This is a genomic window from Streptomyces sp. NPDC020362, from assembly GCF_040642095.1.
Classification (GTDB): Bacteria; Actinomycetota; Actinomycetes; order Streptomycetales; family Streptomycetaceae; genus Streptomyces.
The window spans coordinates 1-49912 of sequence record NZ_JBFAET010000053.1 but is presented as its reverse complement, the minus strand read 5'-3'; the positions used below and the strand labels follow the sequence as shown (position 1 = coordinate 49912).

Here is a 49912-nt window from a genome sequence, read left to right as displayed (position 1 = left end):
GTGTGCGACGCGCACGGCCGGCTCCTGTGGGTCGAGGGGCACCCGGCGACCCGGCGGCGGGCGGACGGCATGAACTTCGTGCCGGGCGCGCGCTGGTCGGAGGCGGCGGTCGGAACCAACGCTCCGGGCACCGCGGTCGCCCTGGACCGGCCGGTGCAGGTGTTCGCGGCGGAGCACTTCATACGGCGGGTGCAGCCGTGGACCTGCGCGGCCGCGCCGGTGCACGACCCGCACACCGGGCGGGTCCTCGGCGCCGTCGACATCACGGGCGGCGACGGGCTGGCGCACCCGCACAGTCTGGGCTTCGTGCGGGCGGTGGCGCGGGCCGCCGAGTCGCAGCTCACGCTGCTCGTCCCGTCCCGGCCTGCCGGGGACACTGCCGTGCTGAGCGCGCTGGGCCGCGACGAGGCCGAGGTGCGCCTGGGCGGACGACGGATCAGGCTCAGCCGCCGGCACAGCGAGATTCTCATGCTCCTGGCCCGCCATCCCGAGGGGTTGACCGGCGACGAACTGCTGTGCGCACTGTACGCGGACGAATCGGTGACCCCGGTGACGCTGCGGGCCGAACTGGCGCGGCTGCGGCGCCTGCTGGCACCTGGGCTGCTCGCGTCACGGCCGTACCGGCTGACGGCTGCGGTGGAGTCCGACGCCGACGTGGTGGAACGACGGCTGGAGGCGGGTGCGCTCGTGGCGGCGGTGGAGGCGTACACCGGCCCGCTGCTGCCGGGCTCGCAGGCCCCGGCGGTGACACGGCTCCGGGACCGCCTGGCCGACGGGCTGCGCGCGGCCCTGATCGCCCACGGGGACCCCGATCTGCTCGCCGACTGGGCACACGCGCCCTGGGGTGAGGACGACCTGGACGTATGGCGGGCTCTGGCCGCGGTGCGGCCCACGGCGCCGGTGCGGGCACGGCTCGCGGCACTGGAGGCCGAGCTGGCCGTACCGACCGGCCCGCCTTCTCCGCCGGCCGGCCACGCAACGTACTTGCAACGTCCGCACGCCTAGCCTCGCGCCGGAGCTGCCCAACGGCGGGCAGCGCTTCACCGGGAGGCAGACCAGCATGACCCGTTACGCGGCGCCCGGCACCGAGGGCGCGATCGTCTCCTACCAGGCGCGCTACGACCACTTCATCGGCGGCGCGTACGTACCGCCGATACGCGGTCAGTACTTCGAGAACCCGTCGCCGGTGAACGGGCAGCCGTTCACCGAGATCGCGCGCGGCACGGCGGAGGACGTCGAGCGGGCGCTGGACGCGGCGCACGAGGCCGCGCCGGGGTGGGGTCGTACGTCGGTGACGGAGCGCTCCGACATCCTGCTGAAGATCGCCGACCGGATGGAGGCCCACCTCGAGCCCCTCGCGGTCGCCGAGAGCTGGGAGAACGGCAAGCCGGTGCGAGAGACGCTGGCCGCCGACATTCCGCTCGCCATCGACCACTTCCGCTACTTCGCGGGCGCCATCCGCGCGCAGGAGGGTTCGCTGGGCGAGATCGACGACGACACGGTGGCGTACCACTTCCATGAGCCGCTCGGGGTGGTCGCGCAGATCATCCCGTGGAACTTCCCGATCCTGATGGCCGCCTGGAAGCTCGCCCCGGCGATCGCGGCGGGCAACGCGGTCGTCCTCAAACCGGCCGAGCAGACCCCGGCGTCCATCCACTACTGGATGAGCCTGATCGCCGACCTGCTGCCGCCGGGCGTGGTGAACATCGTCAACGGCTTCGGCGTGGAGGCGGGCAAGCCGCTGGCGTCCAGCCCGCGGGTGGCGAAGGTCGCCTTCACCGGGGAGACCACGACCGGGCGGCTGATCATGCAGTACGCCTCGGAGAACATCAAGCCGGTCACCCTGGAACTCGGCGGCAAGTCGCCGAACATCTTCTTCGACGATGTCTGGGCGCACGACGACGACTTCCGGGACAAGGCGCTCGAAGGCTTCACGATGTTCGCGCTCAACCAGGGCGAGGTCTGCACCTGCCCGTCCCGGGCGCTCGTCCAGCGCGGCACCTACGCGGACTTCCTCGAGGCGGCCGTGGCCCGCACCCGGCAGATCAAGCCGGGGCACCCCCTCGACACCGACACGATGATCGGCGCGCAGGCCTCCAACGACCAGCTGGAGAAGATCCTCTCCTACCTGGACATCGGCCGGCAGGAGGGCGCGAAGATCCTCACCGGCGGCGAACGCGTCGAGTACGACGGCGAGCTGAAGGGCGGTTACTACGTCCAGCCGACCATCTTCGAGGGCGACAACCGAATGCGGATCTTCCAGGAGGAGATCTTCGGCCCGGTCGTCTCGGTCGCCTCGTTCGGCGACTTCGACGACGCCATCAAGATCGCGAACGACACGCTGTACGGCCTCGGCGCGGGCGTGTGGACCCGGGACATCAACACGGCCTACCGCGCGGGCCGCGCGATCCAGGCGGGCCGCGTGTGGACGAACTGCTACCACGCCTACCCGGCCCACGCGGCGTTCGGCGGCTACAAGCAGTCCGGAATCGGCCGGGAGACGCACAAGATGATGCTGGACCACTACCAGCAGACGAAGAACCTCCTGGTGTCGTACTCGCCGAAGAAGTTGGGCTTCTTCTAGGCGCAGAAAAAGGGCGTCTGACCAGTCCAGATGGCCGTCAGGCGCCCTTCGCGACGCACAACCAAGCGGCAAGTCGAGATGCACCCTTACCTCCGATATCTCCTACTGGTCTCCCAGCTCTGACCGGAAGTTCCGGGCTATTTCCGGGCCGAGGTCCCGCTAAGTCGCCCTCCGCGTCGCTCATCGGCGCCTCCCAACGCTGCATGGACGCCTCGATCAGCCGGTTCGCATGGTTCCGCGCTTCGGCCAAAAACTTGTCGCAGTAGCGGAAGAGGACCTGGATGCTTTGCCCTGCTCGGCGCGCGCACTCGGCGGGGTCGGCCTCCATCACCGCAGCGGAGCGGGTCGCGGGACTCGGTCTGGGAGCGGACGACTATCTGCCGAAGCCCCTCGCCTTCGCCGCATTGGTCGCCCGGATCCGGGCACTGCGGCGGCGCTCCCGTCCCGCCGCGCCGCCCGTGCTGGAACACGCCGGTACCCGAGGATGCCCAGTTCCGTGAGACCTGCCTGACGGCCGGTACATCGTGCTCTCCCGCAAGGAGTTCGCCGTGCTGGAGGAGCTTCTCCGGGCCTAGGGGGCACCGGTCTCCGCCGAGGAACTGCTGGAGCGGGTCTGGGACGAGAACGTCGACACCTTCACCACGGTCTTCCGCGTCACGATCCGCCCGTTGCGTCGCAAGCTCGGAGAGCCCACGCCCGTGGAAACGGTCACGGGCGTGGGCTATCGGCTGCGGTGAGGGCCGTCACCTCCACCGGCCTCGCTCAAGGACCTTCCCGGCACCAGGAGTCATTCCGACGGACGCGCCGCCCTCCCACGTAGAGCAGCCGACAGCAACCCACAGGGAGGGGATCGCGACGTGGCAGGGCAGATGGTCAGGGGCGCCAGGGGTACGGTGATCGCGGCGGCGGCGATGGCAGCGCTGACCGCGTCACAGGCGCCGGGTGCCGCCCCGGTGAGGGCCGCCGCACCGGTGGAGCGGCCCGCCGGACACGGGACGAGCGTGTCCGGCGACACCCCGTACCGCACGGAGCTTCCGCCGCCGGCGCGGGTCCGGAGGGGAAAGAAGGCTTCGGTGGGCGGCGCGGCGCTGCCCGCGACCGTCTTCGCCGCGTACCGGCACGCCGAGGCGGAACTCGCGCGCACGACACCCGGCTGCCGGCTCAGGTGGCAGCTGCTGGCCGCGATCGGCCAGGTGGAGTCGGGGCAGGCGCAGGGCGGCCGGGTGACCGCGGACGGCACGACCGTCACGCCGATCCTGGGTCCGCGCCTGGACGGCGGCGCCTTCGCCGTCGTACGGGACACCGACGGTGGCGCGTACGACGGAGACGCGATGTACGACCGGGCGGTCGGGCCGATGCAGTTCATACCGTCGACCTGGGACCGCTGGGGCGCGGACGGGAACGGCGACGGGCGGAACGACCCGGACAACGTGTTCGACGCTGCGCTCGCCACCGGGCGCTATCTGTGCGCGGGCGGGAGGGACATGTCCCGGCCCGCCGGCCTGGACGGGGCGATTCTCGGCTACAACCACTCGGCGGCGTATCTGCGCACGGTCAGGGCCTGGTACACATACTTCCTGGAAGGTCACGGGGTGGTTGCGGACGACTCCGCCGCGACGCCGGTACGGCCCTCGCCCCGGCCCGGACCCTCGCGGCCGAAGCCGACGCCGTCGCCTCGCCCGAGGGCCACACCGTCGCCGGAACCGTCCTCCCCTGCTTCGCCGACGCCCTCCAACTCCCTTCCGGCGGGCGGGAAAACCGCGGAACCCCTGGTTCCCGTACCCACCCCGTCTGTCGCCCTGCCCACCGACGACCTGCTCCCGAGCGGCGGTCCGCTGACCAGTAACAACGGGGACTCGATGGCCTCCGCCCCCTCCACAGCCGCGGCTACCGGGCGGTAATGTCGCCACCCGCCGGACGGGACGAGACCGGCGGGTGAGCGCAAAGGGGCCCTCATGGCGACGGACATGCATGCGGAGATACAAGCCGCCGACGACCGTTGGCAGCGCATGTGGAGCCACCGCGAGCAGCTGCTCAAGGTGGCCCGGCGCAGGTCGATGAGCCAGGAGGACGCCGAGGACGCGGTGCACGAGGCGATGCTGCGCGCGGCGGAGCGGCCGGACCTGGACGACGAGCGGCTCGCCGCCTGGCTGACGACGGTGACCATGAGGCTGTGCGTGGACCGCTACCGGCAGGTCAACCGCGAGGCAGAGGTCCGCACCAGCCCGTCGCTGGTCGCTCCCGGACCGGTGCCGATCGAGGAGGCCGTGTGCGACCGGGCCGAGGCCAGGTGGCTGGCCCGGCGCAGCGGGGAGCTGCCCGCCCGCCAGGCAGAGGCGCTGCGGCTGAAGTCCGAGGACCTTGACGTGAGCCAGGTCGCCGTCCGGATGGGACTGAGCTACCGGACCGTCGAATCCCTCCTTGCCCGTGCCCGGCGCACGCTGCGCGCCTCGCTCGCCGGGACGCTCGGGTTCGCGCTGTTCATGATCGGGCGCGGGCGCCTGCGGGCGGGCGGCAAGGCGCAGGCCGTGGCAGCCACGTCGGCGGCGACAACCCTGGCGGTGGCGGGATTCGTGCTGCCGTACGTCCTCGACGGGGGCCGGCCGGACACGGTCCCCCGGCCCGCCGCGTCCCCCGTGTCGGACGCCACCACCGAGACCGCGGGGTCCGACGGCCCCGACCGGGCGCCCGCCCCGAACGCCCGCGAGCTGTCGGCCGCCTCGCCGGCTGCCAAAGCGACGCCTTCGACCGGTGCCCACGACCGGTCGCTGCTGCCGCTATCGGTGCCGCCCCTGCCGGAGGCCTCGCTGTCATCGGTGCCGGCCGTTCCCGAGGTCCCGAGCGTGTCGAACCTGCCGAGCGTGCCCGGCCTCCCCGGTCTGCGGGACGCGTCCACGGTCCCGACGACACTGCCGGCCGTCCCGGAGGCCTCCGGCACGCCGTCCGTCCCGGTCGTCGTACCGACGCCGACGGCCCTGCCGTAGACCTGCCGTAGACCTGCCGCACGTCCTCCGGAAAAAAATCCGCCTTCCCCGCGACGGACCCCCCGCCTCTCCCCGTAGAGCAGATGTCGGAGCTGCTCCACGGGCCGAAAGGTGGACCGGATGGGTGTCGAGATCTGTGTGGAAGGGCTGACCAAGTCCTTCGGTCACCAGGTCGTCTGGCAGGACGTATCGCTGACCCTGCCCGCCGGGGAGGTCTCGGTCATGCTCGGCCCCTCGGGTACGGGCAAGTCGGTCTTCCTCAAGACGCTCGTGGGACTGCTGAAGCCGAACCGCGGCTCGGTGAAGATCGCGGGGCGTGACATCACCAGGCTCCGCGAGCACGAGCTCTATGAGGTGCGGAAGCTGTTCGGCGTGCTGTTCCAGGACGGCGCCCTGTTCGGCTCGATGAACCTGTACGACAACATCGCCTTCCCACTGCGCGAGCACACCCGCAAGTCCGAGAGCGAGATCCGGCGCATCGTGCTGGAGAAGATGGACATGGTCGGGCTGATCGGCTCGGAGGGGAAGCTGCCCGGCGAGATCTCCGGCGGGATGCGGAAGCGGGCCGGTCTCGCCCGCGCCCTCGTCCTCGACCCCGAGATCATCCTCTTCGACGAACCCGACTCGGGCCTCGACCCCGTACGCGTCGCCTATCTCAACCAGCTCATTGTCGACCTCAACGCCCAGATCGACGCGACCTTCCTGATCGTCACGCACGACATCGCCTCGGCTCGCCAGGTCCCGGACAACATCGGGCTGCTCTTCCGGCGCGAGCTGGTCATGTTCGGGCCGCGCGAGGAGCTGCTGACCAGCGACGAGCCGGTCGTCCGGCAGTTCCTGAACGGCCGGATGCAGGGCCCGATCGGCATGGCGGAGGAGAAGGACGCCGCGCAGGTCGAGCAGGAACTGGCCGCGCTCCGCGACGGAAACGCGACACAGACCCCCGGCAGCCAGGCGCTGACTCCCCGTCTGCTGCCGGGGCCGGGCATCACCCGACCGCCCCGCTGGGAAGCGATCGCCCGGCGCGAGGCCGAGCTGCGTCGCCGGAAGGCGGTGGCCGACGTATGAGACTGTCACCGACCGGAGCGCTGCGGCACTCGGGGAACCTGTTCGCGATGGCGCTGGACGTCGTCCGGACCATGCCCCGAAGGCCGTTCCAGGCAAGGGAGTTCATCCAGCAGGCCTGGTTCGTCGCGAGCGTCACCATCCTCCCCACGGCCCTTGTGTCCATCCCCTTCGGCGCGGTGATCGCACTGCAGATCGGCAGCCTGACCAGGCAGCTCGGCGCCCAGTCCTTCTCCGGGGCCGCCTCGGTGCTGGCGGTACTGCGGGAGGCGTCGCCGATCGTCACCGCGCTGCTGATCGCGGGCGCGGGCGGGACGGCGATCTGCGCGGACCTCGGGGCGCGGAAGATCCGCGAGGAGATCGACGCGATGCAGGTCCTGGGCATCGACCCGATCCACCGGCTGGTCGTGCCACGCGTGCTGGCGTCGATGGTGGTGGCGGTGCTGCTCAACGGCCTGGTGTCGGTGGTCGGTGTCGCCGGCGGCTACTTCTTCAACGTCGTCCTGCAGCACGGCACGCCCGGCGCCTACCTGGCATCCTTCACCACCCTCGCCCAGCTCCCGGACCTGTGGGCTGCCGAGATCAAGGCGCTGGTGTTCGGGGCGATCGCGGCCGTCGTCGCCTCGTACAAGGGACTTACGGCGAAGGGCGGGCCGAAGGGCGTGGGTGACGCGGTGAACCAGTCGGTGGTGATCACCTTCATGTTGCTGTTCGTGACGAACTTCGTGATGACCGCGGTGTACTTCCAGGTCGTCCCGCAGAGGGGCTGAGGCATGGCAGTGTTGAAGAGTCTGGAGGAGCTGGGCAGCCAGCTGTCCTTCTACGGGCGCTCGCTCGCATGGACGGGCCGCACCCTTCGCCGCTACAAGAAGGAGATCCTGCGGCTGCTCGCCGAGGTGAGCTTCGGGCGCGGTGCCCTCGCCGTCGTGGGCGGCACGGTCGGCGTGATCGCCTTCCTCTCGTTCTTCACCGGCACGGAAGTGGGTCTGCAGGGGTACGCCGCGCTCAACCAGCTCGGCACGTCCAACTTCGTGGCGTTCCTGTCGGCGTACTTCAACACCCGGGAGATCGCCCCGCTGGTGGCGGGACTCGCGCTGTCCGCCACGGTCGGCGCGGGATTCACCGCCCAGCTCGGCGCGATGCGGATCAGCGAGGAGACCGACGCCCTCGAAGTGATGGGCGTGCCTTCGCTGCCGTTCCTGGTGACCACCCGGATGATCGCCGGTTTCGTCGCCGTCGTCCCGCTGTACGTGATCGGGCTGCTGTCCTCGTACCTCGCCGCCCGCACCATCACCACCGGCTACTACGGGCAGTCCGCGGGCACCTACGACCACTACTTCCAGCAGTACCTGCCGCCGGTCGACGTGCTGTGGTCCTTCGGGAAAGTGCTGGTCTTCGCCGTCCTGATCATCCTGGTGCACTGCTTCTACGGCTACTACGCGAGCGGCGGCCCGGCGGGCGTCGGCGTCGCGGTGGGCCGCGCCGTGCGGACCTCGATCGTGGCGATCAACGTCCTTGACTTCTTCCTGTCGCTCGCGATCTGGGGCGCCAACACGACCGTGAGGATCGCGGGGTGAACCGTATGCGGATGCTGAGACTGCGGTTGTACGGCGTGGTGTTCATCGCCGTACTCGCTCTGCTCCTGTCGCTGTCGGTCGCCGTGTACCAGCAGGTGTTCACCCCGGCCGTACGGATCAAGCTGGAAGCCGGCAGCCTCGGCAACCAGTTCGCCCCAGGGGCCGACGTCAAGCTGCGCGGGCTGCTGGTCGGAGAGGTGCGCGGGGTGCGCGCCGACGGGAAGAAGGCGACGCTCGACATCGCGCTCAAGCCGGAGTACGTCGCCGACATACCCTCCGACGTACAGGCGCGCCTGCTTCCCAAGACGCTGTTCGGCGAGAAGTACGTCGACATGGTCGCGCCCGCGCACTCCGCATCCTCGTCGGTCCGTCCCATCCGCGCCGGGGACGTCATCACCCAGGACCGCACACGCGTCGGCATCGAGCTCCAGCAGCTGATGAACGACCTGCTGCCGCTGCTGCGGACCGTGCAGCCCGGCCGGCTCAACGCCACACTCTCCGCCTTCGCCACCGCCCTCGAAGGGCGCGGCGACCGGATCGGCGACAACCTCACACGTGTGGAGGCCTATCTGCACCGCCTCGACCCTCATCTGCCCTCCCTCACCGAGGACTTCGCCCGCCTGGCCGACGTCGCCGAGGTGTACGGCGACGCGGCGCCGGACCTGATGGACATCCTGCGCAACACCATCACCACCAGCCGCACCCTGGTCGAGCAGCGGGACCGCATCGCGTCCGCGCTCACCACGACGGCCGGCGTGGCGGCCACCGCTGACGGCTTTCTCCATGCAAACGGCGACCGGCTGATAACCCTCGGCCGGGTCTCCCGCCCGACGCTGGCGCTCTTCGCCCGCTACTCGCCCGAATACCCCTGCCTCCTCGCCGGCCTGGTCCACGAGGAGCAGGCCTCCGAGCAGGCGTTCCGGGGCGGAAAGATGCACATCACGCTCGAGGTGGTGCGCCAGCAGGGGGCCTACGGGCCCGGTGAGGAGCCCCGTTACGCCGACCGGTCGGGGCCCAACTGCCGTGATCTGCCCCGTCCTTCCGTGCCTGCGCCGGGAGTCCACCTCAACGACGGTTCGAAGAAGGGAAGTTCGACCGGTCCGCCCGGTGTCTCCGCCACCCGGGCCGAGCAGCACGCCGTGGGCTCGCTCGTGTCGCCGGTGATGGGCGTGCCCGCCGACGAGGTGCCACCGGTCGCGACGCTGCTGTTCGGGCCGATGGCGCGCGGAACGGCGGTGAGCGTCGCATGAGGAGCACAGGCGCCCGGCAGACCGCCGCCCCGCTGATCAAGTTCAGCCTCTTCGCGCTGGTGACGATCCTGGCGACGGCGCTGCTCGCCGCCACCATCGTCAACCTCTCCTTCACCCCCGAGCACACGTACCGCGCCGTCTTCAGCGATGTCACCGGCTTGGAGAAGGGGGACGACGTCCGGGTCGCCGGGGTACGGGTCGGTGAGGTCGAAGGCATCCGGATCAAGGACCGCACGCGGGCGGAAGTCGCCTTCACCGCCGGCGCGGACCGGCCGCTGCTCACCAGCACGCACGCGGTCATCCGCTACCGGAACCTGGTCGGGCAGCGGTACGTCGCGCTGACCGAGGGCGCGGGCGACGGCACCCGGCTGAAGCCCGACGCCACCATCCCGCTGTCGCACACACAGCCCGCGCTGGACCTCAACGCGCTGCTGAACGGCTTCAAACCGCTGTTCGCCGCGCTCAGCCCACAGGACGTCAACCAGCTCGCCACCGAGATCATCAAGACGCTGCAGGGCGAGGGCGGCACAGTCAACAGCCTGCTGGTCCACACCGCTTCGCTCACCACGACGCTGGCCGACCGTGACAAGCTGATCGGCTCGGTGATCGACAATCTGCGCTCCGTGCTGGAGACGCTGGACAAGCGCGGCACCCGCTTCTCCGGGCTGCTCGAGCAGCTGCGGCGGGTGATCTCCGGTCTGTCCGCCGACCGCAAACCCATCGGGGAGTCGCTGGTGGGCATAGGCGACCTGACGGAGGCCACCTCGGGGCTGCTCAAGGACGTGCGGCCGCCGCTGAAGGACGACATCGCCGGGCTGACCGATCTCACCGGAACACTGAACGACAACGACAAGACCGTGGAGGGCGTGCTGAAGCGGCTGCCGACCAAGCTCAACGCACTGACGGGAGCCGCGTCCTACGGCTCGTGGTTCAACTTCTACCTCTGCGACTTCGACGGCCGGATCGTGCTCCCGAAGACGAAGCAGGTGCTCGCTCCCGACCTGCACGTGGCGAGGGCGAGGTGCAGCTCGTGACCCGCATGTCCCGCAAGAACCGCCCGGAACCGCTGTTCAAGGTCCGCGTCGACCCGCCGAAGCTGCCGAAGATACGGCTGCCGAGGATACGGCTGCTTCCGCGTAGGGCGCCACGCCCGCAGCCCTTGTTCAAGGTGCGCGTGGAGCCACCCAAGCTGCCGCGCATCCGGATCCGCCGTCCCCGCCTGACCCCGTTCCGCGAGCGGAACCCCGTGGTGATCGGTGCCGTCGGCCTCACCGTCCTCGCTCTGCTGACCGTGGCCGCGTTCAACGCCGACAGTCTGCCGTTCATCGGCGGCGGCAGGACGTACCGTGCGGCGTTCTCGGAGGCGGGCGGCCTCAAGCCCGGCGACGAGGTGCGGATCGCCGGGGTGAAGGTCGGCAAGGTCGACGACGTCGACCTGGACGGCGATCACGTCGAGGTCATCTTCAAGGTCGAGAGCGATCCGAAGTTCGGAACCGAGACCGGCGCGTCGATCCGGGTCAAGACGATCCTCGGCGCGAAGTACCTCGCGCTGCGCCCCAAGGGGCCGGGGCAGTTGAAGCCCGGCAGCGAGATTCCGCTGGGGCGGACGGTCTCGGCGTACGACGTCGTGCAGGCGTTCAGCGACCTGACCACCACGTCGGAGAAGGTCGACACCGACCGGCTGGCCAAGGCCCTGGACACGATCTCCACCACCTTCCAGGATTCGCCCGCCGAAGTGCGCGCGTCCATCAAAGGGCTGTCGAGGATCTCCCGGACGGTGGCCTCGCGCGACAAGGCCCTGAGCGAACTCCTCGACCACGCGAACGGCACCACGAGCGTGCTGGCCGACCGCTCCGAGGACTTCACCGCCCTGGTCAAGGACGGCGACAAGCTGTTCACGGAGATCAGCAGGCGGCGGCAGGCCATCCACAAGCTGCTCAAGACCTCCGCCGCGCTCGGCATCGAACTCTCCGGCCTGGTCGACGACAACGCCAAGGAGATCGGGCCCGCACTCCAAGGGCTGAAGGGTGTGGTGCAGATGCTCGAACGCAACCAGTCCAGCCTCGACCGGAGCGTCAAGCTGCTCGCGCCGTACGTGCGGGTCTTCACCAACACCCTCGGCAACGGCCGCTGGTTCGACTCCTACGTCCAGAACCTGGTCGCCGCTCCGGTGGCGCCGCGGACAGGAGACACGCAGTGAAGAGCCTGAAGAGACCCCTGGCCCTGCTCACCGCGCCGGCCCTCGTCGCCGCGGTCACCTACGTGCTGTGGCCGCGGCCCGAGCCGGTGCACGTCACCGCGTACTTCCCGCGCACCGTCGGCATCTACCCCGGCTCGGACGTCCGCGTCCTCGGCGTGCGCATCGGCGAGGTCAAGAAGATCAAGCCCGAGGGCGACCGGGTGCGGGTGGAAATGGAGTACGACGCAGGGCGCAAGGTCCCCTCCGACGCCAAGGCCACCATCATCAACTCCTCGGTGGTCAGCGATCGTTACGTACAACTGCTGCCGGTGTACCGGAAAGGTCCCGTGCTGCGCAGCGGTGCCGTCATCCCCGAGGAGCGCACGGCCGTGCCCGTCGAACTGGACCGCATCTTCGACAGCCTGCACACCACGGCCGACGCGCTCGGCCCCCAGGGCGCCAACAAGGACGGCTCCCTGTCGCGGCTGCTCGGGGTGAGCGCGGACAACCTCGACGGCCAGGGCGAGAACCTCAACCAGTCGGTCCACGACCTCTCGCAGGCGGTCACGACGCTGTCCGACGGCCGTAGGGACCTGTTCGGCACGGTGCGGAACCTGCAGGTGTTCACGGCGGCACTCGCCGCCGACGACAAGAGCGTGCGGTCGTTCGACACCAGCCTCGCCAAGGTCGCCAACCAGCTCGCGGGCGAGCGCAAGGACCTCGCGGACGCGCTCACGAACCTGGGGACCGCGCTCGGCGACGTGTCCGCCTTCGTGAAGAAGAACAAGAAGTCGCTGACCACGGACGTGAAGGGTCTCAGCAAGGTGACCAAGGTGCTCGTCACCCAACGCGCCGCTCTCGACGAGCTCCTGCGGGTGGCACCCACGGGCCTGTCCAATCTGAACAACGCCTACAACCCGTCCGCCGGCACCCTCGACACCCGCAACAACGCCCAGCAGGCACAGGACCCGGCCGCACTGCTGTGCTCCGTGCTGAAGACGACCGGCGACGAGGGCGGCAAGAACCCCGACTGCAAGGAACTGAAGGACCTCTTCGACTCTCTGCCCGAGCCGTCGCAGGGCTCTGCGGTGACGGGCCCGGTCGACCGGACGCTCGGCGGGATCCTGGGGGCGAGCGCATGAGCGTACGGCGCAAGGGCGGCGCTCTCGCCTGGGCGGCGGTCGGTTCGCTGCTGCTGTCAGGCTGCGAGTTCAACGGCTGGTACGACGTCCCGCTGCCCGGCGGAGCCGCCGCGGACGGCCACGCATACCACGTCACCGTCGAGTTCCGCGACGTCCTCGACCTGGTGCCGCAGTCGGCGGTGAAGGTCGACGACGTCACCGTGGGCGCCGTCGAGAAGGTGGAGCTGGACGCCTGGCACGCACGCGTACGACTGCGGGTCGCCGACTCGGTGAGGCTGCCCGCCAACGCCGTCGCCGAACTGCGGCAGACCAGTCTGCTCGGCGAGAAGTACGTGGCGCTGGCCGCCCCGACCGGCACGGCGGCCGTGGGCCGGCTCCGCGACGGCGACCGCATCCCGCTGTCCCGCAGCGGCCGCAACCCGGAGGTCGAGGAGGTGCTGTCCGCGCTGTCCGCCCTGCTCAACGGCGGCGGGGTGGCCCAGCTCAAGACGATCACCGTGGAGCTGAACAAGGCCCTCGACGGCCGGGAGAACCGGGTCCGGTCCCTGCTCAAGGAGCTGAACACGTTCATCGGCGGTCTGGACGATCAGCGCAAGGACATCGTCCACGCGATCAAGGCCGTCGACCGGCTCGCGGGGCGACTCGGGAAGGAGAAGAGGACCATCGCCAGGGCCGTCGACACGATGCCGCCCGCGCTGAAGGTCCTCGCCGGCCAGCGGCGCGATCTGACGAAGATGCTCACCGCCCTGTCGAAGCTCGGCAAGACGGGCACCAAGGTGGTCACCGCCTCGCACGACGACACGGTCGCGAACCTCAAGAGTCTCCGGCCGATCCTGCAACAGCTGAGCAAGTCGGGCAATGACCTGCCCAACTCCCTTGAGTTGCTGACCACGTACCCGTTCCCGCGCAACGCCGTGGACGCCGTCAAGGGCGACTACGTCAACCTCCGCATCACCGCCGACCTCGACCTGGCGGACCTCTACGGGAACGTGACCGACGGCAACTCCGGGCGGGGCAAGGGGGGCTCCCGGACGCCCGGTGGCCCCGACGTACCGCGTCTTCCGGACCTGCCGAGCATCCCGGCGCCGACCGCGCTGCCGAGCACACCGAGCCTGCCGTCGTCGCCCTCGGTGCCGTCGGCTCCCTCGGGCGGTGGCGGGAGCGGCGGGCCGTTGTGCCCGCCGGTCTGCACCAGCAACTACACCGCCGGCGCGAAGCCGCCCGAGGGGATCGACCTCGCGCTCGCCGAGCTGATGCTGAAGGGGGTCCAGGCGTGATCACTCGCATGGTCAAGGCGCAGCTGCTCGCCTTCGCCACTGTCAGCGCCGTCGGGGTGTCGTACGTCGGCGCCGAGTACACCGGCCTGGTGGACGACGTCCTGGACCGCGGCTACACGGTGCGGGCCGACTTCGCCGACTCCGGGGGCGTCTTCCCCGGCGCCGAGGTCACCTACCGCGGGGTGCCCGTGGGCCGCGTCGGCACGCTGCGGCTGACCGGCGCCGACGGCGTCTCGGTCGCCCTCGACATCGACGACGGGGCACCACGCATCCCGGCGGACACCCTTGCCGTGGTAGCGAACCGTTCGGCGGTGGGCGAACAGTACGTGGATCTGCAGCCGCGTACGTCCAAGGGTCCGTATCTCCTGGACGGCAGCACCATCCCGCGCGGCAGCACCCGCGTGCCGCTGCCCACCACGGACCTGGTCCTCAGCCTGGACCGGCTGGTGAACTCGGTCGGCAAGGACGATCTCCGCGTCACCGTCGACGAGTTGGGCAAGGCCTTCTCCGGCACCGGCCCGGACCTGAGCCGGATGGTGGACTCGGGCAACGCGCTCGTCGAGTCGGCGTCCGAGTCGCTGCCGGAGACGATCTCACTGATCGAGGACTCGCGGAAGGTCCTCAAGACGCAGGCGGACCAAGGTTCGTCCATCAAGTCGTTCGCGCACGACCTGGCGGCGCTCACCGCCCGGTTGAAGTCGAGCGACGAGGACCTGCGCAACCTGATCGGCAATGCCACGCCGGCCGCGCAGGAGGTCGACTCGCTGCTGAAGTCGACCGGGCCCCGGCTGTCGGTCCTGTTGGCCAACCTGATCAGCGGCGGCCAGGTCACGCTGGCCCACCTGCCCGGCGTGGAGCAGTCCCTCGTCACCTTCCCGGCACTGGTGTCGGGCAGCTACACGGTCGTCCCGGGCGACGGCACCACCCACTTCGGGCTGGTGGTGAACGCCGACGATCCGCCACCGTGCACCCAGGGGTACGGCACGACACGGCGAGATCCCGCCGACACGAGCACACGCGAGGCGAACACCGACGCACGCTGCACGGCCCCACGCGGCGGCAGGACGTCGGTGCGGGGCGCGCAGAACGCCCCCGGCGCGCAGGCAGCGTCCGGCGGCGCGAACCAGACGGCGTACGTCACGCCCTACGACCCGGAGACCGGCATCGCGACCGGCCCGGACGGAAGGCCCGTCGAGATCGGCTCGTCGGGCGGCCAGCAGACGGTGTTCGGAAAGGAGTCGTGGCAATGGCTGCTCGTCGGACCCATGGCGTGAACGTGAGGTTGCCTGGCGTGAACGGGAGGACATGGGCTGTCGGCCTCGTCGTGGCGACCGTCCTCACCACCGCAGCCGCCCTATGGCTGGGCCTCCGCCTCCACCAGCAGCACGAGACGGAGCAGCGGCGCCAGGACGTCCTGGGGGCGGCCCGCCAGTCGGCGCTGAACTTCACCTCGCTCGACTACCGGCACTACGACCGGGACAGCGCGAACGTGCTGAGGAACGCCACCGGCGACTTCAAGAAGCAGTTCACCGCGCAGACGGCGGAGCTGACCAAGCTCGTCGCCGCGAACAAGTCGGTGTCGGCGGGCCGCGTCCTCGACGCCGGCATCGTCCGGTCGGACGCCCGGTCGGCCCGCGTCCTGGTGGTCGCCGACAGCAAGGTGACCAACACCGCCGCTCCCAGGGGGGAGGCGCGCACCTATCGGCTGCAGCTCGACCTCGTGCACCGGGACGGGCGCTGGCTGACCTCCGACGTCGAGTTCGTGGGCTGACCACACCAGCCGACAGCCACCAGCAGTGAGGAGTACGACCATGGGGAACGCGACCTCCCGAGGCCGCACCGCAGGCTCGCCCACCCGCCGGACGATGACCGCGGCCGCCCGTGCGGCGGCCAAGCGCGCCCAGCGGGTGGAGCACTTGAAGCGGCCCGAGGGACCCCCCTCCCCCGACGCACCGCTCTCCGGCCGGACCGTGCTGATCGAGCCGCCGGCGGACGGCTGGGACGACCCGCCGGAGCCGTCGCCGGAATCCCTGGAGCAGGACCCGGAGTCCCTGGCGGAGCCGGAGGGCAGCGCGCCCCCGCCGAGGTCCGGCCGACGGCTGCTCACCGCGGTGCTCGGTGTCATCCTCGTGGCCGCTCTGGCCACGGTCGCGGTGCTCGGGTGGCAGTACCGGCAGGGACAACGGACGGAGAACGCGCGGGCGGAGGCGCTCATGGCCGCGCGCAGGGCGGCACCGGTGGTGCTGTCGTACGACTACCGGCATCTGGACCGGGATTTCGCCCGCGCCCGTGACCGTCTGACCGGGCACTTCCGTGACGAGTACCGGAAGACCACGACGAGTGTGGTCGGGCCGACGGCCAGGAAGTACCACGGGGTGGTGAAGGCGACGGTCGCCGAACCGGCGAGCGGCGGCGTCCCCGCGGCCTCCGTCGTGTCGGCCTCGCCGGACAAGGCCGTGGTCCTGCTCTTCGTCAACCAGGTCACCGAGAGCACCCAGGTCCCGGGATCCCGTCTGGATCTGAACCGGGTCCGGATGACGATGTCCCGCACGTCCGGACGCTGGAAGGTGAGTGCCGTCGACGCACTGTGAACCCCCTCCTCCGAGGCGCTCCCGGGCTGCCCGCGCGGGGGCGCCGCTGTGTGGGTGCTCCGGGTTCCAGCCCAGACACCAGGGACCATGTACCGCCGGTCAGCCGAGGTGAGCCGGATACAGCACCGGCCGGGTGGCGCAGACCCGCCCGGATCTCTGCGATCGTGCGGGCCGCGTCGCCTACAACATCGCCTTCTGAGGCTGTGTGGGCACGACGATGACGGTGGTGGTGCCTGCGGTCAGGGCTGCCTTGAACTCACGCTCCAGGTCCTCGGTGGTCTCCGCGTCGACCGCGCGGCATCCGAAGCCGCGGGCCACGGAGGCGATGTCGAGTCCTGGCAGGTCGAGTCCCGGAACGCCCGGGGTCTCCTCCAGCACCGCGAACGACTTGAGGATGGAGTACTCGTGGTTGCGCATCACCACGTAGACGATCGGGAGGCTGTGCTGGGCCGCCGTGTAGATCGCCTGAACGGAGTACTGGAAGGAGCCGTCGCCGATCAGGCCGATCACCGGCCGTTCGACGCCCCGGTCCCGGTCGCCGAGTGCGACGCCCACCGCGGCCGGGGTGCCCCAGCCGATTCCCCCGCTGGCCGTGGCGAAGAACGATCCGGTCCGGACGGTGGGGAGCCACTCGACCTGCTGGGCCATCGTGGAGGTCGATTCGTTGACGACGACCGCGTCGGGCGGCCGCACTCTGCTCAGGGTGGCGTAGACCTCCGGCGGGGTGAGCGGGCTGTTCGGCGCCTGCGGCAGCTCGCGGGGCCGGGGCATCGGTTCCGGGGCGGTGCGCGCCGATCCCTCCGTGACCATGTCCAGGAGGAGTTCGATCGCCGTTCCAGGGTCGCCCAGGAGGCTGTCGCCCACCCGCGCGGCCGCCGCAACCGCCGGATTACCGGTGATCTGCAGCAGGTCGGTGCCTTCGGGGAGGTAGTCGCCGGGCACGTAGGGGTAGTAGCGGAACACCTCCGCACCGATCACGACCACCAGGTCGTGCCCGGTCAGCCGGTCGCTGATGGTCTTCACGGACATGCCGAGCGGGCCGCCGAAGAGGGGGTGGTCCTCGGGGAAGGAGGCCCGGTCCAGCAGCGGGGCGCCGTAGACGGCCGCGCGCAGCTTCTCCGCCAGGGCGACGGCCCCGTCCCAGCCGCCGGCGTGGTCCACTTCCGGCCCGAAGACCAGTGCGGGACGACGGCTTGCGGAGATGCGATCGGCGAAGCCGCGCAAACGCTCGGTGTCGGGGGCGACGCGGTCGCTCACGGTGCGCACCCGCTCGAAACCGGACAGGGGCCGCTTCCAGTCGTCCATGGGAATGGAGAGGTAGACCGGTCCAGTGGGTGGCTGCAGCGCCTCCGCGTAGGCCCGCATGAAGGCCTCGGGGACGTCTTCGGCGCGGGCCGGCTCGTACGACCACTTCACCCACGGCTTCGGCAGCGTGGTGGCCTCGCGGTTGCCGAGATACGGGTCGCCGATCACCAGTTCCCGGTGTTGCTGCCCCGAGGTAATGATCAGGGGCGTGTCGCCTGTTCGAGCAGATCTGCGTGGCTTTCGTCGTGATCGACTGTGCTCCGGGTGCCAGTGCCCAGGTCGCCCGGGCGCTGAGCGCCCACCCCCATGTGCTCACGATCGAACGCGCGTCCGCGGGCCAGGACATGCTTGCCGTCGTCGCCACCCGCGACCTGCCGGCCCTGTCCCGCTACACCCTCGACCTGCTCCCGCGCCTTTCCGGCATCACCACCGTGCAGGCCCGGATCGTCACCCACATGTTCACCGAGGGCGGCCGGTGGCGCATCGCCGCCCTCGCCCGAAGCATCACCGGCGTCGGCGTCGACGCCCTCCGCCGCATCACCTGGGTCATCGCCGTGGCCGGCGGCGAGACCAAGGCCCGTGCCATCCGCACCAGTCCCCTGCAGCGGACTGGCCAGCTCCCTGGTCACCGACGACCGAACCGCCCGCCGGGTACGCGCCCTCCACACGCCGTGACCGGCCGGTCGCCGCGGATGTGCCCGGTGAGAGAGGTCCCCAGGGACTCCAGTCAACTGCCACAGATCGGAGCGGATACGCGGCGTGGTTGTGCACCCGCAGTGTGGCTGTGGATGGGGCTAGACCTCTGTGAGCAACGGGATGCCGAGGAGGGCTTCGAGCTTGGTGATCGTCGTCTTGGGGTCTTCGTTGAGGACAGTGGCGATACCCAGCTCAGCGGCGGGCGGCAGGTACTGGGCCGAATCGTCGACGAACACGCATGCCTCACCGGGCAGATCGAGCATGCCCAGCATCAGGTGGTAGATCTCGACGTCCGGCTTGCGCATGCCGTGGTGCTCGGAGATCACGACGGCGTCGAAGCGGGCGTCCAGGTCGTATCCGGCGTACAGGTCCCACGGGTCCAAGCCGACGCTGTTGGACAAGACCCCGACCTTCACCCCCGCTTGTCGGGCGGCCTTCGCCGCGGTCAACATCAGCGGCTCGGGCCGCAGGTCCGCGAAGATCCTCGCCATGAGATGGTCCGCGTCCACACCGAGGCTGCGCGCGGCGTGCACGTTCCACTCGGTCTGTGTGATCGCGCCGCGCTCCAACCTATGCGTGCGCTCCGCACTCTCCGGGTCGAAGTAGAGCCCGGTGATCACCGCGCCTTCGGCCAAGCCCTCGCGTCGCTCGAACGCCAGCACAGCAGGCAACAGCGGCGTCGTCAACACGCCGCCAAAGTCAAGTATCAAGCCGGTGCGCGTCATGCGGATACTCCCATAGTGACAAGGGCTCGGGTGTCGATCAGGCGCTCGACCAGGGAACGAGTCGCCTGCGTGTTGTGTCCGCGCAGGCCGCGGTGCTGCTTCGCGATTCGATCCAGGCTGCCGACGTGCTGGGTGTGCTCCAGCGGGACCACGCAGCGAGCGCGTCGCTCACTCCTGCGTCCTCCTCTCCAGCAACCTGGTAAACCTCCGCCTGGTCCACGTGGGCGGTGCAGCGGTGCCCGATCACGCTCTCGTCCAAGCTGCGCAGGGAACCGGACCGGGAACGCCGCAGCCTGCCGCCACCGTTCACTCATCACGCTCTACCTTCCTTCTGGGTCTGCCCCAGCCATTCGTAGGGTTGTGGCACACGGGGAGGGCCGGGTTTGGGTTTCACGAGGCTGCCGATCACGGCTCAGGCCGCTTGGCCGCTCGGCTCCCCACGACACTCGGCCACCGATCGGGAACTGCGAACAAGCCGGTCCCACGGCGGCATCGGCGTCGGAGCGGATTGGCTGGAGATCGCGTCGCAAGCGGGCCCTGCCGGCGATGACGTGGACGTCCCGGGCATCGGTCGTGCCCAGGCCCCGACAGCAGGGGCTTCCCGTCGCATCCAGGTCCCCGCAGTGACCCCTGGAGCGTGCCCTGGACATGGGCACCAGCGGGGCACTGCTGCTGACGGGCTACCCGACTCCGGCGTCGATCCACCGCACCGGCGTGCGCCGGCTCACCACGTGGCTGCCCAAACCCGAGGTCCGCAGCCCCGAGTCCCTGGCCGCAAGGTCAGCGGCGACTTTCACCGTCCTCAGAGCTACCACCGGCGCCTGCAACGGGCCTTCTGCACCTCGGCCCTGGTGAGCATCCCGCCCGACCCCAACTCGCGGACGTTCTACGACCGCAAGTGCGCGGAAGGCAAACGCCACACCCAGGCTGTGCTCGCCCTCGCCCGCCGACGCGTCGACGTTCTGTGCGCTCTGCTCCATGACCGACGGTGCTACCGAGTAACACCACCCATCACCACGGCTGCTTGACTTCAGCATGGGGAAGCGGTCTCCGCCGCATTCTCAGGACCGCTCCTGAACGCCTCCAGGACGACCCTCCGCAGCAAAGTCTCGTTGATCGGCAACCGTGAGGTGGTGCGATATGCGAATCGCACGCTCTCCCCCGAAGCCTCGTCCAGCAGCAGTGGAGGAATCAGCCCTGATGCACGGGAGGCCCGGGTCCGCGCCGACCGGATGAACTGCGAGCCCCGCTCGCGCAGGTCGTCCGGCAACCAGTTCAGCGCGGGTACTTCCACGTCCACGATCTCCTCCTCGGCATCGGATCGGATGACCAGTTCAGCCGGTAGGTTGCGGGACTCCTCCGCGAGCAGGGTTGTCACCGGTGGATCACTGTCCACGACGATCAACAGCCGTTTGCCGTAGCGTAGTTGTTGCAGAAGCGCCTTCCGCCGGTCAGGGTGCGGCCATACTCCAATGACCGACCAGGGACCCTGGTCCGTCTTCAGCCATCGCAGCCGACTCAGGCCCTCGAAGGCGATCAGTACGTCGCCCAGCGTCAGTTCGTTCGCGTCACTCACCGCCGACCCCCCGCCAGCGCCGGTTCACAGTAGGCGGGCCTCGACGCCGAACCCCAGAGACGGCTGCCCGCGAGCAGGATCGCGGCCGGCATCAGGACGCGTCGAATGACGACGGTGTCCAGCGCCACCGCGATGGCCTCGGCGGACAACCACTGCGCGGGCCGATGGAAGTCCTGCACGGCCTGGAGGTGCGGCAGATGGGCCGCGACCAACCGTGCTGTCCCGACGGGTCCGTCGACCGGGCGGTCACCGCTCAGCACCAGCATGAGGGTGTTGGGGACCTGCTTGAACGTCTGCTCGGCAATGTGCTGTGTCCGTACCGCGTCCCCGCGAGGGTTGGTGAAACCGCCCGCCTCAAGGTGACGTGACAACGCCGGCGCGAATGGTGCTGCGGCAGCCGTGATCACCGACCACAGGCAGATCGTCCACCGCGGGCGTCTGGCGGCGCACATGCCGATTCGTGTGTTCACGCTGTGCTCCTTGGCTGGTACTCCCGGGTGCGCGCATCGGCTGTCCCGCGGATGCGCTGCCGCAACTCGGTGGCAAGCTCCGCGAGCTGCTGGGATCGCACGTCCCGAAAGCTCCCTTGAAGCACCGGTGTGAGAACGTCATCCGCGTCGCGGACACGACCGACTGCGATCAGCGCTTCGGCAAGCCCTATGTGAAAGCGCGTGTCGGTACTGTCCTTCGCGACCGCCTGGCAGACCGCCTGGCGGAAATAGGTCACTGCACTCTGGTTGTTTCCGCCGAGCACCGTGGGTGTGCCCAGGTACCAGCGCCCGAGCACGTAGTGCGCCATGGCGTTGTCCGGTTCTTTGCGCAGAACCCGCTTGGCTCGGCTCCGAAGTGGATAGCCGGTCCACAACTTCACCGGAAAAGAGGCGTGCAAGGCGGTCAGACCGCGCAGGCGGATTCGCTGGACCTCGGCCAACACATTATCCGGGTCCATGACGCACGCCAGTCGGATCACGCGCCGAATCCGCTTGGCCGTCGCACTGTTCGGCACCGCGCCATCGTCAATAACCTTCTCGATGAGCACACGAGCACAGTCGGCGACCCGGTTGGCGTCGTCGCCTCCCCAGCTATCGCCGGTTGCCTCGGCCTCCAGGACCAGACCGGTGACCGCGTCTTCCGCGCACTGCCGGAGTTCGGCGAGCTTGTCGGCCCTTTTGCCGACGGTGGGCGTGGGCAGCGCGGGGCCGATCACTACACTGGCCGTCGCCCTTCGTGGCCGAATGGCGCCCTTCGGCAGGATATCACCAGCTCCCCGGATGCCGACCGGAATTACCGGCGCTCCGGCTCGCAGGGCGAAGTGAAACGCACCGTCCTTGAACGGAAGCAGTGGCCAGCCCGGCCCCCGCGTCCCTTCCGGGTAGACGCAGAGCACATGCCCCTCCTGTAAAACCTGGGACACCGCGCGCATCGACTCGCGATCGGGCCTGTCCCGGTCCATCGGTATTGCTCCGAGGCTGAGGTGCCAACGGCGTTTCAGTGGACGGGCGAAGCTTTCCGCCTTGGTCAAGAAATAGGTCTTGTCGTCGCGGACCACATCGATGACAGCCCCGAGGATGAAGTGGTCGAAGAAGCTGCTGTGGTTGGCCACCAGGACGAACGGGCCGTCCTTCGGTATGTGCTCGACCCCTCGAACTCCACTGAAACGTCGACGCAACACCAGACTGATGGCCTTGGTGCTGATGCGGTAGATCACCGCGTCCAGGCGACCGGTCATGACCGTGATGCTCCCGTCACGACGTCAGCCGCCATCCGGTACTGCTGAAGTCGTTCGATGGTGGTTATCACCAAGCCGTGCTCACGTGCGAACGCTTCGAGTTCGTCACGTCGAGCCATGGACCCGTCTGCGTTGATGATCTCGACCAACACTCCGGCCGGCGTGAGGCCAGCCAGACGCGCAAAGTCGACGCCGGCTTCGGTATGCCCGTTGCGTTCCAGCACGCCACCCGGCTGAGCCACCAGCGGGAAGATATGGCCAGGCCTGCGCAGATCGCTCGCCTGGCCGTGAAGCAGAAGCTCTATGGATTTTGCGCGATCGAACGCAGATATTCCTGTCGTGACGCCATGGGCGGGCGCGCCGTCCACACTCACCGTGAATGCCGTACCGTGGTGATCCTGGTTCCGGGCTACCATCGGCGGCAGTTCAAGCTCGATGGCCCTCTCGGAGGTGATGGCCACACAGACAAGGCCCCGTCCATGGGTGATCATGAAGTTGATCACTTCAGGTGTCGCGTGATCAGCGGCAACGATCAAATCTCCTTCGTTCTCGCGATCCTCATCGTCCAGGACCACGATCATCTCGCCACGAGCAATTGCAGCGATCGCATCCTCGATATCGCACATAGCTGTCTTCGTCACGCGCTCGACGACTCCTTCGTCATAGTTGGTCATGATCGGACTCACTCCTCATTCACAGGCCATGCAGTCCATGGGCACCACGCATCTGACGGGGCGTCTGCGACACCGCCGGCTCTTTTCCCGCAACCAGCCGGCACCACGGCCGCCCTGCCTCCTGTTTCGGCAGAGGCAGGCCCGACCGAAGACCCGGAAAGGTCCTCAACGCCTGCGGTCGAGAGTATCGTCCGCAGGCATCACGGTGCTCAATGTTGCAGACTCCTTTCATCTCTTTCGCTACTTCTGGCGAATCTTTCAGGCCGCGTCGAGTTTCCCCAGGATGAGTTGACGTGACCCTTGATGCCCGCTTAGCGTTCCCGTCGAACGAGGCAATGGTGACAGTCGGAAGCTTCCTTTTGGAATCGATTTCCGATTGACTGATTGCTTTCTGTCTCCAGCGATTTGGCGGTAATCCCCGATGAAGACATTGGAAATGCTCGGGTGCGTAGGGCCCTTGGCGGCGTATTCGGCGGAGGGGCGACCTGGTGGACCTGGACCGTGGGGACCTTGCTGCGGAGCCCTGCGGTCATGCCATGGCTGCGGCGGCCGCCCTTCCGCCGGGCACCTCCGCTGATCTACGCCTCATAGCCCCGCAATCGACCACACGTTTCACGAAGGGAGAAATGCCATGGCGATGACGCTCGTGGAAGCGATCCGGCATGTGGCAGTGCGCCAGGAGCTGTGCGGGCACGTCCAAGCGCTGCTGGTGGAACGGTTTTCGCTGGAAGCCGATCCCGCGGTGATCACTGACGACCAGCCGTTGCCCGGCCGCGCCTGGAACTCGATCGACACCCTTGAGCCGGCAACGGCCGGGGAAAAGACTTCCGCCGTCACCAACGCCGACGACGACACCCAAAGCCTGCTCTCGGTGAACCGTCCTGTCGACCACATCCGAGCAGGGCAGTCGTGACGGACCGCGCACGCGGCCCGCTGGCAGGGCCGCCCTGCCCGTCGAGATCGGCCGCCGGCTCCTGGCCGGCAGCGGTGGAGCCGGCGCGCACCGGCCGCCGCGGAATCCGGAGAGGTTCGACGGCCTTTTCAAGGGGCTGCGCGACCCTGCGCTCACCGAACTCTCCGCCCGAGCCACCCCCCTGACCGAGGTTGCCGTACACCGGCGAACCTGCAGTGTGCGCCATCATCATGAGCAACTCCCTACCGGCCCGGGGATTGCTGACCGGCGGCAGCCCGTGCGCGTTGAATTCGGTGTACGGGCGCGGCGTCGGGGTGGCCCCCTGCAGGCCTGCTTCCGCGACAGGCACTGACTGGCGGCGCCGCACCCGGTTGGGAGCGTCGGCTCAGCCACATGCTCGCCCCCTTCGCCGCCCTTCCCTGGGCCGTCGCGACGGTTGAGGAACTGAGCACCTCGTGCCCGACCGGCGTCCAGGCGCAGCGGGCGTGTTGCTGGGCCGTTGGTCCGGTGAGGTCGACCGACTCGCCGCCCACGGCGACATCCGGGCCCAACGGATGCTCGACCGCGTCTACCACCTCATCGGCTCGCCCATCTGCCTCTCGGCCCCAGGCTGATCGCCTCCGTACTGCGCGGCCGCCTGTCGGGACTGCCCGCCCCACGCCCCGTCCGCCGATCGGCCTCGACCGCACGCCTCGGCCCTGACCGCTGAAGCGTCTCCGGCGCTCGCTCCGATGCGCGCGCCCTTGAACCATTGAACACCTCGCTCTGCTGAACACCTCAAGGAGAACCCTTCGATGGACATCGCCGTGACCGGGCTCGGAGCCACGACACCTCTGGGCGGCGACGTGCCCAGCACCTGGTCCGCCCTGCTGGCCGGCGAGTCGGGCATCTCCCGGATCGAGGAGGAGTGGGCCGAGCGGCTTCCGGTGCAGATCGCCGCCCGGCTGCGGGTCGAGCCGACGACCGTGCTCGAACGTGTGCAGGCCCGCCGTCTGGACCGGTGCGAGCAAGTCGCCCTGATCGCCGCCCGTGAGGCGTGGGCGGACGCCGGCAGCCCGGAGGTCGATCCCGGTCGGCTGGCCGTGGCGATGGGCACAGGCTCAGGCGGCGTACTCACCCTGCTGGGCGAGAACGACGTCCGGGAGCGTTCCGGAGCACGTCGGATCTCCCCACGGGCTGTAACCATGCTCATGACCAACGGCCCAGCGGCGACCGTCAGTCTGGAGCTGGGCGCCCGGGGAGGTGCCCATACCCCGGTCAGCGCCTGCGCCTCCGGTGCCGAGGCCGTCGCCCTGGGCATGGACCTGATCCGGCTCGGCCGCGCCGATGTCGTGGTGGCGGGCGGCGCAGAGGCGTGCTTGCACCCCCTCCCCCTCGCAGGCTTCGCCCAGGCGAGGGTCTACTCCACCCGCAACGAGGCTCCACAGCGGGCTTCCCGGCCCTTCGACCGGGCCAGGGACGGCTTCGTGATCGGTGAGGGCTCTGCCGTGATCGTTCTGGAACGCCCCGACTTCGCCAAGGCCCGCGGCGCGCGCGTACACGCCCGGCTGACCGGGGCCGGTGTCACCTCCGACGCCCACCACATGACCGCCGGGCATCCCGAAGGCCAGACGCGCGCCATGCGCCTCGCTCTCACCGACGCCGGGCTCGCCGCCGGGGACATCGGCCTCGTGATGGCCCACGCCACCTCCACGCTTCACGGGGATCTCACCGAAGCCCGCGCGATCTCCGACGCCGTCGGCACCCACCCGGCCGTCACCGCGACCAAGTCCATGACTGGCCACCTCTTCGGCGCGGCGGGAGCCCTCGGCACCCTGGTGGCCGTCCTCTCCCTGCGCGAGCAGGCCGCACCACCGACGGTCAACCTCGACGACCAGGACCCCCAGGTCGACCTGGACGTCGTGACCGGGCGCCCGCGCCGCAGCCCGTTCACCGCCGCCCTCGCGAATGCCTTCGGCTTCGGCGGCCACAACGCCTGCCTGATCCTGGCCCCGTGACGGCCTGCCTCGCCGAGGCGCCCGTCCCGGTGCGGGCAGCGAACGTCGCCGGTCCACGGATGGTGGATGTCCCATGTCGTGGAAGGGGACGGTGAGGCGTGCGCGGTCGGCCGGTCCGTGTCGCATCCTGCGGGATCCGACGGCGGAAGCAGCCGGCGCGCACCGATTCGCTCCGCGCGGCCGGACGTTCGCGCTCGGGGCGGCGAGTAAATCCGCCAGCTTCTACGGCAGTTCGTTCCAGGGCAGTTCGTTCCAGGGCAGTTCGTTCCAGGGCAGTTCGTTCCAGGGCAGTTCGTTCCAGGGCAGTTCGTTCTCCGTCAGGAGGGTCCCGGGTACACGGTCCCGAGGACTCCGGTGCCGCCGCCATGCCGCCGTCCGGTGGGAAGGTCGGTGGGGAAGCCGACGGTGTACGGGTCCTGCTGCCGTCAGTGGACAGCCGGTAACGCATGCCGGATGACACCTCCGTCGCCCGCCCCCATCGCGGTCGGGGTCCAGAACCAGACATGCAGCACGAGCGATTGACCCAGCGGACGGACAGCGCCCGCGAGCCGTGCGGTGACGAGTACCGCGGCGTTCTTGTACGGCCGGCCAGTCGCGTCGGGCACGGTGCGGAACTCCACGGCGGACCGCAACCGCGCCGCCTGCTGCCGGTCCAACCAGTGGACGTCCTCACGGCATTCGCCGACCTGTGAGCCCGCGGACGCCTTCGAGCAGCCGACGCTGAGCAGCGCGAGAGCTGCGGCGCAGGCCGTCAGAGCTTCGTATGCCGAGGACACGCGTCTGTGGAACGTCCCCATCGGCCGACAGGCCCTTGCCGATGAACCAGTAGAGTGCGCACGCGCCCGGATCCTCGACCAGGGCACCGCTGCGCCCCTGAGGGTTTCCAGGCATCGCTCGCCGACGTCGAGGGGCGCACGGATGGCGTCCCACTCGAAGCCGAGTGCCGGCAACCAGCAGTTCGCCGCGGTCTGCAGGGCGGGCCCCGTATGCCGCACGGCACACTGTGTGTCGTCTCCTCATCGTCTTGGCGGTGCAGCCACGTTCGTCCGCGCCGACGAAGATGGTTTGCGTGACCGCGGGAACGCGCGGCCTGCCATGAGCCTGCTGCCCGGTAGTCGGCGACGCCCATCCGCCATGCCGCGAGAGCCAGGGAATGAACGGCCTTAGGCATCGTCAGAGAATTCAGAAGAATCTTGGATTTCTTCCGTCATAGTGCCGTGACAACCGCCTCTCTATAGGCGTGGACACGAACTGTCACGCACAGGAACAAGAAGACCGAAGGCCGCGTTCTGCTGCCACGCCGGGCCGTACCGATGGTCCCGGTGCCAGGTCGGGGTCTACCGGTGCATTGTCGACGGCCGCATCGGTCGGCGCGCTCAGACCGGTCAGCCCGCGGCGACCAGTACTGGCATGCGTCCCCCGGCGCGACACCGAGCCCCGCGTGGCGATTTGGTGTTTCGGCGGATTCCGGATGACCATCAGTGACCGGACCATCGACTGGCTGAAGGTCCGCCCCCGCGCCCGTGTCGCCATGCGCATACTCGCCTTACGGGCGGGTCGGCCGGTGCACAGGGAAACCTTGATGAAAGCGCTTTGGCCGGACGCGCCCTTCGAGTCGGCCATTTCCAGCCTGCAGGTGGCCATTTCCAGCCTGCGCAGTCTCGTGGAGCCGGAACGTGGCCACCGCAAGCCGCAGTTGGTGATGCGCGATGGCGACGCGTACATGCTCAACCTGTCGGCCGACGCCTACCTTGATACCCGAGCGTTCCAGACCGCGCTGACCCACAACCAGCGGGCGAGGAAGGTCGGGGACAGCATTGCGGCCGTGCGGGCGCTGCGGGACGCGCTCGCCGAGTACGGGGGCGAGCTGCTGCCCGAGGACGGCCCCGCCGAGTGGCTCCAGCAGGACCGGGAAATGTACCGGCACCAGGCGGCCAACGCCGCCGCACAACTCGCGTCCGCGGAGCTCGCCGCGGGCAACACCCGGGACGCGGTGGCCGCGGCCGAGAAGTGCCTGTTCATCGACACGTTCCATGACACGGGATGGCACTTGCTGGTCACGGCCTATGAGCGTATGGGCGCGCCCGCTGCCGCCGAGCGGGCCAGGCGCCGATACGACGCCACCCTTGCCTCGCTCGGCATCGGCACTGACGAGCGCCCCACGGGTTTGCCCGCGCCCCGTCGGCCGCCCTTCGACACAGGGTCATGACGGGGCGACGACGCCACGGCCGCCGGCAGGCGGTTTCTCAACCGGGTGCCACGACCGCTGGCGTGGCGTCCCATTCCGCGGTGCCCTTGACGCCATCGGTCTCCGGTCCGCAATGGCTGGTCGGATCGGTAGTACTGGTGAAGCGAAGCGTGGTCCGGTCGCCTGGAGCGGTGAACCGCGCGGTCTCCAGGCGCCATCCCATGTCGGAGGAAGAGTGTCCCGTCCTGTGGAAGGAGAACCCACGCTTGACGCGGCCGACTTGGACCTCCGGCCGTCTGCCCCTGTGTTTGGCACACGACATGGCCGGCCAGGTGGAAGCCGACCACGTAGCGCCGACCGGAGGTGGCGGCGAAGGTCTGCGCTGAGGGCGTCACGGCGCGCCGTGCGTCGCACTGCCCTGGGACGGTGGGGGGACCGGCACCCGGTTCGAACGCGGCTCGGCCGGATGTCCGACCGGCCAGACTGCCACCGGCTGGGGCGGCGTGGGACGGGGAGAGTCGGGCTGCTGCGGTGCGGGCGCGGTCCTCGCCCCGGGCGTCCTGCTGTACGCGCGATGCTCTGAGGCGGTTCCCGTCGAAGGCAGCGGCGAGGACACCGTCGCGAGGACGGCAAGGCCCGCCGCCATCGAGATGCCGGCACCGACGGCTCGGGGCCCGATGCCTCCGCCGCGTCCTGGACTCGACCGGGGCGCGTTCTCGGGGTGTTGCCGGTTCGGCCGTACTGCCCCACCCGCCGAGTGCTGCGACGACGCCGTGGCACGCGAGGTGACATGGCCCAAGCGCGCCGGCCCCACGACCAGGGGGCCGATCATGCCGCGCAGCCTTCCGGAGACCTCACGAAGCTCCAGCAGCGGGCCCGAACAGCGCCGGCACCCGGCGAGGTGCCCTTCGACGTGTCGTCGATCCCGTGCTCCCAGAGAGCCGCGCAGATACGCAGACAATTTCGACGCGCACTTGCGGCACTCCCGTTCCAAGTCCCCGGCGGACAAGTGCGCCTGCAGATACTCCGTACGCAGCCCTTCGCGAGCGCGGCTCGCCAGTGCGGCGGTGGCGTTTGCGGACAACCCGAGCCGTGGCGCCACCTGCGCCGGATTCTCGCCCTCCACCACGGTGTACCACAGCACGGTCTGCCAGCGCTCGGGCAGTGCGGCGAAGGCGCGCCCGACCAGTGACGCCTCCAGATCGGCCAGCACGGGGTCCTCGAAGGAGACGGGCGGCGCGTAGGTCTCCAGCTCCGCGGTCGGGGTGGACCGCTTCCCCCGTGCGGCGGCGCCTGCCGCGATCCGGCGTACAGTCGTCAGCAAGTACGGCCGGAACACCTGCCGCGGGCCTCCGCCGGCGCGGATGGCACTGAGCACCTGGGCGAAGCCCTCGGAGGCCACGTCCTCGGCATCCGCCGGACTGGGCGCACAGCGACGGGCCAGACGGTACGCCGACTCGAAGTGCCGTTCGTAAAGAGCGCCGAAAGCCGCGTCGTCCCCCGCCCGAGCACGCTCGATCAGTTCCATGTCGGGCCGTTCCACCGGCGCGTCGTTCCCCTTGCCTCCAAGGTCTCCGGACACCGGCGTCGGCTCTCCCATCATCGCCGTCCCTCCTCGGAACCGTTTCGTGCGCTCCGACCCTCACGTCGGCGGTTTTGTCACGGTGTGTCGTTCCCAGGACGGCGCGATGGCGCTCCATGTTGTCCACGGCGACATTCCCACTCCGCGACGCCGACCCGAAATTCGGTCCGGCCGTTTCCTGTCTGGCGCGGTTGCACAGGGAAAGAGCCGGCCCATGCGGGGTCATACCAACCGTCTACAGGCACTCTCAGCCTCATATGCGTCATGGATTCCATGACCGAACGCGCCCGCAACGGCATGTTCATGTCCGCAGGCAGAGGCGTTCTCCACCGAGAATCGGCGTGCAAACCGCGGCCGGTTCCGGCGCCGTCAAAGGCAACATCAACCGGCTGAAAATGCTCGAACCCCAGATGTTCGGGCGGGCCGGCTTGATCTCCCTCGCACACGAGTCCTGCTCGCGCGATGAGTCCGGACCGCCCGGATCACAAGATCGTCGACAGAGCCCTGATCCTGACGCCGACAGCGTCCACGAAGAGGACCGGACAGACACGGTCGAGGGGAGGGTTCTGCCATTCGGCCATGCCGTCCATCACCTTGTCCATGGTGGTGCAGATGGTCTGCTTGGACACCTCGGCGCCGTCACCTCGGCCGGATGAACCGAGACCCGCCCTCCGGGACGGCTTCGAGCACCCGCTTGCCGGATGCCGCAACAGCCCGCTTTCTCCGGTCAGTTGCCGGCCCTCGTCGCGGGCCCTGTCGACGAGCATCGCGATCACCCGCTCGTCCGCCGGTCGCCGTGTTCGACGGTGCTCCGACAGACGGCTGTACGGAGTCGGGCTCACCGGCGGTCTTGGTCATCTGGTGTCTCCCTGATCATCAGATCCGCCGGTGATTGAACACTTCCTCTCGGCGATCTCATCGAAGAGCTCACGAACGGCGGGTGTGAGTTCGTGGGCCGCGAATACGCTGCACAGTTGATTCACGTAGTGAGCCGGAGGGGTGCGCAGCAGGTTCAGTGCGCGACGGGCATGGTGGATCGCGCCTTCGAGCTCATCGTTGGCCAGGTGGGCCGCAACCATGTAGAGAAGGCCGCGCGCGGCGTTGTGGGTGGTGGCGGCACCGGCCGGAGGACCATGGTCCAGCAAGGGCGTGAGGTACTCGAGCGCACGCTGGGGCTTCCCAAGGTGGAGCCAAGCGACACCAGCCACGCCATCCAGCCACCTTGGAGTGAGCCATCTGCGCGCACCATGAAAGAAGGGAGTGGCCTCGTCATCGACACCCTGGCTCAGGGCTGCACCGGCTCTGTCCAGGGCGTCTGCAGCGGCGACACTCTCGCCCAGGCGGGCGTGAGCTCGTGCCTCACGAGCAAGGAAGAGGGCGGTAAGGCTTGGAGAAGGGCGCTCAGTGGCCGAGCGTGCGACGTGGACCAGGTGGAGTGTGTCTCTGGGATCACCCGCCTCAAGGTGATGAGCGGCAAGGCTGGTCAGATAGAAGGAAGCGAGTTCGGGCGGCCCGATCACGGTGGCGCGCAGGCTCGCCAGGGCATAGCGTTCCGCACTCGCGTGATCACCGAACGCTGTCGCCAGCTCGCCACACCGGTCGGCCACTCGGGCCGCGAGGAGGTACAGCCTGGCGCCTGTCGAATGGTCGTAATTCGTGTTGGTGAGCAACTCGGTGATCAGTCGGAGCTCGGCCTGAGCGGCCGGGTACAACAGCGGCGCATCGAGCTGGCGTTCCGTCGCCTCCAACGCCGTGACCCGGCCCTCCAGGAGAGCGATCGTCTCCGTGCTGGTTTCCGTGCGGCATCCGGTTCGACCGAGCAGGGGTGCGTCGTCGTTGACTGCGGTTAGCCATGCGTCCGTCAAAGCAGTGACGGCACTGCCCGTCAGGGTGAGAAAGGTGCGGGACTGCACGTCGGCCGACTGGGCCGCATCTCGCAAGGTCGCAGCCGCCACGGACAACGTCCACGGCCGGCCTTCGGGGGGCGCCTCGCCGATCGCGGCGTGCAGCCAGCGCGGCCACCCGAGCCGTTCCACGGCCTCGCGTGGGACGCGGTGGATGTGTGCGATGGCGAACTGCGCTGTGAGCTCGGGTTCAACCCGCCCGGACTCCCAACGTGAGATCTTCTCACGCCGTGCCGCCATCCGCCCCAGCCCCAAGTCCGCGTGGGTCCTGGCGACCAACTCGGCGTATCGGGCATGTGAGTATCCCGCCGATATGCGAAGCATTGCTAACGGATGCCGCACCACGGCACTTGCCTCACCACGCGTCTTCACGACCCGTCGGCGTAGAAATTCGTTATCAGACTCATTCGGCGTGCGCTGACGACAGTTGGGACACTTCATGCATAACGCGGACGCCGTACCCGATTCGAACCTGCCCAGGGTTTTAAGCATTTTTCCTTGCTTCTCCAAGCCGTGACCTATCCGTTGGCACCGCATGACCTCTTCAGACGTGGCTGGCACTGAGGCGTCGGACGGTGGGAACTCACGTGTGCGGCACCTTGCGGCAGCTCGCAGGCGTCTGCCGCCCGACTCCATACGGTGTCGCGCGGCTTCCTGGTGCGCCGCGCCTGGACGGACCAAACGTAACGGGTACCAACTAAGTTGACGATCCGAAGGGGTCAAGGTAGGTATACCCGATTAAATACTGAACCCCTCAAAAGAGTTTACTGCGTACCGGGGGTGTAAATCTGCGGTTGGTGAGCTGCCCCGAGTTTCGACCCACTGCACAATGGCGCGTTGGACCTGGTCAGCGTCGCCATGGGCCTTGGTGTCTGATCAACTCAGCCTTTAAGGGATCCTGCGGGCACCACAGGGCTTGCCGGAGGCGGAGTGAGCTGCGCGGATCTTCGCCAGCAGCTGCTCGTCGCGCAGGCGCCGGGCAGACTTCGGCCGCCTGCGGCGGGCGTTGTACGGGGGCCTCCGCCCCGGGGTTGGGGACGATGCCGGGAGTGCAATGCAACTGGCCCATGCCGAAGTGGCCAACTCGTCGATCTGTCCGAGAAGGGGGCCGGCCGACGAGCGACCTTCGATGGCATCAAGTGGCTGCACAAAACTCGTATACGCGCAGACCGAGGTGGACGGCACAACGGCTGACAAGGCTCGCACGCATCAGTAGGCCGCCTGCGGCTGCCACGCTTCCTGGAAACGGCGCCGGGCCCGGTGGAGACGGGACCGAACCGTGCCGACGGGAAGCGACAAGGTCGCCGCCATCTCGTCCTCGTTGAGTCCGTAGACCCGCAGGGCCAGGATCTGGCGGTGGGCTTCCGACAGCCGGTCCAGAACGTCGTTGATGTGCACGGCGTCCAAGGAGCTGGTCAGAAGTCCCGACTGCAGCTGGGAGCAGGCGGCCTCCGCCTTCAGCCGCTTGACGGTGCGGACGGCCTCCCGGGTGGCTACGGAGCGCACCCAGCCGTAGAACGCTGCCGGTTCGCGTAGGGTGCCGAGGCCCCGGTAGATCGCCAGGAGCGCCTCCTGGACAGCGTCGGAGCGGTTGTCGCGGGATATGGTGACGCACACGCGGGTGACGTACGGGGTGATCTCAGTGAGCAGGTCGTTCATCGCCCGTGCGTCGCCGGCCTGGGCTCGGGACACCAACACGGCGACAGGGGTGGGGGGTTCGTTCTGGTTCTTCATGTCGAAGGAGTGCTCCTCGGGCGACGCGGTGTCAGGCGGTAGCGGCGAGGTGCCGTTCCTCGTCGGAATCGGCAAGGGCGCAAAGGGCCGCCAGGACCTCGTCGCGCAGCTCGCGCATGAACGGCCGGCTGAAGCAGGCGGTGTGGTGAGGGAACTCGATGGCGAGGCGGCCGTCGAACGACGCGACGCAAGCCATCAGCGGGCTGCGCCCGGCCTGCGGGAAGTAGTGCTCGCGGGCGGGCACGAGCCGTACGTCGGTGACGTGCGTGCCCGTCGGCAGGCGCGGGCCGGACACGGCGCCCATATTGGTGACGATGACCGTGCCCAGGTGCAGCGTCGGGTGCTGCGGGACCATCGGCATGATGCGCATTGCCTCGAAGTGGTCGCCACGGTCGAAAAAGTCCCGCAGACCGCCGGCGACTTGGCGCGCCAGCTCCAGTACGTCGGTGTCCTCGGCGACGGCCAGGTCCTGGAAGTGCGCGGTGACAGCGGCGACCATGACATCGGCGGGCACCGGCGGCGAGAGGCGCGAGCGCAGATCGACGGGTGACATGCAGCGCAGGATGCGCGAGCCCGTGCCGTCCAGGCGTCGGCGGGCCGCGAGCAGCAAGGCGGCGCCTATGAGGCCGTGCACCGACAGACCTTCCGCGCGGGCCCGTTGACGGAGACGGGAAGTGGTTTCGGTGTCGAGGAGCAGCCTCTGGACCTCGATGCTGCCCGACGCTTCCCCGGGTGTCCTGACGTCGTACTCGACGAGTTCGACCGGGTGGCGCCCGGCTTCCTCCACACGCGCTTCCAGGAACTTCGCAGTCTCGGCCTCGTCCACCTGGGGCAGGAGCCTGCTGATGGGCCCGGGGAGTCCGGCAGCGGGCGGGCTCAGGGCCGGCGCGCCGCCGATGCGCTCCCGGTAGCGGTCCCAGAGGGTGTTGAGCAGGGCGATCGCGCTGTGTCCGTCGGTGATGACGTGGTCGACGGTCAGGACGAGGGTGTGCCGCTCCTCGTCGGGGTCGCTCACGAGGACCGCCCGGGTCAGCGGACCGCCCACCGTCAGCGGCCTGTTGAGCTCCTTCGCGTAATCCTCCTCCCCGCCGGTGCGGATCCGCAGCCGGGGTTGCTCGGTCTCCGGGAGGAGTTCGAGGGCATGGCCGTCGCCGTCCGGGACAACCCGCGCGAGCAGCGTCGGCTGCTCCGCCGTGACCGCCTCGAACGCCGCGGACAGGGCCGCCGTGTCGACTGGACCGTCCAGGGCACAGGACAGCACTGCCCTGCTTCGCTGGGCGACGTAAAGGTTTTCCACGGGGCACAGCACACGTCGCATGCACACAGCCTTTCTCCAGGTCGGCATCGCTCCGCATGAGAGCACGCCTGACGATTTTCTCTGCCCGTACCAACCGGATTATTCGTGTGAGCAGTCGGATCACACCGTGGGGAAAACGTTCTCTGATGCGGAGAGGCAACGGACGGGACGGACGTCCGCGTCGCGAGGGAACTTCGAGCGCAGTGAGCTCTGTTCCCCAAATAGAAAACGGTAGGCGAGATCCTTTACTCATCGGACGGAAAGTCCGTTCGCGTCAGGGAAAGCGGGTGAGGACACGGCCTCGGCCGCTCCGCCGATTCCTCTGCTGCATCCTCTGGTCAGGTTCGGATTCACTTGATCGACATACGCGGCACTGCAGTTCCACCCCTGCCGCAAAAGCGTCCGGGCCTACTTGATCCGCCGGTGCCGCACGGCCCTGACCGACGCCGACTCGCGCATGCGGGTGGGTCGGCCCGGGATCGCCGGGCGTTGCCGCGGGCGGCGACGACGAGCCCCGCCGCGCCGCCGGCGCTCCTGGGTGGTCAGCCCCGGGAGGTCCGCCATACCGGCTGCCGCTCCTCGCATGCTTTCACGCCAACTCCGCGAACTTGCAGATCAACTCGCCAAGTTGACTGAATCGCGCCACAGATCCGCTCCGAGGTCGCGGCGCGTGGCGACCTTGCACACCCGCCGCGCACGGGTCCGGGCCGCGCGGTCCGGCGCCCCGTGGCGGCTTGCGCACGAGGCGTGGACACCCTGTCACGCGTCGTTCCGCCGCAGGAAACAAGGGCCTTGGCGAGTCTCATGCGACCGTGCGGCACTCGGGCCACATACCCTCCGCCACGGCTCCGCGGCGTCGACATCAGGACGTGCGAAGACGATGTCTCAAATCAATTCTCCAACCAGTGAAGCCAATTGAAAGCGAACGTTAAGTTCACCCTTGAATTTTCCTGGCGCCATTCAGGCGCCCCAGGACGCCCTTGACTGTCCGACTCCGGGTCGTGCAGAGTGAGGCAGCGGGAGATGATCGTCGCCTACCCAGGCAATTCTCGCGTCGCTTCCTGCCGCGCGCCTTCCGTATCCCCGCCTTTCCTGTCGCATTCCCCCTTCGACGGCGCCTTGCGCGACGGTTCGACGGCGGGCGCGGCATCCACATACGGCGTATCCGTCCGTCCACCACCCGGAATCCGGGACCGTCCACTGATTCGTGTGAATACCGCTCGCCATTGAGGGTTGGTGCCATGTCAGTCCACGAGCACGAACGTCGACAGCTGTCGGGGGCCCAGGAGGGTCTGTGGTTCGCCGAGCGGCTGGCGGTGCACGCTGCCGCGTACAACACCGGCGAGTACGTGGAGATCCACGGCCCGGTCGACACCGACCTGTTCGAGGCCGCGCTGCGTCGTACCGTGGCGGAGGCCGACACCTTCGCGCTGCGTTTCGCCGACACCCCGGACGGCCCCCGCTGCGCTTCGGCCGACGAAACGGACGACTGGCCGTTGCACCGCGTCGACGTCAGTGCCGAGCACGACCCGCACACCGCCGCGGAGGACTGGATCCGCCAGGACCTGGCGATGGCGACCGACCTCGTCTCGGGGCCGCTGTTCTCGCACGCGCTGATCACGTTGGGACCGGACCGGTACATCTGGTTCCTGAAGGTCCATCACATCCTGCTGGACGGCTACGGTTACAAGCTGGTGGCCCGCCGGCTCGCGGACACGTACACCGCTCTGGCCGCCGGGCGCGAGCCGGAGCCCGCCGCGTTCGAGCCGGTTGCGCGGCTCCAGGCCGAGGAGGCCGCCTACTCGGCCTCCGAGCGTCACGACCGTGACCGCACATTCTGGGCGTCCCGCCTCGCCGGTCTGCCCGAGCCGGTCCGCCTCACCGACCGCACGGCCCCGCCCGAGGCACCCTTCCTGCGCTGCACCCACGACCTCACGCCCGCCCGGACCGAGACGCTGGGCACGGCGGCCGCTCGCTTCAAGGTCTCACGCACCGACCTGCTGGTGGGTGCCATCGCCGTGTATCTGCACCGCATGACCGGCGCCGAAGACCTGGTTCTGGGCCTGGCCACGATGAGCCGGCTCGGCTCCGCAGCGCTGCGCACCCCGGGCACGGCCTCCGACATCCTGCCGCTGCGCGTCACCGCCTCCCCCAGCATGCCGATCACCGATCTGATGCGGTCCGTGGCCGAGGAACTGCGGTCACTGCGCCGGCACCAGCAGTACCGGGGCGAGCTCGTCCGCCGCGACCTCGGGCTCCTGGGCGCGGGGCGCCAGGTGCACGGACCGGTGGTCAACGTGGTCCCGTTCTCCGAGGACCTGGCCTTCGCCGGGCATCCCTCGACCTCCCACCACCTCTCCGGCGGCGCCGTCGACGACCTGCAGATCAGTGTGCGCCCGGGAGCCCGACCGGGCGGACTGTGGCTGGCGTTCGACGCCAACCCGGCGGTGTACGAGCAGATCGAGCTGGACACCCATCTAGGGCGGTTCCTTCACCTGCTGGACCAACTGGTCACCAAGGACGGCAGGTCGGCGCTCGCCGACCTGTCGCTGCTACTGCCGGGTACGGAGCCGGAGACCCGGCCGCGGCGCACCTACACGATCACGGACACTCTCAACCGGCGCTTCGAGGCGCAGGCGGCCCGCGTCCCGGACGCCATCGCGGTGACCTTCCAGAAGGACCACTTCAGTTACGCCGAACTCAATGCGGACGCGAACCGGTTGGCGCGGCTGCTCGTCGAGCGCGGGGCGGGCCCGGGCCGGCTGGTCGCGCTCGCGCTGCCGCGCGGGATGCGTCTTGTCGTGGCGCTGCTCGCCGTGCTGAAGACGGGCGCCGGGTATCTGCCACTGGACACCGGGCATCCGGCCGAGCGGCTGCGCCTGGTCACCGAGGACGCGCCGCCGGCCGTCCTGGTCACCGACGCCGCAACCGCGGGGGCGCTGCCCGCGATACCGGCGCCGACCGTCGTCCTGGGCGACCCGGCGACCCACGAGGACCTCGCCGTACGCCCGACCGCCGACCTCACCGACGCGGACCGCACCGGACCCACGGGCCCCGACGACCTCGCGTACGTCATCCACACCTCCGGCTCCACCGGCCGGCCCAAGGGCGTCCCCATCCCGCACTCCAATGTGCTACGGCTGTTCGAGGCGACCGACGAGCACTACGACTTCGGCGCGGACGACGTGTGGTCGCTCTTCCACTCGTACGCCTTCGACTTCTCCGTCTGGGAGATGTGGGGTGCGTTGCTGTACGGCGGACGGCTCGTCGTCGTGCCGTCCGCGGTCACCCGCTCGCCGCGCGACTTCCTGCGGCTGCTGCGCGAGGAGCGGGTCACGGTGCTCAGCCAGACACCGTCCGCGTTCGAGCATCTGATGCGGGCGGACCAGGAGGGCGAGCGGGCCGAAACGGCCCTGCGGTACGTGGTGTTCGGCGGTGAGGCACTGCACGTGGACCGGCTGCGCCCGTGGGCGGACCGGTACGGCCTGGACGCGCCGGCGCTGATCAACATGTACGGGATCACCGAGACGACCGTCCACGCCACCTTCCAGCGCGTGACCCGCGCCCACCTGGACGATCCACGGCAGCCCAGCGTGATCGGCGTGCCACTGGCCGACCTGTGCATCCATCTGCTCGACGCCCACCTGCGGCCGGTTCCGCCGGGCGTGACCGGCGAGATCCATGTGTCGGGAGCGGGTCTCGCGCCCGGTTACCACGCCCGGCCCGAGCTGACGGCCCAGCGGTTCGTGCAGGACCCGTTCGCCCCGCCCGGCACGCTGATGTACCGCTCCGGCGACCTCGCCCGGCGCCGGGCCGACGGGATCCTGGAGTACATCGGACGCGCCGACGAGCAGGTGAAGATCCGCGGCTTCCGGATCGAGCCCGGCGAGATCCAGGCCGTGCTCGCCGAGCACCCCCAGGTCTCCTCGGCGGCGGTCGTCGTACGGCGGACCGCCGACGGCGACCCGCAGCTCGTCGGGTACGCCGTGCCCGCCGCGGGACACCGACCGGACCCGGCCGGGCTCCGCGCCCACCTGGCGGAGCGACTGCCCGGGCACCTGGTCCCGGCCGCCTGTGTGCTGATCGACGCGCTGCCGCTGACCGCCAACGGCAAGCTGGACAAGCGGGCCCTTCCCGAGCCGGACTTCACCGACGTCGCGGCCGGGCAGCGGCCCACGACGCCCGAACAGGCTCTGCTCTGCCGGCTGTTCGCCGAGGTGCTGCGGCTGCCCGAGGACTCCGTGGGTGTGGCCGCCAACTTCTTCGACCTGGGCGGGCACTCGCTGCTCGCGGCACGGCTGCTGGCCGGACTGCGGGCCGAGACCGGCCAGGACGTCCCGATGACGGTGCTCTTCGAAACTCCCACGCCGGCGGCTCTGGCGCTCCGGCTGGCCGAGGGGTCGCAGGCCGCGGTACGGCTGCCCGCCCTTGAGGCGGCGGCGCGTCCCGAGCGGGTGCCGCTGTCGTTCGCACAGGAACGGATGTGGTTCCTCAACCGGCTGGACGGCGGCGCAGCGACGTACAACATCCCGCTGATCGTGCCGCTGGAGCACGACCCCGACGAGGAGGCGCTGCGTGCGGCGCTCGCCGACGTCGTGGACCGGCACGAGAGCCTGCGCACGGTGTTCGCGGACGACGGGGACGGCCCGCACCAGCGGATACTCCCGCCCGGGACGCTCCGTCCGGAGCTGCGGATCGTGGACTGCCCGGCGGAGGAAGCGGACGCGCAGGTCGCCGCGGCGGGCCGGCATCCCTTCGACCTGAGCCGGGAGAGCGCGCTGTGGGCCGCGGTCATCGGTACCGGGGCGCGCCGTACGCTGCTGCTCGTCCTGCACCACAGCGCGGCCGACGGCTGGTCGCTGCGGCCCCTGGCGGAGGATCTGAGCGCCGCCTACGAGGCCCGCCGGGAGGGCCGGGCGCCGCACAGGAAGCCGTTGCCGGTGCAGTACGCCGACTACGCGCTGTGGCAGCGCGAGGCCCTGGCCCCCGCGCCCGAGGGGCCCGGACGGCTGGAGCTGCTCACCGGCTTCTGGCGCGAGGCCCTCACGGGGCTGCCCGCGGAGAGCACCCTGCCCGCCGACCGGGCTCGGCCCGCCGGGCCCGGCGGGCCGGGCGCGAGTGTGTCGGGCGGCGTGGACGCGGAGCTGCACGAGCGGCTGCTGCGGCTGGCGGAGGCCGAGGACGCGAGCCTGTTCATGGTCCTGCACACCGCCGTGGCCGCGCTGCTGTCCCGCTGGGGCGCCGGCACCGACCTGGCGATCGGCACCCCGGTGGCCGGGCGCTCCGAGGCCGCACTGGACGACGTCATCGGGCTGGTCACCAACACGCTGGTGCTGCGCACCGACGTCTCGGACGACCCCGGCTTCCGTGAACTGCTCGCGCGGACCCGCCGGTTCGATCTCGCGGCGCTGGACCACCAGGACCTGCCGTTCGACCTCCTCGTGAATGACCTGAACCCGCCCCGGCATCCGGCCCGCCACCCCCTGTTCCAGGTCATGCTGGCCCTGCAGAACAACGAGCCGGCCGTGCTGCGGCTGGGCGACCAGCGCACCGCGCTGCGGCCCACGGCCACCGGCACCGCCAAGTTCGACCTCTTCGTGGACGTCGTGGAACGGCACGACGAGCAGGGCGCGCCCGAGGGCCTGGACCTCCACGTCGAGTACGCCACCGACCTGTTCGCGGCGGAGACCGCCGTCCGCTTCACCGAGGCGCTGTCCGCAGTCCTCGCCGCCGGGTGCGCGGATCCGGAGCTGCGCATGAGCGACCTGCCCGCACGCGAGCCCCGGCCGCAGAGCCCGCCCGGTGACCTGGCCGCCGTGGCCCTGGAGGTCGCCGGGGTGCGCGACGCGGTCGTACTGCCGTCGCCCGAGGCGTCCGGTCCGCCGTCGCTGTACGTGGTGCCCGGCCGGGCCGGCCCGGTGGAGCCGGATGTCGATGCGGCGCGCGTCACCGCCGTGAGCGGGCTGCCCCGCACCCCGGACGGCGCCCTGGACACCGACGCCCTGCGCGCGCTGCCCGCCCTCGACCGCAAGGCCGCCGCCGACTGGCAGCGGGAGCTGGAGCGGCTGACCGGCGTCCGCGAGGCGTCGGTCGAACTGGCGGACGCGGCCGAGGAGTTGGGCCGGGTCCACGCCGGACCGACCCGGGCCGCGACCGGGCCGGAGGCCTCCCCCGAGCCGGAGTCCCGGACCGATGGCGTCCCCGCCCTCAGCGAGGGCCCGGCCCTCACCGAACCGTCCGTCTCCTCCTGGGCGGCGGCCCTCACCCGCGCGGCGGCCAAGCCGCACGGCGAGATCGTGCACGTACGCGCCGACGGCAGCGAGACCCGCCGCAGCTACGCCTCGCTGGTGGCGGAGGCCTCCCGGGTGCTGGCCGGGCTCCGGCAGCGCGGGCTGCGGCCGGGCGACCAGGTGATCCTCCAGTGCTCGGACACCGAGGACTTCATGGCCGTGCTGTGGGGCTGTGTTCTCGGCGGGTTCGTGGCCGTGCCCCTGACCGTCCCCGCCTCCTACGCCACCCCTTCGGCCGCCGTCACCAAGCTGGAGGGCATCTGGCGGATGCTGGAGAAGCCGTGGATCGTCGCCTCGCCGTCGGACGCGCCCGGGCTGCGCGAGCTCGCCGAGCGGGACGGCTGGCCGGGGCTGCGGCTGACGACCGCCGACGCGCTGCGCGAGGCGCCCGGGGACCGCGACTGGCACGAGGCGGCACCGGACGACCTGATCTTGATGCTGATGACTTCGGGGAGCACCGGCCTGCCGAAGGCCGTGCGGATCACTCACCGGGGCGTGCTGACCAGGTCGGCGGCCACCGAGGCGATGAACGGACTGGGCGAGCACGACGTCAGCCTCAACTGGATCCCGCTGGACCATGTGACCGGTGTGGTGATGTTCCATCTGCGGGACGTGTATCTCGGTTGCCGTCAGATCCACGCGCCCACCTCATGGGTCCTGCAGGACCCGCTGCGCTGGGCCGACCTCGCGGACCGGCACCGCGTCAGCGTCACCTGGGCGCCGAACTTCGCCTTCGGGCTTTTCGCCGAGCAGGCGCACCGCTTCGGGGGCCGTACGTGGGACCTGTCGCCGATGAGGCTGGTGATGAACGCCGGCGAAGTCGTCGTGGCCTCCGCGGCACGCCGTTTCCTGCAGGTGCTGCGCCCGTTCGGGCTGCCGGGGCACGTGATGCACCCCGGCTGGGGCATGTCCGAGACCTGCTCGGTGGTCACCGACAGCGTGCTGCCCGCCGAACCGCCCGGCCACGACGAGTCGTTCGTGAGCTGCGGACTGCCGTACCCCGGGTTCGCCATGCGGATCGTCGACGACCGGGACACGATCCTGCCCGAGGGGGATGTCGGCCGGCTCCAGGTGCGCGGGACCTCGGTGACCGAGGGCTACTACGACAACGCGAAGGCCGACGCGGAGTCGTTCACGCAGGACGGCTGGTTCGACACCGGCGACCTGGCCTTCTTGCGGGGCGGTGAGCTGTACATCACCGGCCGGGCGAAGGACGTCATCATCGTCAACGGCGTCAACCACTACAGCCACGAGATCGAGTCCTGTGTCGAGGAACTCCCCTGTGTGGTACGGAGTTTCACGGCCGCGGTCGCCGTCCGCTCCGACCCGTCCGCGGCCACCGACGAACTCGCGCTCTTCCTGCACCTCGCCGAGGGCCACGACCCGGCCGGCGCCCTGCGCGAGATCGGGGGCAAGGTGACCCGGGAGATCGGCGTGAACCCCGCCTTCCTCATCCCGGTCTCCACCCGGGACATCCCGAAGACGGAGATCGGGAAGATCCAGCGGACCAGGCTCCGCAAGAGCTTCGAGGCAGGCGACTTCGACGAGGCGGTGCGCGAGACGCAGCTGCTGCTGGGCAGCGCGGCCACGCTGCCGGACTGGTTCCTGCGACCGGTGTGGCAGTCGGCCGACGCCCTGCGCCCGCCCCTGGCAGCCGCGGGGCGGCACGTCCTCGTACTGGCCGGACGAGACCCCGAACCCGCCGCACAGGTCGCCGAACGACTGCGGGCCGAGGGCGGGCTGTGCACGGTGGTCACCGAGGGGCCGGCGTACGAGCGGATCGACGCCGCCGCCTACCGCGTGCGGCCCACCGAGGTCGACGACCACGCCGCCGTGCTGGAGCAGCTCGGCGCCGACGGGCGCGAGGTCGATGCCGTGCTCCGACTCGGCTCGCCCGGCGACAGTCACCCCGCCGAATCCCTGCTGGCCTTCGTCCGTGCGCTGATCGACCGGCACGGTTCCAAGCGCCCGCTCCCTCTGCTGCTCGTCACGGCCGGCGCCCAGGCCGTGACGCCTGAGGACCGGCCCCGCTGCGACCACGCCACGTCGGTGGGTCTGCTCAAGTCCGTGCGCGAGGAACAGCCCTGGCTGCGGGGCGTCCACGTCGACCTGGCACCGGACTGGGACGTGGACACGCTGCTCGCCGAGCTGACGCCCGCGCCCGCCGACACCGAGGTCGCCCACCGTGACGGCCGGCGGTACGTGCGCCGCCTGGCACCCCTGCCCGACCCGCTGCCGCGCACCCGGCCGTCCACCGTCGGCTTCCACCTCATCAGCGGCGGCCTGGGCGGCGTCGGCGTCGAGATCGCCGAGCATCTGCTCAGGACACCCCGAACGCGGCTGCTGCTGCTCGGCCGCGGTGAGCCCGGCGACGAACTCCGGCGGCTCGCACAGCTCGGGGACGTGCGCTGGGCGCGCTCGGACGTCACCGACGCCGCGCAGGTGCGGGCCGCCGTCCGCGAGGCGGCCGAGGCGTGGGGTGAGCCGTTGACCTCGGTGCTGCATCTGGCCGGTGCCTTCGACGAGCGGCCGGTGCGCGAACTCGACGGGGAGAGCTGGCGGACGGCGCTGGACGCGAAGGTCCGGGGCGCCTGGGCGCTGCACGAGGTCGCGGCGGAGCACCCGGTCGACTCCTTCGTCACCTTCTCCTCCGTCAACGGCTACTTCGGCGGCGCCATGAACTCCGCGTACGCGGCCGCCAACGCCTTCCTGGACGCCCTGGCCGTGTACCGCCGCCACCTGGGTCTGCCCGGGCAGAGTCTGGCGTGGAGCATGTGGCGCGAGCGCGGGATGAGCCGGGGCTACGGTCTCACCTCGCTGACCGAGGCCCGCGGCTACCGGGTCCTCGACCCGACGGCGGCACTGCGCTCGTTCGACTTCGCGCGCTCCCTCGACGAACCGCACGTCCTGATCGGCGCCGACCGTACGGCACCGTGGGTGCGCAGCCATGTCGTCGGCCCCGTGCGGCAGGTGCGACGGCTCGTGGCGAGGGTCGCCCTCGACGAGGGAACCGACCTCGGCACGCTGTACCGCGACGCGGCCCGGGGTGTGGAGGGCGACGCGTGGGTGCTGCGGTCGGCCGGCACGGCGACCGCGCGTGCCGGAGCCCCGGAGTCCGGCGAGGAGTCGCGCCGTCTGGAGACACGGCTCGCCGGCATCTGGTGCACGGTGCTGGGCCGGGACCGGGTCGGCCGCGACGACAACTTCTTCGGCCTGGGCGGCAATTCGCTGCTCCTGCTCGGCGCCCAGGCGGCGATCAACGAGGAACTGGGCTGCGATCTCGGCGTGGTGGACCTGTTCGCGCATCCGACGGTGCGGGCGCTCGCCCGGCACCTGGCCGACAGCGCAGTCGGCGCCGGCCACGCCACAGCGGCCCCCGCGCCGGACCGGCCCACCGGCCTGGACCGGGCCAGGCAGCAGGCACAGCGGCAGCGTGCGGCCCGCGACGCCCGTCGCTCCGTACGGGAACGGAAGGACCGAAACGATGGCTGAACCCACCACCCTGCTGGACGAGAAGGTGCCCGCCGTCGCCGTGATCGGCATGGCGGCGCGCTTCCCGGGAGCGGACGACGTCGACGCCTTCTGGGAGAACCTCGCCGCGGGCCGCGACGCGGTACGTCCCGTCACCGACGAGCAGTTCCTCGCGGCGGGCGGCGACCCGGAGGACCTCGGCGACCCGACCCTGATCCGGATGGCGTCCGTGGTCGAGGGCATCGACCGCTTCGACGCGGACTTCTTCGGCATGAGTCCCGCCGAGGCGTCCGTCGTCGACCCGCAGCAGCGGCTGCTGCTGGAGACGGCGTATCACGCGCTGGAGGACGCGGGGCAGGTGCGCGACGCGCGGGAGATCACCACGGGCGTCTACGCGGGCGCCGGCGACAGCCGCTACTACCCCGCGCACCTGCATCCCCGGTACGCCGGCCGGCCGGGGTCGGTGGCGCTGGTGCACGCGGCCACCGCCAACTCCCTCGGGACCCTGGCCACCCGGATCTCCTACGAACTGGGGCTCACCGGACCCAGTCTGTCGCTCCAGACAGCGTGCTCCACGGCACTGGTCGCGCTGCACACCGCCTGCCAGGACCTGCTGGACTTCCGGTGCGATCTGGCGCTCGCCGGGGCGGTGTCCCTCAACCCCTCGGCACTCCTCGGGTACCGGCATGTGCCCGACGGGCCGTTCTCGCCGGACGGGCGCTGCCGGGCCTTCGCGGCGGACGCGGCCGGCACCTCCTCGGGCGACGGGGTCGGGGCGGTCGTACTGAAACGGCTGGAGGACGCGGTCGCCGACGGAGACCGGATCCGGGCGGTGGTGCGGGGCTCGGCCGTGAACAACGACGGGCGCCGCAAGGTCGGGTTCACCGCGCCCAGCGCGGCCGGCCAGACCGAGGTGATCCTCGCCGCGCAGACGCAGGGCGAGATCGACGCCGGAACGATCGGGCTGGTCGAGGCGCACGGCACGGCCACGCGGATCGGGGATCCGATCGAGGTGGCGGCGCTGACCGAGGCGTTCCGGCAGAGCACGGACCAGCGTGGGTACTGCGCGCTGGGCTCGGTGAAGACCAACATCGGGCATCTCGGCGCCGCGGCCGGCATGGCCGGATTCGTGAAGGCCGTACTCGCCCTGGAGCACCGGCGGATACCGCCCAGCCTGCACTTCGACGCGCCGAACCCGCTGATCGACTTCGCGTCAGGTCCGTTCCGGGTGCCGACCGAGCTGGAGGAATGGCCGTACGCCGGCCGTCCGCGCCGTGCCGCGGTCAGCGCCTTCGGGGTAGGCGGCACCAACGCCCATGTCATCGTCGAGGAGGCACCAGCCGCCGGGGAACCGCCCCGGTCGGCCGAGACGCCCCGGCGGCACGTCCTGCCGCTGTCCGCGCGTACGGCCGGCGCGCTGCGCGGGCAGGCCGAGGCCCTGGCCCGCCATCTGGAACACCACCCCGAGCTGCGGCTCGACGACGTCGCGTACTCCCTGCGCGCCGAGCGACCGGCGCTGCGCCACCGGCTCACCGTCAGCGCCACGTCGGCCGCCGAGGCGGTGGCCGCGCTGCGCACCCCCCTGCCGCCGGCGGGTCCGGTCCCCGACGATCCGCCGCGGGTGGCGTTCCTGCTGCCCGGCGGCGGGACCCAGTACGCCGGCATGGGCACCGAGCTGTACCGGGACAACGACGTCTACCAGGACGCCGTGGACCGATGTGCGGGCGTCCTGCGGCCGGTCATCGGCGGGGACCTGCGCACCGCCCTGTTCGAGCAGGTCGAACCGGGCAGCACCCCCGCCTTCCTCGCGCTGATCGTCACCGAGTACGCGCTGGCCAGGACGCTCATGGAGCAGGGCGTGCGCCCCGACGCGCTGATCGGGCACTCCCTGGGCGAGTACACGGCCGCCTGTCTGGCCGGCGTGATGGACCTCGACGAGATGCTGCCGGTGGTCGCCGAGCGCATCCGGCTCATCGGCTCGTGCGGCGGGGCGACCGTCGGCGTCGCGGCCCCCGCGGAGGCCCTCACCCCGCTGCTCGGCCCGGACCTGTCGCTGGCCGCCGTGAACGGCCCCGCGGCCTGCACGGTCGCCGGCCAGGCGGACGCGGTGACCCGGTTCGAAGCCGAACTCACCCGCCGGGACGTGCCGTTCCGCCGGCTGCGCATGCCCGCCGCGGCCCACTCCCACGTCCTCGACCCGATCCTCGACACCTTCGCCGGGCATCTGCGCACGTTGCGGCTCCGCCCGCCCCGTATCCCCTACGTCACCAACGTCACCGGGAACTGGATCACCGACGCGCAGGCGACGGACGTACGGCACTGGGTCGACCACACGCGCCGGACCGTGCGGTTCGCCGACGGCATCGGCACGCTCTGGGCGGACGGGCGGATGGTGCTGGTGGAGATCGGGCCCGGAGACAGCATGACCAAGCTCGCCCGCGCCCGGCTGGAGGGCGAGGAGCCGGTGACGGTCACGACCATGCGGCACGCCAAGGCCGAGGGGCCCGACGACTTCGTCCTCGCCGGCGCGCTGGGCCGGCTGTGGGCCGCCGGGATCGACGGGGCGCTGCCCAAGGGCACGGATGCCGCCGGTCCTCCGCGCCGGGTGCGGCTGCCCGGGTACGCCTTCGAGCGGCGGCGGCACTGGATCGACGCCCCGGGCGCACGCACCGGTTCCGGGGCGCCGGAGCCGGAGCAGGTCGTGGACTCCGGCGGCGGACGGATGCCGCGGCCGCTGCTGACGACCGAGCATGTGGCGCCGCGCACGGACCGGGAGCGGGCGGTGACCGAGGTGTGGGAGGAACAGCTGGCCGTCGAGGGCATCGGCGTCCACGACAACTTCTTCGACCTCGGCGGCGACTCGATGCGGGCCGTGCTCCTCGCGGGCCGGCTGCGCTCGGCCGGCGTGCTGGACGTACCGGCCGCCTCACTGCTGGCGTCACCCACGGTGGCCGGGCTGCTGGCGTCGGTCGACGACCTCCGGGGCTCCTCCCCCGAGGCGGTGCGCCCCCTGCTGCCGCTGCGCCGCGAGGGTGGGCAGACACCGCTGTTCTGCGTCCATCCCGCCGCCGGCGTCTCCTGGCGGTACACGGGTCTGCTGCCTCATCTCGGCCCGGACCAGCCGGTGTTCGGCATCCAGGCCCTGGGGCTCGACGGCACCTGCCCGCCCGCACCGGACGCCAAGTCCATGGTTGCGTCGTACGTGGACCTCGTGCGCGAGGCCCAACCCGAGGGCCCCTACCGGTTGCTGGGCTGGTCCTACGGCGGTTGCGTCGCGCACGCCATGGCCTGCGCGCTCCAGGAGCAGGGCGAGCGGGTCGAGTTGCTGGCCATGCTGGACGCCCCGCAGCCGCACGGCACGCTCCACGATCCGCAACGGGCCGAACGACAGGTCGCCGCGCTGCTGATGCGTGTGGCGGGGCTGCCGATCGACGCGGACACCGCGGTGCCGGGCGTCGACAGCGTTCTGGCGCGCATCAGCGAGGACCCGGCCGACGGTACCGCGGCGACGGCTCCGGTGACGCGCGCCGAGGCCGCGGCGATCGCCGACGTGATGCGCAACAACCTGCGGATCTCACCGCAGTTCAGTCCCGGCGTCTACCGCGGCGAGGTGCTGTTCTTCAGCGCAACCGAGGACGCGTACGCCGACGGCGCAGATCTCGCGTTCGCTCCCCGTAAGGCGGACGCCTGGCGGCCTTACGTCGACGGGTCGCTGACCGATCACGCTGTGCCCTGCGGCCACTACGAGATGACCGAACCCGCGCCGATGGCCGTGATCGGCGCGGTGGTGGCAAAGGCACTGCGGCCTGTCTCCGGGTGAGCCCGGCTCGCTTCCCGGCTCCCCCGGCCCTCCCCGACCGAACGCTCAGGAGAGCTCTGTGAACAAAGACCTGTACGACCTCGGCGACGCCCCCGAACTCGGCACGGCGCCCCGGCGGATGTACGCCTCCGTGATCCGCCGCGAGCGCTACGGCGAGCCCGTCGGCGCCTTCCGCACCGAGGTGGTGGACGTGCCGCCGGTAGGGCCCGGCCAGGTCCTGGTGAAGGTGATGGCGGCCGGCGTGAACTACAACAACGTGTGGGCCGCACTGGGTTCGCCGCTGGACGTCATCGCCGCCCGGCAGAAGCAGGGCGCCACGGAAGACTTCCACATCGGCGGCTCCGACCTCTCCGGCGTCGTCTGGGCCGTCGGCGGGAACGTGCGCGGGGTGAAGCCGGGTGACGAGGTGGTCGTACTGGCCGTCCGCTGGGACGAGTCCGCGCCGGACATCCGGCTCGGCGCCGACCCGGTCACCTCCTCCTCGCTGCGGGTGTGGGGCTACGAGGAGAACTACGGCTCCTTCGCGCAGTTCGCGGTCGTCGACGACTACATGTGCCAGCCCAAGCCGGCCCGGCTGTCCTGGGCGGAGTCCGCCTGCTACATGGCGACGGCGGCCACCGCCTACCGTCAGCTGTTCGGCTGGCAGCCGCACACCGTCCGGCCCGGCGACCCGGTCCTGATCTGGGGCGGTGCGGGCGGCCTCGGCAGTATCGCCATCCAGCTCGTCCGGCACGTCGGCGGCATTCCCGTGGCCGTCGTGTCCAGCGAGGAGCGCGGCGAGTTCTGCATGCGGCTCGGCGCCGAGGGCTGGATCAACCGGCGCGACTTCGACCACTGGGGCCGGCTGCCCGACGCCTCCGACGAGGCGGCGATGGCCAAGTGGACGTCGGGGGCGAGGGCGTTCGGCCGCCGGTTCTGGGAGGTGCTCGGCGAGCGCCGGGCCCCGAGGATCGTGCTGGAGCACTCCGGCGCCGACACCATCCCTACGTCGGTGTATCTCTGCGACAACGCCGGGATGGTGGTCATCTGCGGCGGCACGACCGGCTACAACGGGGATGTCGACCTGCGATTCCTGTGGATGCGCCAGAAGCGCCTGCAGGGCTCGCACGTGGCGTCACTGCGCGAGGCGCGCGAGGTGACCCGGCTGATCGACCGGGGCGCCATCGACCCGTGCCTGTCACGGACGTTCGGCTTCGAGGAGGTCGGCCTCGCCCATCAGCTGCTGCACGAGAACAGGCACCCGGCCGGGAACATGGCAGTGCTGGTGAACGCGAGCGCATAGCGACAGGTACGGTCAGGGGCCCGGAGACCTCAGGTCTCCGGGGCCCAGACGTGGTGGGGTGGTGGTGGCAAAATAAGCCC

General features: G+C 70.3%; 34 protein-coding genes and 4 pseudogenes. 26 read left to right on the top strand and 12 right to left on the bottom strand.

Translation table 11 applies throughout. From position 1 onward, the window contains the following. From AB0H32_RS20815 to AB0H32_RS20740, 16 genes and pseudogenes are all read left to right on the top strand, one after another. The coding region (locus AB0H32_RS20815; RefSeq protein ID WP_361122446.1) for a GAF domain-containing protein at window positions 1-1005 on the top strand (1005 nt) is incomplete at its 5' end. Between the two features lie 55 nt (window positions 1006-1060). Then, complete coding sequence (gene adh, locus AB0H32_RS20810) at window positions 1061-2584, top strand: aldehyde dehydrogenase (protein ID WP_361122443.1); 1524 nt, start codon at window positions 1061-1063, stop codon at window positions 2582-2584. 317 nt (window positions 2585-2901) lie between these two features. Further along, window positions 2902-3321 (top strand): annotated as a pseudogene (locus tag AB0H32_RS20805) (response regulator transcription factor); the annotation flags it as partial. A gap of 174 nt (window positions 3322-3495) precedes the next feature. After that, window positions 3496-4485 (top strand): lytic transglycosylase domain-containing protein, encoded by a 990-nt coding sequence (locus AB0H32_RS20800; RefSeq protein ID WP_361122452.1) that lies wholly within the window; start codon window positions 3496-3498, stop codon window positions 4483-4485. Window positions 4486-4539: 54 nt separating this feature from the next. Beyond that, window positions 4540-5568, top strand: coding sequence for a sigma-70 family RNA polymerase sigma factor (locus AB0H32_RS20795; RefSeq protein ID WP_361122440.1), 1029 nt, complete (start codon window positions 4540-4542; stop codon window positions 5566-5568). Window positions 5569-5688: 120 nt separating this feature from the next. Further along, window positions 5689-6636: an ABC transporter ATP-binding protein gene (locus AB0H32_RS20790; protein ID WP_361122437.1), complete on the top strand. Its 948-nt coding sequence runs from the start codon at window positions 5689-5691 to the stop codon at window positions 6634-6636. Beyond that, complete coding sequence (locus AB0H32_RS20785) at window positions 6633-7403, top strand: ABC transporter permease (RefSeq protein ID WP_361122434.1); 771 nt, start codon at window positions 6633-6635, stop codon at window positions 7401-7403. Before AB0H32_RS20790 ends, AB0H32_RS20785 begins: the two co-directional genes overlap by 4 nt. Window positions 7404-7406: 3 nt before the next feature. Next, window positions 7407-8210 (top strand): ABC transporter permease, encoded by an 804-nt coding sequence (locus AB0H32_RS20780; RefSeq protein ID WP_361122432.1) that lies wholly within the window; start codon window positions 7407-7409, stop codon window positions 8208-8210. 5 nt (window positions 8211-8215) lie between these two features. Continuing rightward, the gene (locus AB0H32_RS20775; protein ID WP_361122429.1) at window positions 8216-9460 is read left to right on the top strand and encodes an MCE family protein; all 1245 of its coding nucleotides are present in this window, start codon (window positions 8216-8218) and stop codon (window positions 9458-9460) included. After that, window positions 9457-10494 carry an MlaD family protein gene (locus AB0H32_RS20770; RefSeq protein WP_361122427.1) on the top strand — a complete coding sequence of 346 codons (1038 nt, stop codon included), beginning with the start codon at window positions 9457-9459 and terminating at the stop codon, window positions 10492-10494. Before AB0H32_RS20775 ends, AB0H32_RS20770 begins: the two co-directional genes overlap by 4 nt. Before the next feature lie 185 nt (window positions 10495-10679). Continuing rightward, window positions 10680-11660 carry an MCE family protein gene (locus AB0H32_RS20765; protein ID WP_361122449.1) on the top strand — a complete coding sequence of 327 codons (981 nt, stop codon included), beginning with the start codon at window positions 10680-10682 and terminating at the stop codon, window positions 11658-11660. Beyond that, entirely contained in the window at window positions 11657-12781 is a 1125-nt protein-coding gene (locus AB0H32_RS20760) for an MCE family protein (protein WP_361122424.1), read from the top strand. The genes AB0H32_RS20765 and AB0H32_RS20760 overlap by 4 nt, the downstream gene beginning before the upstream one ends. Then, entirely contained in the window at window positions 12778-14058 is a 1281-nt protein-coding gene (locus tag AB0H32_RS20755; protein WP_361122421.1) for an MCE family protein, read from the top strand. The genes AB0H32_RS20760 and AB0H32_RS20755 overlap by 4 nt, the downstream gene beginning before the upstream one ends. Then, entirely contained in the window at window positions 14055-15332 is a 1278-nt protein-coding gene (locus AB0H32_RS20750) for an MlaD family protein (RefSeq protein ID WP_361122418.1), read from the top strand. The genes AB0H32_RS20755 and AB0H32_RS20750 overlap by 4 nt, the downstream gene beginning before the upstream one ends. Window positions 15333-15349: 17 nt before the next feature. Next, the gene (locus AB0H32_RS20745; RefSeq protein WP_361122415.1) at window positions 15350-15829 is read left to right on the top strand and encodes a hypothetical protein; all 480 of its coding nucleotides are present in this window, start codon (window positions 15350-15352) and stop codon (window positions 15827-15829) included. Window positions 15830-15869: 40 nt separating this feature from the next. After that, window positions 15870-16649: a hypothetical protein gene (locus AB0H32_RS20740; RefSeq protein WP_361122412.1), complete on the top strand. Its 780-nt coding sequence runs from the start codon at window positions 15870-15872 to the stop codon at window positions 16647-16649. 180 nt (window positions 16650-16829) lie between these two features. Here AB0H32_RS20740 and AB0H32_RS20735 read toward each other — a convergent pair whose 3' ends face one another. After that, a complete protein-coding gene (locus AB0H32_RS20735) occupies window positions 16830-18122 on the bottom strand; it encodes a thiamine pyrophosphate-dependent enzyme (RefSeq protein WP_361122409.1) in 1293 nt (430 codons plus the stop codon). A 65-nt stretch (window positions 18123-18187) separates the two neighbouring features. On the opposite strand from AB0H32_RS20735, the pseudogene AB0H32_RS20730 reads away from it, so the two are divergent. Next, a pseudogene (locus AB0H32_RS20730) lies at window positions 18188-18484 on the top strand (Lrp/AsnC ligand binding domain-containing protein); the annotation flags it as partial. A 264-nt stretch (window positions 18485-18748) separates the two neighbouring features. Here the strand turns inward: AB0H32_RS20730 and AB0H32_RS20725 are convergent. Then, the gene (locus AB0H32_RS20725; RefSeq protein ID WP_361122406.1) at window positions 18749-19375 is read right to left on the bottom strand and encodes an HAD family phosphatase; all 627 of its coding nucleotides are present in this window, start codon (window positions 19373-19375) and stop codon (window positions 18749-18751) included. A gap of 648 nt (window positions 19376-20023) precedes the next feature. Here AB0H32_RS20725 and AB0H32_RS20720 point away from each other — a divergent pair. Together AB0H32_RS20720 and AB0H32_RS20715 are read left to right on the top strand one after the other, a co-directional pair. Beyond that, a complete protein-coding gene (locus AB0H32_RS20720; protein WP_361122455.1) occupies window positions 20024-20230 on the top strand; it encodes a hypothetical protein in 207 nt (68 codons plus the stop codon). Next, window positions 20128-20403 (top strand): annotated as a pseudogene (locus tag AB0H32_RS20715) (IS110 family transposase); the annotation flags it as partial. The gene AB0H32_RS20720 and the pseudogene AB0H32_RS20715, both read left to right, overlap by 103 nt. 2 nt (window positions 20404-20405) lie before the next feature. On the opposite strand, the gene AB0H32_RS20710 reads toward AB0H32_RS20715, so the two are convergent. From AB0H32_RS20710 to ribB, 4 genes are read right to left on the bottom strand one after another with little or no spacing between them, the layout of a single operon-like run. Next, complete coding sequence (locus AB0H32_RS20710) at window positions 20406-20951, bottom strand: hypothetical protein (RefSeq protein ID WP_361122403.1); 546 nt, start codon at window positions 20949-20951, stop codon at window positions 20406-20408. Continuing rightward, window positions 20948-21421: a hypothetical protein gene (locus AB0H32_RS20705; RefSeq protein ID WP_361122400.1), complete on the bottom strand. Its 474-nt coding sequence runs from the start codon at window positions 21419-21421 to the stop codon at window positions 20948-20950. Before AB0H32_RS20705 ends, AB0H32_RS20710 begins: the two co-directional genes overlap by 4 nt. Continuing rightward, entirely contained in the window at window positions 21418-22680 is a 1263-nt protein-coding gene (locus AB0H32_RS20700; RefSeq protein ID WP_361122397.1) for a 1-acyl-sn-glycerol-3-phosphate acyltransferase, read from the bottom strand. Before AB0H32_RS20700 ends, AB0H32_RS20705 begins: the two co-directional genes overlap by 4 nt. Then, entirely contained in the window at window positions 22677-23354 is a 678-nt protein-coding gene (gene ribB, locus AB0H32_RS20695; RefSeq protein WP_361122394.1) for a 3,4-dihydroxy-2-butanone-4-phosphate synthase, read from the bottom strand. Before ribB ends, AB0H32_RS20700 begins: the two co-directional genes overlap by 4 nt. A gap of 631 nt (window positions 23355-23985) precedes the next feature. On the opposite strand from ribB, the gene AB0H32_RS20690 reads away from it, so the two are divergent. The 3 genes from AB0H32_RS20690 (at window position 23986) to AB0H32_RS20680 (ending at window position 26721) form a co-directional block, all read left to right on the top strand. Next, complete coding sequence (locus AB0H32_RS20690; RefSeq protein WP_361122391.1) at window positions 23986-24267, top strand: acyl carrier protein; 282 nt, start codon at window positions 23986-23988, stop codon at window positions 24265-24267. A 794-nt stretch (window positions 24268-25061) separates the two neighbouring features. Beyond that, window positions 25062-26264 carry a beta-ketoacyl-[acyl-carrier-protein] synthase family protein gene (locus AB0H32_RS20685; protein ID WP_361122388.1) on the top strand — a complete coding sequence of 401 codons (1203 nt, stop codon included), beginning with the start codon at window positions 25062-25064 and terminating at the stop codon, window positions 26262-26264. Window positions 26265-26337: 73 nt separating this feature from the next. Continuing rightward, on the top strand, window positions 26338-26721 hold the full coding sequence (locus tag AB0H32_RS20680; RefSeq protein WP_361122385.1) for a pentapeptide repeat-containing protein: 384 nt from the start codon (window positions 26338-26340) through the stop codon (window positions 26719-26721). On the opposite strand, the gene AB0H32_RS20675 is transcribed toward AB0H32_RS20680, so the two are convergent. Next, entirely contained in the window at window positions 26690-27040 is a 351-nt protein-coding gene (locus tag AB0H32_RS20675) for a hypothetical protein (RefSeq protein ID WP_361122382.1), read from the bottom strand. The genes AB0H32_RS20680 and AB0H32_RS20675 overlap by 32 nt on opposite strands. 695 nt (window positions 27041-27735) lie before the next feature. On the opposite strand from AB0H32_RS20675, the gene AB0H32_RS20670 reads away from it, so the two are divergent. Continuing rightward, window positions 27736-28473, top strand: coding sequence for a BTAD domain-containing putative transcriptional regulator (locus tag AB0H32_RS20670; RefSeq protein WP_361122379.1), 738 nt, complete (start codon window positions 27736-27738; stop codon window positions 28471-28473). Between the two features lie 370 nt (window positions 28474-28843). Here the strand turns inward: AB0H32_RS20670 and AB0H32_RS20665 are convergent, their stop codons facing one another. From AB0H32_RS20665 to AB0H32_RS20645, 5 genes and pseudogenes are all read right to left on the bottom strand, one after another. Then, window positions 28844-30055: a sigma-70 family RNA polymerase sigma factor gene (locus AB0H32_RS20665; RefSeq protein ID WP_361122375.1), complete on the bottom strand. Its 1212-nt coding sequence runs from the start codon at window positions 30053-30055 to the stop codon at window positions 28844-28846. Between the two features lie 482 nt (window positions 30056-30537). Next, window positions 30538-30801, bottom strand: a pseudogene (locus tag AB0H32_RS20660) (transposase); the annotation flags it as partial. An 87-nt stretch (window positions 30802-30888) separates the two neighbouring features. Next, window positions 30889-32430, bottom strand: a complete 1542-nt coding sequence (locus AB0H32_RS20655; protein ID WP_361122372.1) for a hypothetical protein — start codon at window positions 32428-32430, stop codon at window positions 30889-30891. Between the two features lie 717 nt (window positions 32431-33147). Further along, complete coding sequence (locus AB0H32_RS20650) at window positions 33148-33672, bottom strand: RNA polymerase sigma factor (protein WP_361122369.1); 525 nt, start codon at window positions 33670-33672, stop codon at window positions 33148-33150. A 31-nt stretch (window positions 33673-33703) separates the two neighbouring features. Then, on the bottom strand, window positions 33704-34990 hold the full coding sequence (locus AB0H32_RS20645; protein ID WP_361122366.1) for a protein kinase: 1287 nt from the start codon (window positions 34988-34990) through the stop codon (window positions 33704-33706). 1220 nt (window positions 34991-36210) lie between these two features. Here AB0H32_RS20645 and AB0H32_RS20640 point away from each other — a divergent pair. The 3 genes from AB0H32_RS20640 to ccrA are packed head-to-tail and all read left to right on the top strand — an operon-like array spanning window position 36211 to window position 49832. Then, window positions 36211-44751, top strand: a complete 8541-nt coding sequence (locus AB0H32_RS20640; protein ID WP_361122363.1) for an amino acid adenylation domain-containing protein — start codon at window positions 36211-36213, stop codon at window positions 44749-44751. Beyond that, on the top strand, window positions 44744-48550 hold the full coding sequence (locus AB0H32_RS20635) for a beta-ketoacyl synthase N-terminal-like domain-containing protein (RefSeq protein ID WP_361122360.1): 3807 nt from the start codon (window positions 44744-44746) through the stop codon (window positions 48548-48550). The genes AB0H32_RS20640 and AB0H32_RS20635 overlap by 8 nt, the downstream gene beginning before the upstream one ends. A 58-nt stretch (window positions 48551-48608) precedes the next feature. Continuing rightward, window positions 48609-49832, top strand: coding sequence for a crotonyl-CoA carboxylase/reductase (ccrA, locus tag AB0H32_RS20630; RefSeq protein ID WP_361122358.1), 1224 nt, complete (start codon window positions 48609-48611; stop codon window positions 49830-49832). Window positions 49833-49912 lie beyond the last annotated feature (80 nt).

What these genes read in the sequence shown, in the direction of transcription:
- AB0H32_RS20795 (WP_361122440.1), top strand. Translation starts at nt 4,540, where the DNA reads ATGGCGACGGACATGCATGCGGAGATACAAGCCGCCGACGACCGTTGG.
- AB0H32_RS20770 (WP_361122427.1), top strand. Translation starts at nt 9,457, where the DNA reads ATGAGGAGCACAGGCGCCCGGCAGACCGCCGCCCCGCTGATCAAGTTC.
- ribB (WP_361122394.1), bottom strand. Translation starts at nt 23,354, where the DNA reads ATGACCAACTATGACGAAGGAGTCGTCGAGCGCGTGACGAAGACAGCT.
- AB0H32_RS20700 (WP_361122397.1), bottom strand. Translation starts at nt 22,680, where the DNA reads ATGACCGGTCGCCTGGACGCGGTGATCTACCGCATCAGCACCAAGGCC.
- AB0H32_RS20685 (WP_361122388.1), top strand. Translation starts at nt 25,062, where the DNA reads ATGGACATCGCCGTGACCGGGCTCGGAGCCACGACACCTCTGGGCGGC.
- AB0H32_RS20775 (WP_361122429.1), top strand. Translation starts at nt 8,216, where the DNA reads ATGCGGATGCTGAGACTGCGGTTGTACGGCGTGGTGTTCATCGCCGTA.
- AB0H32_RS20655 (WP_361122372.1), bottom strand. Translation starts at nt 32,430, where the DNA reads ATGCTTAAAACCCTGGGCAGGTTCGAATCGGGTACGGCGTCCGCGTTA.
- AB0H32_RS20650 (WP_361122369.1), bottom strand. Translation starts at nt 33,672, where the DNA reads ATGAAGAACCAGAACGAACCCCCCACCCCTGTCGCCGTGTTGGTGTCC.
- AB0H32_RS20640 (WP_361122363.1), top strand. Translation starts at nt 36,211, where the DNA reads ATGTCAGTCCACGAGCACGAACGTCGACAGCTGTCGGGGGCCCAGGAG.
- AB0H32_RS20790 (WP_361122437.1), top strand. Translation starts at nt 5,689, where the DNA reads ATGGGTGTCGAGATCTGTGTGGAAGGGCTGACCAAGTCCTTCGGTCAC.
- AB0H32_RS20690 (WP_361122391.1), top strand. Translation starts at nt 23,986, where the DNA reads ATGGCGATGACGCTCGTGGAAGCGATCCGGCATGTGGCAGTGCGCCAG.
- AB0H32_RS20740 (WP_361122412.1), top strand. Translation starts at nt 15,870, where the DNA reads ATGGGGAACGCGACCTCCCGAGGCCGCACCGCAGGCTCGCCCACCCGC.
- AB0H32_RS20645 (WP_361122366.1), bottom strand. Translation starts at nt 34,990, where the DNA reads ATGCGACGTGTGCTGTGCCCCGTGGAAAACCTTTACGTCGCCCAGCGA.
- adh (WP_361122443.1), top strand. Translation starts at nt 1,061, where the DNA reads ATGACCCGTTACGCGGCGCCCGGCACCGAGGGCGCGATCGTCTCCTAC.
- AB0H32_RS20680 (WP_361122385.1), top strand. Translation starts at nt 26,338, where the DNA reads ATGTCGTGGAAGGGGACGGTGAGGCGTGCGCGGTCGGCCGGTCCGTGT.
- AB0H32_RS20780 (WP_361122432.1), top strand. Translation starts at nt 7,407, where the DNA reads ATGGCAGTGTTGAAGAGTCTGGAGGAGCTGGGCAGCCAGCTGTCCTTC.
- AB0H32_RS20665 (WP_361122375.1), bottom strand. Translation starts at nt 30,055, where the DNA reads ATGATGGGAGAGCCGACGCCGGTGTCCGGAGACCTTGGAGGCAAGGGG.
- AB0H32_RS20800 (WP_361122452.1), top strand. Translation starts at nt 3,496, where the DNA reads ATGGCAGCGCTGACCGCGTCACAGGCGCCGGGTGCCGCCCCGGTGAGG.
- AB0H32_RS20755 (WP_361122421.1), top strand. Translation starts at nt 12,778, where the DNA reads ATGAGCGTACGGCGCAAGGGCGGCGCTCTCGCCTGGGCGGCGGTCGGT.
- AB0H32_RS20720 (WP_361122455.1), top strand. Translation starts at nt 20,024, where the DNA reads ATGGGCACCAGCGGGGCACTGCTGCTGACGGGCTACCCGACTCCGGCG.
- AB0H32_RS20635 (WP_361122360.1), top strand. Translation starts at nt 44,744, where the DNA reads ATGGCTGAACCCACCACCCTGCTGGACGAGAAGGTGCCCGCCGTCGCC.
- AB0H32_RS20785 (WP_361122434.1), top strand. Translation starts at nt 6,633, where the DNA reads ATGAGACTGTCACCGACCGGAGCGCTGCGGCACTCGGGGAACCTGTTC.
- AB0H32_RS20670 (WP_361122379.1), top strand. Translation starts at nt 27,736, where the DNA reads ATGACCATCAGTGACCGGACCATCGACTGGCTGAAGGTCCGCCCCCGC.
- AB0H32_RS20725 (WP_361122406.1), bottom strand. Translation starts at nt 19,375, where the DNA reads ATGACGCGCACCGGCTTGATACTTGACTTTGGCGGCGTGTTGACGACG.